This window comes from Dyella flagellata (assembly GCF_030160275.1).
GTDB lineage: Bacteria > Pseudomonadota > Gammaproteobacteria > Xanthomonadales > Rhodanobacteraceae > Dyella_B > Dyella_B flagellata.
In genome coordinates this window covers 60,734-105,018 of record NZ_BSOA01000008.1, presented here as the reverse complement: position 1 = coordinate 105,018, position 44,285 = coordinate 60,734, and the positions used below count along the sequence as shown (strand labels likewise).

The 44,285-nt window shown below is 61.8% G+C and carries 36 protein-coding genes and 2 riboswitches; of the genes, 15 read left to right on the top strand and 21 right to left on the bottom strand.

The window, feature by feature from the left end:
* The coding region (locus tag QQJ96_RS06225) for an Ig-like domain-containing protein (RefSeq protein WP_284331099.1) at window positions 1-663 on the top strand (663 nt) is incomplete at its 5' end.
* Window positions 664-963: 300 nt separating this feature from the next.
* Here the strand turns inward: QQJ96_RS06225 and QQJ96_RS06220 are convergent.
* The 5 genes from QQJ96_RS06220 to QQJ96_RS06200 all read right to left on the bottom strand — a co-directional run bounded on the left by QQJ96_RS06220 (window position 964) and on the right by QQJ96_RS06200 (window position 9,025).
* Complete coding sequence (locus QQJ96_RS06220; RefSeq protein WP_284331098.1) at window positions 964-2,298, bottom strand: hypothetical protein; 1,335 nt, start codon at window positions 2,296-2,298, stop codon at window positions 964-966.
* Between the two features lie 401 nt (window positions 2,299-2,699).
* Window positions 2,700-3,032, bottom strand: a complete 333-nt coding sequence (locus QQJ96_RS06215; protein ID WP_284331097.1) for a helix-turn-helix transcriptional regulator — start codon at window positions 3,030-3,032, stop codon at window positions 2,700-2,702.
* Window positions 3,005-3,352, bottom strand: a complete 348-nt coding sequence (locus QQJ96_RS06210) for a type II toxin-antitoxin system RelE/ParE family toxin (RefSeq protein WP_284331096.1) — start codon at window positions 3,350-3,352, stop codon at window positions 3,005-3,007. The genes QQJ96_RS06215 and QQJ96_RS06210 overlap by 28 nt, the downstream gene beginning before the upstream one ends.
* Window positions 3,353-3,561: 209 nt before the next feature.
* On the bottom strand, window positions 3,562-6,693 hold the full coding sequence (locus QQJ96_RS06205) for a hypothetical protein (protein ID WP_284331095.1): 3,132 nt from the start codon (window positions 6,691-6,693) through the stop codon (window positions 3,562-3,564).
* 163 nt (window positions 6,694-6,856) lie between these two features.
* Window positions 6,857-9,025, bottom strand: coding sequence for a TonB-dependent receptor family protein (locus QQJ96_RS06200; RefSeq protein WP_284331094.1), 2,169 nt, complete (start codon window positions 9,023-9,025; stop codon window positions 6,857-6,859).
* 173 nt (window positions 9,026-9,198) lie between these two features.
* Between QQJ96_RS06200 and QQJ96_RS06195 the strand changes: the two genes are divergently transcribed.
* Window positions 9,199-12,369 carry a WD40/YVTN/BNR-like repeat-containing protein gene (locus QQJ96_RS06195; protein WP_284331093.1) on the top strand — a complete coding sequence of 1,057 codons (3,171 nt, stop codon included), beginning with the start codon at window positions 9,199-9,201 and terminating at the stop codon, window positions 12,367-12,369.
* A 90-nt stretch (window positions 12,370-12,459) separates the two neighbouring features.
* On the opposite strand, the gene QQJ96_RS06190 is transcribed toward QQJ96_RS06195, so the two are convergent.
* A complete protein-coding gene (locus tag QQJ96_RS06190; RefSeq protein WP_284331092.1) occupies window positions 12,460-13,464 on the bottom strand; it encodes a hypothetical protein in 1,005 nt (334 codons plus the stop codon).
* Between QQJ96_RS06190 and QQJ96_RS06185 the strand changes: the two genes are divergently transcribed.
* Entirely contained in the window at window positions 13,446-13,694 is a 249-nt protein-coding gene (locus QQJ96_RS06185) for a hypothetical protein (RefSeq protein WP_284331091.1), read from the top strand. The genes QQJ96_RS06190 and QQJ96_RS06185 overlap by 19 nt on opposite strands.
* Before the next feature lie 196 nt (window positions 13,695-13,890).
* Here QQJ96_RS06185 and QQJ96_RS06180 read toward each other — a convergent pair whose 3' ends face one another.
* Window positions 13,891-14,310, bottom strand: coding sequence for a VOC family protein (locus QQJ96_RS06180; RefSeq protein WP_284331090.1), 420 nt, complete (start codon window positions 14,308-14,310; stop codon window positions 13,891-13,893).
* A gap of 88 nt (window positions 14,311-14,398) precedes the next feature.
* Window positions 14,399-14,484, top strand: a riboswitch (glycine riboswitch).
* A 3-nt stretch (window positions 14,485-14,487) separates the two neighbouring features.
* Window positions 14,488-14,582, top strand: a riboswitch (glycine riboswitch).
* Window positions 14,583-14,628: 46 nt separating this feature from the next.
* Between QQJ96_RS06180 and gcvP the strand changes: the two genes are divergently transcribed.
* Entirely contained in the window at window positions 14,629-17,514 is a 2,886-nt protein-coding gene (gene gcvP, locus QQJ96_RS06175; protein ID WP_284331089.1) for an aminomethyl-transferring glycine dehydrogenase, read from the top strand.
* A 111-nt stretch (window positions 17,515-17,625) separates the two neighbouring features.
* Here gcvP and QQJ96_RS06170 read toward each other — a convergent pair whose 3' ends face one another.
* Together QQJ96_RS06170 and QQJ96_RS06165 are read right to left on the bottom strand one after the other, a co-directional pair.
* Window positions 17,626-19,572 (bottom strand): M48 family metallopeptidase, encoded by a 1,947-nt coding sequence (locus QQJ96_RS06170; protein ID WP_284331088.1) that lies wholly within the window; start codon window positions 19,570-19,572, stop codon window positions 17,626-17,628.
* 45 nt (window positions 19,573-19,617) lie between these two features.
* The gene (locus QQJ96_RS06165) at window positions 19,618-20,205 is read right to left on the bottom strand and encodes a LemA family protein (RefSeq protein WP_284331087.1); all 588 of its coding nucleotides are present in this window, start codon (window positions 20,203-20,205) and stop codon (window positions 19,618-19,620) included.
* A 466-nt stretch (window positions 20,206-20,671) separates the two neighbouring features.
* Between QQJ96_RS06165 and QQJ96_RS06160 the strand changes: the two genes are divergently transcribed.
* The 4 genes from QQJ96_RS06160 to QQJ96_RS06145 are packed head-to-tail and all read left to right on the top strand — an operon-like array spanning window position 20,672 to window position 23,488.
* Window positions 20,672-21,604: a DUF6662 family protein gene (locus QQJ96_RS06160; RefSeq protein WP_284331086.1), complete on the top strand. Its 933-nt coding sequence runs from the start codon at window positions 20,672-20,674 to the stop codon at window positions 21,602-21,604.
* A gap of 9 nt (window positions 21,605-21,613) precedes the next feature.
* Window positions 21,614-22,144 (top strand): FMN-binding protein, encoded by a 531-nt coding sequence (locus QQJ96_RS06155; RefSeq protein ID WP_284331085.1) that lies wholly within the window; start codon window positions 21,614-21,616, stop codon window positions 22,142-22,144.
* Window positions 22,113-22,991: an FAD:protein FMN transferase gene (locus QQJ96_RS06150; RefSeq protein ID WP_284331084.1), complete on the top strand. Its 879-nt coding sequence runs from the start codon at window positions 22,113-22,115 to the stop codon at window positions 22,989-22,991. The genes QQJ96_RS06155 and QQJ96_RS06150 overlap by 32 nt, the downstream gene beginning before the upstream one ends.
* Entirely contained in the window at window positions 22,988-23,488 is a 501-nt protein-coding gene (locus QQJ96_RS06145; RefSeq protein WP_284331083.1) for a hypothetical protein, read from the top strand. The genes QQJ96_RS06150 and QQJ96_RS06145 overlap by 4 nt, the downstream gene beginning before the upstream one ends.
* 2 nt (window positions 23,489-23,490) lie before the next feature.
* Here QQJ96_RS06145 and QQJ96_RS06140 read toward each other — a convergent pair whose 3' ends face one another.
* From QQJ96_RS06140 to miaA, 9 genes are all read right to left on the bottom strand, one after another.
* The gene (locus QQJ96_RS06140; RefSeq protein ID WP_284331082.1) at window positions 23,491-23,883 is read right to left on the bottom strand and encodes a hypothetical protein; all 393 of its coding nucleotides are present in this window, start codon (window positions 23,881-23,883) and stop codon (window positions 23,491-23,493) included.
* Between the two features lie 103 nt (window positions 23,884-23,986).
* The gene (locus QQJ96_RS06135) at window positions 23,987-24,688 is read right to left on the bottom strand and encodes an SDR family NAD(P)-dependent oxidoreductase (RefSeq protein WP_284331081.1); all 702 of its coding nucleotides are present in this window, start codon (window positions 24,686-24,688) and stop codon (window positions 23,987-23,989) included.
* 180 nt (window positions 24,689-24,868) lie between these two features.
* Complete coding sequence (locus QQJ96_RS06130) at window positions 24,869-26,161, bottom strand: adenylosuccinate synthase (RefSeq protein WP_284331080.1); 1,293 nt, start codon at window positions 26,159-26,161, stop codon at window positions 24,869-24,871.
* Between the two features lie 89 nt (window positions 26,162-26,250).
* The gene (locus tag QQJ96_RS06125; protein WP_284331079.1) at window positions 26,251-26,436 is read right to left on the bottom strand and encodes a DUF2065 domain-containing protein; all 186 of its coding nucleotides are present in this window, start codon (window positions 26,434-26,436) and stop codon (window positions 26,251-26,253) included.
* 10 nt (window positions 26,437-26,446) lie between these two features.
* Complete coding sequence (gene hflC, locus QQJ96_RS06120) at window positions 26,447-27,322, bottom strand: protease modulator HflC (protein ID WP_284331078.1); 876 nt, start codon at window positions 27,320-27,322, stop codon at window positions 26,447-26,449.
* On the bottom strand, window positions 27,319-28,419 hold the full coding sequence (gene hflK, locus QQJ96_RS06115) for an FtsH protease activity modulator HflK (protein WP_284331077.1): 1,101 nt from the start codon (window positions 28,417-28,419) through the stop codon (window positions 27,319-27,321). Before hflK ends, hflC begins: the two co-directional genes overlap by 4 nt.
* Before the next feature lie 246 nt (window positions 28,420-28,665).
* Entirely contained in the window at window positions 28,666-29,976 is a 1,311-nt protein-coding gene (hflX, locus tag QQJ96_RS06110) for a ribosome rescue GTPase HflX (RefSeq protein WP_284331103.1), read from the bottom strand.
* Window positions 29,977-29,982: 6 nt separating this feature from the next.
* Window positions 29,983-30,264: an RNA chaperone Hfq gene (gene hfq, locus QQJ96_RS06105; RefSeq protein WP_284321904.1), complete on the bottom strand. Its 282-nt coding sequence runs from the start codon at window positions 30,262-30,264 to the stop codon at window positions 29,983-29,985.
* 163 nt (window positions 30,265-30,427) lie between these two features.
* The gene (gene miaA / locus QQJ96_RS06100; protein WP_284331102.1) at window positions 30,428-31,375 is read right to left on the bottom strand and encodes a tRNA (adenosine(37)-N6)-dimethylallyltransferase MiaA; all 948 of its coding nucleotides are present in this window, start codon (window positions 31,373-31,375) and stop codon (window positions 30,428-30,430) included.
* A gap of 175 nt (window positions 31,376-31,550) precedes the next feature.
* Here miaA and tdh point away from each other — a divergent pair, with 175 nt between their 5' ends.
* From tdh to kbl, 6 genes are all read left to right on the top strand, one after another.
* Window positions 31,551-32,585 carry an L-threonine 3-dehydrogenase gene (tdh, locus tag QQJ96_RS06095; RefSeq protein ID WP_284331076.1) on the top strand — a complete coding sequence of 345 codons (1,035 nt, stop codon included), beginning with the start codon at window positions 31,551-31,553 and terminating at the stop codon, window positions 32,583-32,585.
* Between the two features lie 218 nt (window positions 32,586-32,803).
* Window positions 32,804-36,460 (top strand): DUF748 domain-containing protein, encoded by a 3,657-nt coding sequence (locus QQJ96_RS06090; RefSeq protein ID WP_284331075.1) that lies wholly within the window; start codon window positions 32,804-32,806, stop codon window positions 36,458-36,460.
* 289 nt (window positions 36,461-36,749) lie between these two features.
* Window positions 36,750-37,577 (top strand): SAM-dependent methyltransferase, encoded by an 828-nt coding sequence (locus tag QQJ96_RS06085; RefSeq protein ID WP_284331074.1) that lies wholly within the window; start codon window positions 36,750-36,752, stop codon window positions 37,575-37,577.
* Window positions 37,578-37,635: 58 nt separating this feature from the next.
* The gene (locus QQJ96_RS06080) at window positions 37,636-37,929 is read left to right on the top strand and encodes a hypothetical protein (RefSeq protein ID WP_284331073.1); all 294 of its coding nucleotides are present in this window, start codon (window positions 37,636-37,638) and stop codon (window positions 37,927-37,929) included.
* 77 nt (window positions 37,930-38,006) lie between these two features.
* Entirely contained in the window at window positions 38,007-39,740 is a 1,734-nt protein-coding gene (locus QQJ96_RS06075; RefSeq protein WP_284331072.1) for a tetratricopeptide repeat-containing diguanylate cyclase, read from the top strand.
* A 113-nt stretch (window positions 39,741-39,853) separates the two neighbouring features.
* Window positions 39,854-41,053: a glycine C-acetyltransferase gene (gene kbl / locus QQJ96_RS06070; protein ID WP_284331071.1), complete on the top strand. Its 1,200-nt coding sequence runs from the start codon at window positions 39,854-39,856 to the stop codon at window positions 41,051-41,053.
* Window positions 41,054-41,111: 58 nt separating this feature from the next.
* Here the strand turns inward: kbl and QQJ96_RS06065 are convergent, their stop codons facing one another.
* The gene (locus QQJ96_RS06065; protein ID WP_284331070.1) at window positions 41,112-41,954 is read right to left on the bottom strand and encodes a hypothetical protein; all 843 of its coding nucleotides are present in this window, start codon (window positions 41,952-41,954) and stop codon (window positions 41,112-41,114) included.
* A gap of 10 nt (window positions 41,955-41,964) precedes the next feature.
* Between QQJ96_RS06065 and QQJ96_RS06060 the strand changes: the two genes are divergently transcribed.
* Entirely contained in the window at window positions 41,965-42,831 is an 867-nt protein-coding gene (locus QQJ96_RS06060; protein WP_284331069.1) for a LysR family transcriptional regulator, read from the top strand.
* On the opposite strand, the gene QQJ96_RS06055 is transcribed toward QQJ96_RS06060, so the two are convergent.
* Window positions 42,746-43,573 (bottom strand): pseudouridine synthase, encoded by an 828-nt coding sequence (locus tag QQJ96_RS06055; protein WP_284331068.1) that lies wholly within the window; start codon window positions 43,571-43,573, stop codon window positions 42,746-42,748. The two genes, QQJ96_RS06060 and QQJ96_RS06055, sit on opposite strands and share 86 nt — an antisense overlap.
* 94 nt (window positions 43,574-43,667) lie before the next feature.
* The coding region (locus QQJ96_RS06050; protein WP_284331067.1) for an OmpA family protein at window positions 43,668-44,285 on the bottom strand (618 nt) is incomplete at its 5' end.

Genomic DNA, 44,285 nt, shown 5'->3' with positions numbered 1-44,285 from the left:
GAGTGGTTCGGTGACGACAGCTTCAGCTACGACGTAAACGACAGTGAAGCGCAGTCGAACATTGCCACCGTGCACATCAAGGTGGTGCCGATGCCGACCGCAGAGAATGCGCGGTTCCGCGTAGACAGCGACGGCACTGTTCGCATTGACCTGCGCTGCCTGGTCGATGATCCGGACGAAAACGCCGAAGCAAAGCTTGCCATCAACGTCAATGCACCGGGCCATGGCCAGTTGATACACCAGGAAGATGGCGTGTATCTGTACAAGCCGCAAAGCGGATTCAGCGGCACAGATGCGTTTACCTACACAGTCAGCGATGGTGTCAATGCTGCAACCGCCAGCATCAGCTTGGACGTAGATAACGACGATGGCGAAGACGACGATTGCGGCTACAGCCAGACCATCATGATCCAGGCATCGATGGGGCAGGCCTTTAACGGGACAGACAGCTACGGTTACATCGTAGTCAATCAGGGTTTGCGCAAGGATGGAGATGATGACGATTCCCGACAGCAAGTGAGCTGGGACAACGATGACGACGCGCCCGGTGGCCATTCGCAGCTCATCGACAGCGATTGGTGGAACGCGTTGGTCGCCGAGCCCCTATTGGGTGCAGGTGATCTGTCCGAGCGCAGCGGATTGGTCATCAAACGCGTGAACTAAGTCACTTCCGCATCAGCACCCTCTCTCTGACATGGAGAGAGGGTGCGAAGTCATTGGAGATGGAATCCCAGGCCGATCAATGCATGATGCGGCCTATTTCATCGGCTTGCGGAGCCTGTCCTCGGCTTGACTCAAAAAGTGATGAGGAAGGATGGCGTTTCCAAGCAAGCCCTAAGACAAGCACTCAAGTCACCTGGACCATCCCTTGCGAGCAAGGGAAGGCAGGCCGATCTGGCTAACGCGCGGTTGGCGCGATTTTGTCGGTCGCCCGCCAGCAGCTCTACACGAAAAGGCTCACTGCTAACGCCGCGCGCGCCTCAACCAGGCCAATAACCCCAAGTAAGTCAGATTGACGCCAATAAAAAACCATTGCCAAGCAAAGTCGTGCTCACTCAAGTCACGCACTGCCCTGTAGGGCGCTGCGTTTTTCAGCGCAGACATGAAGAAGCTCCATGGTACCGAGAGTATGGCTGCCGCAATGCCGCTAAAGAGACCTGCATAATATCTAGTCAGCGTTCCATGGATCGGCGGATCGATATAGAACAAGAAGCCTGCCAGTACTACCAACACAAGGTAGATCCCGAAAAGCCTTGAGAACACTCGCCCCTGTCCAAACTCACCGCACCATCTGAGGTACAAGGTCCAAATCATGATGATCGCGGTAACCACCATGCCGAAGACGCCTCCGTTTACCATGTATCCTTTAAACACACCACCGCAGGTTCCGAGCTTTTCGCAACCTGCATTGGCAATCATGTGCTGTGCAGCGTCAACAGCGGCTGCACCAAACCAATCCTCAGGACTGACCAGGGGCCTCGAAATGGCGCTACGGACCCCATAAGGGAAATTATCGGGCCTGAAAATGTATGCGCTCGCCATAACGGCATGACCGTCGCTGAGCATCCCCGTAATCGTCGCAATGATGTGATCCTTGCCTTGTTCAGCGCCGACCATGTTTACAGGGCAATAGATTGCCCCGGTGTCGTTCGGTGCCACGCTGCCAAATTTGCAGTCCATCGGCGCCCCACCGCCTACCGGAATTCTCAGGTCGAATCGCCCTGGCTCAACGGTCTGATTTCGAACTTGCATCAAGACAAAGAGATAATAGGCATCATTAATAGAGTGACCTGCTGAATGGGTGACTCTGGGGTCAAAGGCGCCCCATAGCCCCGGTCGCAACGGCAATAACTTGACATCGCTCGTCCCCCATCCGAACTCAGCCATGCGACGGTCCGGTCCCTCTCGTTCCACTGCGGCGTCGGCCTGGACCGAGTAGCCCTCACGCTCGAAATCAGCGTTCAATTGATCCAGCGAGTCAGTGAAAGCCGCTTCCGCTTTCAATGCCTCCCGCACGGTTGCAGCAGGCGTGTACTGCCGATTGAGCAGGTGCAGAAATGCGGTTCGTTTGGCATAGCGAACAAGCAGGTGCGCATCGTCGGCGAACCCAAGCTGGGACATCGCTGCTGCCGTCGTATTTACCGAAAACTCGTCATTGGGGATTGGCCCATCCAGCATCTCCCGTACCAGCGGCACACTCTCTTCGCTAGGTGGCGAGGGTGAAGATGCTTGTGAGTTGCCCACGCATGCTAACGCGAAAAATGCACCGAGCATTAGTTTCGTAAGCGTATGCTGCATACTCCTCCCCTTAAGAAGCGCCTGTTCATGACATGATCGCACGGCTTTGGCCATGCCGAAATTAGGCGCCTGGGAGACCGCACTCTCTATCAGCATTAGCGCGTAACACAATGTAGAGCCGCTACAGGACGCAGAAGGTCGCGATCTGAGCTGCGGCGGCGGCTCTAGCTATCTGCCAAAGATGGAAACGTAGGGTAGGCGCCCCAGCAAGACCCCGCCTAGTTATTTCCAAGCCCATGGTCAAACAAGAGCGGGCAGCTTCCAGGAGAGGCCCCAATTGGGAAGTCGTGGCCCCCTTGGGTCCGAATAGGCATTACCGGCGAGCTTCCTCTGCCCACAGGAGTGCTACTAGCTGCAGATCGATATATCGGCGACCGCTTGGTGTTGCAGTTGGATCCGATCTACCTCAACGCTTTTCGTTTGGTGGTCAACATGATGCGCAATTCGCAGCCCACGGCATCGGCATAGCGCCTTAGCGTAGCCAGCGAAGGCGCATGTTTGCGACTGCCTGCACTGGCTTCAAGCCGCGCCACTGAGGCTTGTGCCACGCCCATACGTTCCGCCACGTCTGCCTGCGTCAGCTCGGCCCGCTGGCGCGCGCGCACCAGTTCGGCCAAAGCCGCGAACTCATCAGCCATGGCATCGTAAGCCGCCGCAAAGGCAGGATCCTTGCGCCAACGCTTACGCGTAGTCTCAATATCCAGAGCTACCGGCTTGTATCGTTCGAGTGCCATATCTTGACCTCCTTCAATCTTGCCCTGGCAATGTCCAAATCATGTGCCGGAGTCTTTTCTGTTTTCTTGATCATGGCGTGCAGGATTACAATGCGCCGCCCTACTACCGAGCAGTAGAACGCACGCCCGATGCCTTCGCGGCCTTTGGCGCGAACTTCGAACAGGCTCGCTCCCATGGCCCGCGTGTGCGGCATACCGATATCCGGACCAAGTTCCGCCATTGTCTCGGCAATGCGCAGGAAGCTGGCGCGTACGCCTGCCGGCCAGTTCTCTATCTGCGCCGCGAGCTTGGTGTTGTAGTAGCAAATCCGCCATCTCATCAATATAACACACTTGTTATTAGCCGGAAGCTAACAAGGGTGTTTTCACCAAGCCGCCATCGCAAGAGGAGAATGAGGATGGCGCTGTAGGTGAACGGAGAAGGATGTATTCAGGCCACGCCTAATCTGAAGCAGGAAAGGGAGACGAGCCGACGCACTCTCCATCCCAGCCCTCCCCTGCGTACAGGGGAGGGAGCAACGGCATCGAATCAGGGAACGTCGTCCGGATCAGTCGATCTTTCGGCGTGGAGCTGACTTGCGGCAGGCACAGTGATCGCCTTGAAGCCTGCCGTGTGCAGATGCGAGTTCAGCGAGGCCAGGTCTGCACCGCGGATCGATTGCCACTGCGCGACGGCCTTGTCCAGGTTCGCCTTGTATTCGGCAAAGGCTTGCCGCTGTCCGTCAGTCGGTGCGCGGTCGGCGCCTTCCACGTCGGAGGCGATGGCGGTGAGGGCGTCGTTCATGGCTTCGAGGTTGGTGGAGGATTCGCTGTCGCCGGAAACGAGCGGATCGGTTTTCTTGCGGAAAGCTTCGATCTCCTCGTGCAGAGGCTTGTTGTTGTCGAGTTTCTTCTCCGCCTCGTCGAGCTGGTTGCGTACGGCATCCACTTCGCCGTGGCTTTGCCAGACCTGCTGCAATGCGTTGCCTACGTCACGCGAGAACGCCAGGCCTTCCGCGAGTGCATTCTGATCCAGCTTCTCACGGGGATCGCCGACGACGTTCAACGGTGCGCGATAGGACTTGCCGTTGACGGTGAGCACCACCTGGTATTTACCCGGCAGCGCCAGCGGCCCTTCGGGCGTGAGCGGGGTGTCCGAATCCCAGGTGGCGGCAATGCTGTAGCCGTAAAGCAGCGCTTCGGGGCGCGGATAGTGCAGGTTCCAGACGAAGCGGTGCATGCCGGCGCTGGTACCGAGCGTTTCCGGCGAGCCTAGCCAGCCTTTCTGGAAGTAGCGCTCGGCAGGCAGCTTTTCCGGTTTGTCGACACTGGAGAAGTGACGCACCGTCTTGCCGTCGCTGTCGAGAATATCTAGCGTAACGGGGCCTTTCGCTGCGCTGGCCAACTGGTAATCGATGATCGCACCGGAGGGCGGATTCTTGCCCAGCGGTTCGTCGGGTGGCAGCGGTGTGTCCTTGTTCTCGTTGGCGCGCACACGCACGGCGTCGGCCGGCGTGTACAACGCGGTCTTGTGCGCGTTGTCGGCACCGGCCTGGCGCAGTGGCGCGATGTCATCAAGCACCCAGATCGCCCGGCCCTGCGTGCCGGCGATCAAGTCATCGCCGTGAATGGTCAGGTCGCGCACCCACGCGGTAGGCAGATTGTGTTGCAGGGATTGCCAATGCGCACCATCGTCGAATGACACGTACACACCGCGATCGGTGCCCGCGAACAGCAGGCCCTCGCGTTGGGTATCTGCACGCACGACGCTGACAAAATCATCCTTTGGCAAGCCGACGGCGATATCCGTCCAAGTTTTGCCGTAGTCGCTAGTGCGCCAGACATGCGGACGGAAATCGTCCTGGCGGTGGTTGTCGACCGCGGCATAGGCAGTGCCCTGCTTCAGCGCGGAAAGATCGAGCGAGCTGACGATGCCCCAACCAGGCAGGTCTTTCGGGGTGACGTTCTGCCAGTTCCTGCCGCCATCACGGGTGTACTGGACGGAGCCGTCGTCGGTGCCGACCCAGATTTCGTCATTGCTGAAAGGCGAAGGCGCGATGCTGTAGATCACGCCGTAACCGCAGTCGCGCGCTTGTTGCGCGTTGGGATTGCCTTCGCAGCCTGCGGTAGCGCCTTGCTTCTTGGCGCTGAGGTCGGGGCTGATCACCTCCCAGTGCTGGCCCTGGTCCGTGCTGCGGAACAGTACCTGCGCACCCAGATAGAGCGCGTACGGCGCCTTGGCTGAAAACGCGATCGGCGTGATCCAGGTGTAGTGGTATTTGAAGTTGGTGGGACGCTGGCCGTAGCTGTTGACCGGCCATGCAGTGACGTTCTGCACCACGCCGGTGCGGCGATCCCAGCGCGACACGCGTCCGCCCAGGCCGGAGCCGAACACGATGTTGGGATCGTCCGGATACGGCAAGTCGTAGTCACGTTCGTCGCCACCCACAGGGCGCCAATCGCGATAGGAAATGGAACCGTAATCGCTGCGACTGGCGATGCCTACGGTGCCCGAATCCTGCTGGCCCGAATAGATCCAGTAGGGAAACTGGTTGTCGGTAGCCAGGTGATAGAACTGGCCGGTGGGCTGGTTGTACCAGCTGCTCCAGCTGTTGCCGCCGTTGACGGTGACAACCGCGCCCTGGTCGCTGGCGGCAATCATGCGCTGCGAATCGCGCGGATCGATCCACAGGAAGTGATAGTCGTCGCCGCCCGGTGCACCCTTGAAGATGTCCCAATGCTTCCCGCCATCGTCGGAACGGCGGATGGACTGCCCGGTCGAATAGAGTCGATCCGGATTTTGCGGATCGACGGTGATGCGGCTGAAGTAGTCGTTGGGCAGCCAGGATTCGTGGCTGACCGCCTGCCAGTTCGCACCGCCGTCATCGGAACGGTACAGGCCGCTGTCCTTGCGCGGATCGGCCGAATGCACCACCGCATACACGCGATTGCCGCTCGCCGTAGCGATGCCGATGCGTGCCAGTGTGCCAGCCGGCCAGCCATGGCCGCTGATGCGCTTCCAGCTCAGGCCGCCATCGGTGGATTTGTACAGGCCACTGCCCGGCCCTGCATTCGGCTGGAAGTACGACAGCCAAGGATAGTTGCGTACCTGCCACGCAGCGGCGTAGACGATGTTCGGGTTGGATGGATCAGCAGCGAGATCCACCACGCCCGTGTCGGCATCGATGAACAGGGTTTGCTTCCAGGTTTTGCCGCCGTCGGTCGAGCGATAGACGCCGCGCTCCTTGTTCGGGCCGAAATAATGGCCGAGCACGCCGACCAGCAAGGTGTTCGCATCGTGCGGATCGACCAGGATGCGGCCGATATGCTTGCTCTCGGTGAGGCCAATGTGTTGCCAGTTCTTGCCGCCGTCGTCTGAGCGATACATACCATTGCCCGCTGCTACGTCGTAGCGCGCAGCGACCTGACCGGAACCGGCATAGATCACACTCGGGCTGGAAGGAGCGATGGCGACGGCGCCAATCGGAGCCGCCGGCATGGTGTTGGAAGTGGGCTGCCAGGTCCGACCCGCGTCATTCGTTTTCCACACCCCGCCGCCGGCGGTGCCGATGTAGAAAGTATCGGGCTTGCCGGGATCGCCGGCAGCCATCGTCGCCCAACCGCCGCGGAAGGGACCTAGCTGACGCCATTGCAGGGCGTCGCCGGCGTGGCTGGGTGCCAAGGATGTGTCCGCTTGCAAAGGTGCCGCGCAAGCAAGCAGGCACGCGCAAGCAAGCGCTGAAAGAGGACGGAGGAGAGGGCGTGTCGACATCGTGAACTCCCGCTTCAGGAGTGAAAGTAAGCCCCTCTCCTGGAGGGAGGGGGAGTTGTTGTTCTCAGTGTCCCTAATACGTCAGCGCAAAACCCGTGTACCAGGTCCTACCAAACGCCGGCTCCAGTCCATTCTGCCAAACCCGATCAAAATAACGCCGATTGGCCAGATTGCTCACGCCCGCCAGCAAGCGCAGGGAATGATTGAGCTGCCAGTCGGACGCCACGTCCACCACCGTGTAAGCCGGTATACGCGCTGGCATATACGTCAAGCCGCTGCCAAAGGACTTATCGGAATCCTGCCAGTACTGTGCTGCCGAGGTGACCGCGGTCAGGCTCAGCTTCACGTGCTCGTTGCGCCAGGTAACGCCGGTCTTGATCAGGTAGTCCGGTGAAAACGCCGGCGTCTTGCCCACCTGGCCGGGAATCGCGCTAGCAGTGAACCTGGCATTGAGCAGGCTGGCGTTGAGGAAGGTTTCCAGATGCTGGCCTTCGGTGGCCAGTTGCGTCGGCGCGAAGAAATCGTAGTCGAGTTGCGCTTCCAGGCCGCGGCTGCGCGCGTCGCCAGTGTTTACGTAGATGGTGTCGATGGCATTGATGTAGCGCGTTTCCAGGCGATTGCGGAAATTGATCCAGAACACGCTGACGTCGTAATACAGGCCGGTGACTGGCGCACCATGCACACCGGCTTCCCACGATACCGACTTGGACAGCTGCGCGGCATGGCCCTGCATGAGGTTGCTGAAAGGCGGTGCGATATCGAAGAAGCGCAGCGGACGCCAGCCTTGCGACACGTTGAAATAGGTTTCGTTGCCATGACCGAAGTCATTGCCCAGCCCCAGGCCGAACAGCGGCATGTGGCGCGTGTCGGCTTCATGGATCAACGGGCGCGAGAGAAACGGCGGATGCACCGTTTCATCCACGGCGACGCGTTCACGCTCCAGGCGCACGGAGGGCACGATGTGGATGCGATGTGGCAGGCGAAACACATTCTCGGCAAACAGCGAGGCGTATTGCGAACCGCGGCGCTGGTTGAGGATTTGTGTACCGCTACGATCGTCGCGTGCCACGGTCAGGTTGGGACTGCTCCACTGCCGGAATGGATCGCTGCCGTAGTACAGCACCGTGCCGACAGTGAAAGCGTTGCCCTGCCCCCACTTCTTGCGCAGGCGTACGTCGGTGCCATAGGTACGGAACGCTTCGTCCTGCAACGTCGTGCTGGCCGGTGGTGCCTGCCCGGGTAGCTGGGCTTTGGCCGCACGGCTGACCAAGTCCTCGTAGGTGAACCACAACTTGGCTTCCAGCGACCAATTGCCGCCAAGATCGTGGGTGTGACCTAGCACCAGCTGATCGCGGTTTACCCAATCGCGGTTGTAGGGCGTAGTGACGCTACGAGGATCTTGTTGCCAGCGCGTGTAACTCAACCGTCCGGGATCGCCGGAGACGGCGTCAATCGCATGGAAATCCAGCCACCATTGTTGGCGCTCGTCCGGCGTATACGCGAGATACAAGTCGGCCTGGCGATTGCGCGAATCATCGTTCGCGCGCGTACCGTCGCTTTGTACGTAACCCGCGTCGGCGCGGAACGCCCAGGCGCCCTGGTTGCGCTGAATCACGTTGTAGCTGGAAAACAGGCCGTGTTCGCCGACTACGTTCTCGGTGCTCATGCTCAGCGGTGTATTCGGAGCTGGGCGCTTGGAAACGAGATTGATCACCGGCGCCGGCTCCGGCCCATACAGCAAGCTGGAGCCGCCGCGGATCAGCTGCACTTCGGACAGGCCCTGCGTGAGCGGAAACGCGTACAACGTGGGAAAACCGATCCAGTCGCCTTCCAGCGGGATACCGTCCTGCATCACCAGGACGAATTCGGACTCCTGCGGATTGCCGATGCCGCGATAATTGAAATTGAACTGGGTCGGCGTGGGTTGTTCGGAAACCAGCACGCCCGGCGTACGCGCAAGCGTCTGGTTGAGGTTGTTGCCGACCACCGTGGGCTGGTTTTCCAGATGCGTCACCGTGGTTTTCTTGGTGACGGTGATGCGGGGGCCGTCGACCTCCGGCATCTGGTATTGCAGCTTGGCCTTGAGGTATTTGCGCCAATCGTTGGCGCTGACGCTTACAGCCGGAAGCTTGGTGGTTTTCTGGGAACCCGTAGCGCGATCGTCATCCTGCGCCACGGCAGAAAGGGAAGCCAGCGAAAGCAGCAAGGCAAGCGGTAACGCGGCACGGCGTAGTGACAACATTTGGCATCCAGGCGGCAGCAGGTTAGCCGGCCCTTATCGCGCATGTAGGGGCCGCTTGGCTATATGCCATCGGTTTACCCTGGGGGTTAGATCGTGACAGCGTTACAGTGCGATGACCGTTCCCTCTCCCCGGCGCAGTTCTACCCCTCCCCCACTTGCAAGAGGAGCGGAGAATGAAGCCTCGTTCAGTGGGAGCAAACCGTCTTTCCAGCAAGAGATACCGCCCCGTGCACCTGCGTCGCCTCGCTCTACTCACGCTCGGCATCAGCACCGCCTTCGCCGCCCACGCCACTGTCGATCCCTCGCTGTTCCAGGACCTGCACTGGCGCCTGGTCGGTCCCTTCCGCGGTGGCCGCGTGCTCGCCGTAACCGGCGTTCCCGGCGATGACCGGCATTTCTATTTCGGCGCAGTGGATGGCGGCGTGTGGAAGACCAACGATGCCGGCCGCACCTGGCAAGCGATCTTCGACGACCAGCATGTGGGCTCGATTGGCGCCATCGCGTTGGCGCCGTCGCAACCGGACACCCTTTATGTCGGCACCGGCGAAGCCGACATGCGATCGGACATCGCGCACGGCAATGGCATGTACAAATCCACCGACGGCGGCAAGCACTGGAGCCACATCGGCCTGGAGGACAGCCGGCAGATCGGACGCATCCTGGTTGATCCGCAGCATCCCGAGCGGGTGTTCGTCGCTGCGCTCGGCCATGCCTACGGCCCGAACGCTGAGCGCGGCGTGTTCCGCTCCACCGATGGCGGCCAGCACTGGGAGAAAGTGCTGTTCAAGGACAACGACACCGGTGCGATCGATCTCGCCTTCCAGCCGGATGATTCGAACACCATCTACGCAGCCTTGTGGCAGACGCGCCGCCCACCGTGGAGCGTTTATCCGCCCTCGAACGGACCGGGCAGTGGCTTGTATGTGTCTCACGACGGTGGCTCGCACTGGACGCAGGTCCAGGGCAACGGTTTCGCCGGACATCCCGGCCGAATCGGACTGGCCACCACACCCAGCGATCCCAAGCGCGTCTATGCGCTGGTCGACGCGCCCAATGGCGAAGGCGGCCTGTATCGCTCCGACGATGCCGGCGCACACTGGAAGCACATCACCGATGATCAGCGCATCTGGCAGCGTGGCTGGTATTTCAACCGGCTCACGGTCGATCCGAAGAATGCCGACCGCATCTATGTGATGAACACCATCGTGTTGCGCTCCGAGGATGGCGGCAAGCATTTCATCGCGCTGAAAGGCGACCCCACCGGCGACGATTTCCACGAGATGTGGATCGACCCGACCAACCCGAACCGGCAGATCCTCGGCGTCGACCAGGGCACGCTGATCACACTCAACGGCGGCACCACCTGGAGCAGCTGGTACAACCAGCCCACCGCGCAGATCTATCACGTCAGCACCGACAACCGCTTCCCGTACTGGGTCTATGGCGCCCAGCAGGATTCCGGCGCGGTGGCGCTGCCCAGCCGCAGCGGCAGCCACGACGGCATCACCATGCAGCAGTTCCACGAACTCACTCCCGGCGGCGAGAGCGACATGATCGCGCCCGATCCGGACGATCACGACATCGTCTACGGCGGCCGCGTGGACAAGCTCGATATGCGTAGCGAGCAGGTACGCAATGTCGACCCCACACTGGCCTACCCCGCCGCGCATTACCGTGCGGCATGGACGCTGCCGCTGGAGTTTTCCAAGCGCGATCACAAGGTGCTGTACTTCGCCAATCAACGCCTGTTCCGCACCGCGGACGGCGGCGAGCACTGGGCGCCGATCAGCCCCGACCTCACTCGAACGGATGCGGGCGTGCCCGCCAACCTCGATGCGGCCACCGCGGCCGACGACAACCATCCAGACAAGCAGCGCGGCGTGATCTACACCATCGCGCCCTCCCCGCTCAGCGCCAAGGCGCTATGGGTCGGCACGGACGACGGGCTGGTATGGCGCACCGACGATGAGGGCGCACATTGGAGCAATGTCACCCCCAGCGCACTCACACCCTGGTCGAAAGTCGGTGGCATCGAGCCTTCGCACTTCAGCCCGGACGTGGCGTATCTCGCCGTCGACCGCCATCGCCTGGATGACGACTCCGCCTACATCTACCGCACCACCGATGGCGGCAAGAGTTGGACTCGCATCGACAACGGCATTCCGTCCGACAGCTTCGTGAACGTGGTGCGCGAAGATCCGGTACGCAAAGGCCTGCTCTACGCCGGCACCGAAAAAGGCATGTACCTATCGTTCGACGATGGCGCGCATTGGCAGCCGTTGCAGCAGAATCTGCCGTCGACCTCCGTGCGGGACATCGACGTGCATCAGGACGACCTGGTGATCGCCACGCATGGCCGTGGTTTCTGGATCATGGACGACATGACGGCACTGCGACAGATGGAAGACGCCAGCCTGCACACTGCGATGCTGTTCAAGCCTGCCGATGCCTACCGCGTGCGCCATCCGGAGTTCACCGGCACGCCGATGCCCAAGGACGAACCGCTGGCGGCCAATCCGCCCGATGGCGCCATGATCGACTACGCCTTGCCGGAACACGCCAAAGGCCCGGTCACCCTGACCATCCTGGATGCGCAGAATCACAAGGTGCGCAGTTTCAGCAGCGACGACAAACCGCCGATGCTCGATCCGGCGAAGCTGGAATTCGCGCCGGAGTGGGTGCCGATTCCCACCGCGGTGGCAACCACGCCAGGCATGCACAGGTTCGTTTGGAATCTGCGCTACGCCGGCAAGGGCGAAGAGGGACGCCACCATCAGAAGGATGGCGTGTGGGCACCACCTGGCAATTACACCGTGGAACTCAGCGTCGGTGGGCACAGCTATCGGCAACCGCTGGTCATCAAACCGGATCCGCGCGTAACCGTTTCGGTGGCCGCCATGCAGCGTGAATTCGAACTGGCTACCAAGGTGGAAACGGTGTCAGGACAGGCATCCAAAGCAGCAGCCGAAGCGAAAAAGCTGCTGCAGGCGCTGGATGACCGCCAGTCGCATGCCAGCGGTGCACTGCACGACCAGATTGCGGCGCTGATAACGCAGACCTCGGATGTTTCCGGCATGCCGCTGCACACCGATCCGCGTACTGCCATGTTCTTGCAGCCGCATCGCACGGATAGTTTGCGCAGCCTCTCGGCGAACCTGGAAAAACTGCTCAGCGCCGTCGATGACGCGGATGCCAATCCGAGTCCGGATGCGCAGCAGTCTTACGCGACGCTATCGCAAACGCTGACCGCGACGCTCGGCGAGTGGCAGAAGCTGAAGCAGCAGGAGCTGACGGCGCTCAACGGCAAGTTGAAAGCGGCTGGGCAGAAGGCGATTTCGCTGTAATGCCCATGGCGTAGGCTGGGATGGCAATCCCAGCTTCGTGGTGTTGCGTGCATGGTAATGCTGGGATTGGCATCCCAGCCTACGCGCTGGTTAACGCTCCGCCAGGCGAGCCTGCACTTCGGCATAGATTCGCGCACGCTTGGCGGAAAACCAGCCCAGCACGCCGGTCACCGGCATCGGCTGCAAACCGGTCAGGCTCGCATGCGCCACGCGCAGCAGATGCGCGCGGTGAAATTCCGCGAAGGCGTCCGCCAGCGCCGGTACGTGGAAGGGCACTTCCACATATTCATCCAACAAGGTGCCGAGTACCGCTGCCGCGCGTCGCGCGATTTCGGTATTGGCGTTGGTTACCCGGACGTCATTCGATGGCACGTTGTAGGCTGCCTCGATGGCGCGTACGAGTTGCTGGAACTCCGTAGCATGCAGGGGGCGGCAATAAATGGGTGTTTTGGCCCGCGCCAGCAGCCAAGTCTGTTCCCTGCGCGGCAGCGCGCTGGAATTGTTGGTGGCGATGTCCAATGCATCGCTGTAGTTGTAGCCGTACTCACCCATCAGCTCGATGGCCAGCTCCTCGCGCACCATCGGCTCGACGCGACGCACGCCTTCGCGTCCGTACCAGCGAACGTATTCGGGCGTTACCTGCATGAAACTGCCGCGCGGCGGACGATTGAACAGCCGCTCTTCCACCTCGCCGTGCAGATACGGGTGGATCGCCTTCATGCCGGAGGCGCGCGCGGCAAGCACGCGGTCCATCAGCACTTCGGCAGTGACCAGCTCGTGGTGGTAATCGCCATACAGGCTGTCGTCGTCGACATGGGCGAAGTACACGAAGCGAATGTGCCGCACTACGCGCGAGACACGGCGCGCCCGCTTGGCAGGATCGTGCAGGCGGCGCTTCCACGCACGACCATCCTGCGCGGTGTGCGCAGCATGCGCCGACGGTAAGTCGCTAAGCAATTGCCCGACCTCACGATCGGAAACATGCGCGGTATCCGCTTGTGCGCCCTCTGCCGGACGCCTGGAAAAATCCGATTCACACACACCGACATCCTCGAACTGCAAGCGCACGACCACCCATGCCGCTGCTCGACGCATTGAAGAATCCCGTAGCCAAAGTCCTGCGCGTGGCCGCACGCGACCACGCGCGCAAGAGCCTAAGCTCCCGCGCGCTGCGGACAGCCTGCGAATACCTTCGCGGTGAACGGATCAACCGGGTGGGGAAGCCGGCCGATGCCTCAAACTCCTTGCGCCAGGAACAGCCGGATCGGCATGGCAGGTACGAAGACGCGCCACTGAAGATCCGCAAGCATCGAAAGCCGTCGTGAAGTCCAGCGCGAATGCCTGGGGGATGCTTCGCGGGACCGCACTCGCTTCTGCACTGCGCCGTCGGGACGGCAAACAGGCACACGCGCCCTGGGGAAGCAGCATTATAACGAGAACCCTGTCACAAAAGTTAAATTCGTGACCTATGGCCCATGCTTTTTTAAAGCATACGTATGCAACGCCCGGATGGCTTGGCCGCTAAGCGTTGGGCGGCCCCTTCAGCTCCACCATGTTGCCTTGCGGATCAAACAGATAAATGGATGGACCCTCGCCCTTGGCGCCATAACGGCTGCCGATCTCGCCAATCCGCACGCCATGCGCGTTCAGGTGCGCCAGGATGGCGGCTTCGTCGTAGCCGGCCACGCTCAGGCACAGGTGATCCATGTTGTGCCCTTCGGTCCCCGGCCCCTTACCCCCATGGCGGCCAAGCTTGCCTTCGATGCTGACCAGGTCGATCAGCGAGTTGCCGGCACGTAGCTGCACCAGCCCGATCTCGTCCTGCCGGCGCTCCTGCGTGCAGCCCAGCACGTCGCAATAGAACGCCTGCATGATGGGCAAGTCGTAGGCACGCAGGACGATGTGATCGAGTTGTTCCAGGCGGAAAGGGGGTTTGTTCATGATTGCTGCTCTCGCCGGCGGTGGCCATTCTGGGGTGTAGGTTGGGGTGCCAACCTACACCACGGCGCGAGGTATAATCACCGCCTTGACGTACACGGTGGGAGAAGCGGGCCTATACCCGCTGCCGAAGGCGCAACGCCCGTAATCGCTCAGGCTCCATACCGCCGTGGACCAAGACTCTGGAGAGACCGGTTAAATCCGGCGCCGAAGGGGCACGAAGCAAAAGGTTTGTCGGACCGGTCGCTTCCAAACTCTCAGGCAAAAGGACAGAGGGGCGCCCCGCGTGCGGCCTGCACGCGTTCTTCGGACGCCTTTTTCATGCCCCAAGCACCTTCATCTCCCTCGGTCTCCCCTTCCCTGCGCGAACTCGAGCACCACGACGCCTTCCTTGAGCGTCATATCGGCCCCAACGATGCCGAAATCGCCCAGATGCTGCGCGCAATCGGCCATGACTCGCTGGAGGCCATGACCGACGCCATCGTGCCGGGTCAGATCAAGTCCCAGGCGCCGCTGGCGCTGCCGCAAAGCGTCACGGAAGAAGAGGCGCTGGCAAAGATCCGCGCCATCGCGCGCAAGAACAAGGTCTTCAAAAATTTCATCGGCCAGGGTTACCACGGCACGCTGACGCCGAATGTCATCCTGCGCAACATCCTGGAAAACCCGGCCTGGTACACGGCCTACACGCCGTACCAGGCGGAGATCTCGCAAGGCCGCATGGAAGCGCTGATCAACTTCCAGACCATGGTGGCCAATCTCACCGGCATGGACATCTCCAATGCCTCGCTGCTGGACGAAGCGACCGCCGCTGGCGAAGCGATGACGCTGGCAAAGCGTTCGGCGAAGTCCAAGAGCAACGTCTTCTTCGTCGCCAACGACGTGCATCCGCAAACGCTGGAAGTGCTGCATACGCGCGCCGACGGCGTCGGCATCCAATTGCACGTTGGCGAACCGGCGGAAGCCTCCAGCGTCGACAGCTTCGGCGTGCTGTTGCAGTACCCCAACACTTACGGCCAGATCCGCGACTACCACGCGGTGGCCGATGCAGTGCATGCTCGTGGCGGCATCGTTGCGGTGGCCACCGACCTGCTTGCACTGACGCTGATCGCCTCGCCCGGCTCATGGGGCGCGGACATCGTGGTCGGCAATAGCCAGCGCTTCGGCGTGCCGTTCGGTTTCGGCGGTCCGCATGCCGCCTATCTCGCCTGCCGCGATGCCTACAAGCGCTCCATGCCGGGCCGCTTGATCGGCGTGTCGGTGGATGCGCAAGGCAAGCCGGCCTACCGCCTCACCCTGCAAACGCGCGAGCAGCATATCCGCCGTGAAAAGGCCACGTCCAACATCTGCACCGCGCAGGTATTGCTGGCCGTGATGGCCAGCATGTACGCGGTGTATCACGGCCCGGATGGCCTCAAGCGCATTGCGCAGCGCACGCATCGATTTGCCGCCATTCTTGCCGCGGCGCTACGCCGTGCCGGCATGACGGTCGGCAGCGCCTTCTTCGATACGCTGCACATCACCAATGTCGATGCTGACGCGATCCATGCCAAGGCGGTAAGCGCCGGCTTGAACCTGCGCCAGATCCACGGTCAGAGCGTGGGCATCAGCCTGGATGAAACCACCACGCGCGCCGACGTGCTGGCGCTGGCCAAGCTGTTCGGTGCCGAGATCGTCGACATCGACGAAGCCAATGCCGCCACACCGGACGAACTGCCGGCCGCGCTGCAGCGTCAAGAGGCTTTCCTGCAGCATCCGGTGTTCAACACCCACCACAGCGAACACGAGCTGCTGCGCTACATGCGCTCGCTGGCCGACAAGGACCTGGCGCTGGATCGCACCATGATCCCGCTGGGCAGCTGCACCATGAAGCTCAACGCCACCGCCGAGATGATCCCGGTGACCTGGCCTGAATTCGGCGGCATCCATCCGCTTGCCCCGGCCGACCAGACGCAAGGCTACAAGCAGCTGATCGATGAGCTGGAAGCCATGCTGGTGGAATGCACCGGCTACGATGCGGTGAGCCTGCAGCCCAATTCCGGTGCGCAGGGCGAATACGCCGGCCTGCTCGCCATTCGCGAATACCACCGCTCGCGCGGCGAAGACCAGCGCGACATCTGCCTGATTCCCGAATCGGCGCACGGCACCAATCCGGCTTCCGCGCAAATGTGCGGCATGACGGTGGTGGTCACCAAGTGCGACAGCAACGGCAACGTCGACGTCGAAGACATTCGCGCCAAGGCGGAGAAGTATTCCGACCGCCTCGCCGCGCTGATGATCACCTACCCCTCCACGCACGGCGTGTTCGAGGAAGACGTGGTGCGCATCTGCGAGATCGTGCACCAGCACGGTGGCCAGGTGTACACCGACGGCGCCAACATGAACGCGCTGGTCGGCCTGGCCAAGCCCGGCAAGTGGGGCTCGGACGTCTCGCACCTCAACCTGCACAAGACCTTCTGCATTCCGCACGGCGGCGGCGGCCCTGGCGTGGGTCCGTGTGCGGTGAAGTCGCACTTGGCACCGTTCCTGCCACGCACGCTTGGCGGTGAAAGCAAGGTCGGCATGGTGAGCGCGGCCAGCTTCGGCAGCGCCAGCATCCTGCCGATCTCGTGGATGTACATCACGCTGATGGGCCAGCAAGGCTTGCGCAAGGCCACGCAGGTGGCACTGCTCAACGCCAACTACATCGCCAAGCGCCTGGCTTCGCATTACGAGACGCTGTACACCGGCCGCAACGGCCTGGTGGCGCACGAGTGCATCCTCGACCTGCGTCCGCTCAAGGACCGCACCGGCATCAGCGCCGAAGACGTGGCCAAGCGCCTGATCGACTTCGGCTTCCACGCACCGACCCTTAGCTTCCCGGTGGCCGGCACGCTGATGGTGGAACCGACGGAAAGCGAATCGATGCACGAGCTGGATCGCTTCATCGACGCGATGATCCAGATCCGCGACGAAATCCGCGCGATCGAAGACGGCCGCCTGGACCGCGAAGACAATCCGCTCAAGAACGCGCCGCACACCGCCAGCATGGTGACCGGCACGGAATGGACGCACGCTTACCCGCGCGAGCTTGCGGCCTTCCCACTGCCCAGCCTGAAGCTGCAGAAGTACTGGTCGCCGGTGGCGCGCGTGGATAACGTCTACGGCGACAAGAACGTGATGTGCGCATGTATTCCGATTGATGCGTACAAGGAAGAAGCCGAAGCGTAAGCGCTGATGCTCAGCTCCCTCCCCTGCTTGCACGGGAGGGAGCAGTTCCTAGGCCAGGATGCCAATCCCGGCATCCATGAAGTCCTAAAGTGCTGGGATTATCATCCCAGCCTACGCTTGCGGCGGCACTGCGCAATGCAGGCTGGCGCAAATTACGCGCAGCAATTCGGCTTCCGTCGGCGTGACCACACCATCGGCGCGAATGGCGCTGAGCAGGCTCTGGATCACGATTTCCTTAGCGGTCGGCATCAAGCCATCCAGATCGTCCAGCGCTCGATCAAAGGGAACCTGCCATTCGATCGGCAAGGTTTGCCAACTGGCAGCCGCCCCCGGAAACGCCTGGTCTATCGCCAGCAACCACGCGCGGCGTGCAGCCGCATCATCATTGCTGCCATAGACCGCGACCACCGCACATACGAGCGCTACGCTATCGCGGCACGCGGGCAGTTTCTTTTGTCCGTCGACCGGAGCGCTGCGCGGGCGGCAGGCTTCGCGCAAATGCATGCGCAGCAGCCGTACCAGGCAGTAATCGTGCAGATCCACTTGTGGATCCATGCTGACCACGGTATCCAGCGTCTCCAGCAAGGTCTGTTGGCGCCCTTGCGGCAATTGCTTGAGGGCGGGATAGGCCAGCGACAACAGCGGCAGGCGAGAGGTCGGCGGCAGCGTTGCGGCATCTGCCGCGAACTTGCCTACGGAGAACTGCACGTCATCGCCGAACGCGCCGGCGATCAGCCTTTTCTGTTTGGATTGCAGATCATCTTGCCTGGAGACAGCTAGTGCCAGCATCAGCGCAAGCGCGGGCTCGGGCTGCCTCACGGCCTCCCTCAGCCGGCCGAAAACATCGCGCTGGGCGACGGCGGCTTGCTGAGCAGCCTGCTCGACCGGCGCAGCAGCCTGGGGAGTAGTGACTGCCGGGGCAGCCAGCACCGCGGCCCCGGTGGTCTGGCCAGGCCATTCCAGCGGCGCATGCGATTGATCCGCGTCTGCCTCCGTCGCGTTCCCGGCCTCGTCACTCTGGCTGTTCGACGAAGACGCCTGCATCTGCGCCTCCAGCTTCGTCAGCTCCTGTTCCTTGAACCATGGCTCCAGGTGGCGGATGCGCTCCATCAACGGCGGATGCGTGGCAAACCATGCATTGAAGTCATCCACGTCGCCGAACATCATGTGCGCGACTTCATGGCGGTTCCCCACCTGAAGGCGCGAGCCCTCGGTCAGCACGGCGATTTTCTTCAAGGCGCCGGCAATGCCGATCGTCTGGCGGGTGAATTGAACGGCCGACGTATCGGCCAGGGTTTCGCGCGATCGCGCCACGGCGGACTGGATCAAGCGCCCGAAGAAATAGCCGATCGAACCGATCACGACCAGCGCGATGCCGATCAGGAGCGACACCGGCAGCCGATTGTCATCGTCGTTGTTCCGCCGATAGGAAGAGGAGTCGCTGTTCCACCACACCATCTGGCGGCCAATCACCGACAAGGCCATGATGCCGTACAGCAGGCCCATCAGGCGGATGTTGAGCCGCATATCGCCATTGAGCACATGGCTGAATTCGTGCGCGATCACACCTTGCAGTTCATTGCGGTTGAGCTGATCCAGGCAACCCTGGGTCACGCAGATGGCCGCGTCGGAGGCCGAATAGCCCGCCGCGAACGCGTTGATGCCCGGCTCGTTCGGCAACAGGTAGATATCCGGTACGGGTGTACCGGAGGCGATCGCCACTTCTTCGATGACGTTGCGCAACTGGCGCAACTGGGGATCTTGCGTATCGGGCGGCACCGGTTCGCCGCCCACATCTTCCGCCACCGCCTTGCCGCCCTCGGAAAGACTCGCTATGCGATACCAGGCACAGCCCAGGATCAGCACGACGGTGGCGATCGTGGCGATGCTCAGCAACGGCTTTACGTAGGGCAAGGCACGATGGATATGCCAGTGGCCAAACACCAGCATCGCCAGCATATCCACGGCAAATACAATCGCGAGCACCGCCGCGATGAACAACGCAACCAGCACACGGGTGCTGCCGCGTACGCGCGCCTGTTCGGCAAAAATATCCATCCTGCCCCTCCAGGTGGGATCGATGCGTCTAACGGCGACTAGCGATCAGCTGAAGGAAACCTTGGGCACTTCACGCACGGCGGCGTCTTCGATATGCAGCGGTTGCGCTTCCGTGAAGCTGAAGCTGCTGGCGATGAACGATGCCGGGAATACTTCGCAGCGATTGTTGTACGTCATCACTGCATCGTTGTAAGCCTGCCTGGCGAAGGCGACACGGTTTTCCGTGGAAGTGAGTTCCTCGGACAGCTGTGCCATGGTCTGGTTGGCCTTCAGATCCGGATACGCCTCGCTCACCGCGAACAAGCGGCCCAAGCTCTGGGTCAGGCTGGTTTCGCTAGCCGCCAGCTGGTCCATCGCGGCCGGATCGCCAGGACTGGCCTTGGCGTCAGCCAGTCCCTTGACGGCGGCATTGCGCGCTTGCATGACCGCTTCCAGCGTGCCGCGTTCGTGCGCCAGATAAGCTTTGGCGGTTTCCACCAGGTTGGGAATCAGGTCGTGTCGCCGCGTCAGCTGCACGTCGATCTGCGCAAAAGCATTCTTGTAGCTGTTCCGCGCGGTGACCAAGCCGTTGTAAAGGGACACGACATAAACGACCGCCAGCACGATCAGCGCCAAAAAGACGAACAAACCCATTGGAATTCCCCCTGCGGCGTGTCTCGCCGTTATTCGGTCAACTTCGTGTACGACCACACTGCGCCGAAGCCTAGCATGAAAAATTGAACGGTCATTCTGGTGCGCGCGCACAGCATTCTTCAGGCTCACGTAAAGTTCGCGCCTGGCGTTGCCGGCGTCGCCGACGCTTGCATGTCTGCACCCGTTTTTTTGCCGGTGTATGTAATTACATCCGACAAATGCCGACTGTCCGCTCGCATAACTGAACATGTCGATAGCGGGATGCTCCAGTCAATCTGCCGCACCTACCGGCCATCGCCATCGGTCGATGGTTCGACACGAAGAACGCCTCCGCGCAGAAAAAAACCGGATAACACCATCGGTACTGGCCTCAAGACCGCCGGACGGCTCCTCCGGCGATTGACATGAGAATAATAATGCGAATAATTCGTATTTGCTATCTTGATGGCCTTCCAGGAATTCCCGCATGGATCTGTTGCGTGCCCGTCGTGGCGATCTGCTTGCCGCTGCCCTTTTTGCCAGTGCTTTAGGCGCCAGCTTCACCGCCCCGGTCAACGCCGAAGAGAGCCAGTTCGGCTTCGTCTACACCACCGACCTGCTCCCCAAAGGGGCCATGGAAGTGGAGCAATGGTCGACCTGGCGTTTCCAGAAAGTCGCAGGACAGTTCGACCAGATCGACGGCCGCACCGAATTCGAGTACGGCCTGACCGACAATCTGCAGCTTGCGATGTACGCCAATTACACCTGGGCCCAGGCGTACCGGAACGGTCCCTACGGCGTGACCACCCCGCCTGAGCCACTGTCCTATGACGCTCCTGATCCATACCGCCACTACCAGGCATCGCGCCTTACTGGTTTTTCTGGCGAGATGATCTACCGCATCCTCAGCCCATACACGGATAAAGTTGGTCTTGCCGTGTATGTGGAACCGACCATCGGTGCAGCGTTTCGCGAGCTGGAAACCAAGCTGATCCTGCAGAAGAATTTCCTGGACGATCGCCTTACCACCGCGTTCAACTTCACCTACGCGCCGGAATGGCGCAATCAATATGAAGACGGCATGCCGGGCAAGAAAGCCTGGAACTACGAAGTGGATGTGAATGCCGGTTTCGCGGCGGCGTACCGGTTCAGGCCGAACTGGTCGCTCGGCTTTGAATTGGAGAACGAGCACGAATACAACAGCTACAAGTTCTCCCGCGAAACCAACAACGGCTATTTCATCGGGCCCAGCATCCATTATGGCGGCAAGCGTTTCTTCGTCACCGCCACTTTTCTCGAACAACTGCCTTGGGCAACCACGCATTCGGATACCGTGCCGGGCGCGGTCGTCGGCAGACGCGACTACGACAACGACTTCGAACGCTATCGCCTGCGCGTCAAGGCCGGCTTCTACTTTTAAGGAGGCGACATGAAATCCCGTCTGCTATTGCTTCCGGTGGCGGCCCTGGTGGCCGCCGCGCCCGTTCGCGCCACGGTGTATCTGTCGATCGAGCAGGCGCAGGCGCTGATGTTTCCCGGCGCCACCTTGACCCCCGCTTTCATCACGCTGACAGCAGAACAGATGAAGGCGATCGAGAAAGACAGCGACGTCAACGTACTCAGCCCGCAGCTGAAGGTGTGGAAGAGTTCGAGCGGCGGCTGGTTCATTGCCGACCAGGTGGTGGGCAAGCACGATTTCATCCCCTTCGCGCTTGCACTGGATGAGCACGGGGCGGTGAAGGACGTGGAGATCCTGGAGTATCGCGAAACCTACGGCGACCAGGTGCGTAACGCCAACTGGCGCGCGCAGTTCACCGGCAAGACCCACAGTGCGCCGCTGAAAGTCGGCGCCGACATCAAGAATATTTCCGGCGCCACGCTGTCAAGCCGGCACATCACCGACGGCGTCAAGCGCCTGCTGTCCACCTATGCCCTCGTGCTCGCCCAACAGCACGCTTGAGCGTGTCCAGCCGCTGCTAGGCACTTTCGTCAGCGTGCGCGTGGAAGCGGACGATGCGAAGGCAGGACATCGCGCTATCGATGCGGCCTTCGAGGCGATCGCTCGCGTCCACGCCTTGATGAGCTTCCACGCACCGCAGAGCGATCTTTCGCGCATTCATCGCGCGCCGGCCGGCATGCGGGTGGTGGTCGAGGCACAGACGGCGGAAGTCCTGCGGCTCGCGCTTGCCTTCTCGAAGTGGAGCGAAGGCAGCTTCGACATAACGATCGCCGGCAAGCTGGTGGCACAGGGCCTATTGCCCGCCCCATCGCAATCCCGCGCCCCGGACACGAATGCATGCTGGCGCGATATCGAGCTGGATGATGGGCACGGCGTAGTGTTGCACCACCCCCTATGGATCGACCTTGGCGGGATCGCCAAAGGCTACGCAGTCGACCGCGCCGTGGCATGCCTGCAAACGCACGGCATACGCAATGCATGCGTGAATGCCGGAGGCGATTTGCGCCTGCTGGGCGCGGGTCCGCACAGGGTTGTGTTGGACACGGGCGTTGCAGATCTTGCACAGCAGCCGGTGCTGGAAGTAGATGAGGCCGCGGTGGCAACCAGCAGCAGCCGCGCGTTCGCCGCTTCGGGTATCAGTCCCCACGTGCATGGACAGACGCAAGCTTGCATAGGTATGCAAGATTGCGTCAGCGTCGTTGCCAACTTGTGCGCGCATGCCGACGCCTTGACGAAGATCGTGCTGGCTAGCAGGGAGGCCTGCGAGCCCCTGCTGAAACAACTCGGCGCAACCGCCTATCTGCACGATGCTCATGGCCAATGGTCAACGCTGGGAGTTGCCGCATGACGATGCGACCGCCAGCCCATCGTGTTGTCGGCCATCACCCCATACCACTCAGGCTATCGAGGCGCAGGCGGTACACCGCCTATGCCGTCGGCATCGGTCTATGGCTGAGCGGCGCCTTATGGCTGTTGTTCCACTATTTTCTACAAGGCAAGGGCGAGTTCGGCCCGACCGAAAGCCCGCTTGAATCGTGGTGGCTGCGCTTGCACGGGATGATGGCCTTTGCCGCGCTGTGGACATTCGGCCTGGTCTGGGGCGTACACATCGTGACGGGCTGGCGAACCCGCCGCCATCGCCTGTCCGGCGGCATCACTGTGGGCCTGCTCGGCTGGCTGATCGTCAGCGGCTACTTGCTGTACTACCTCATCGACGACCAGTGGCGGCTCGCAGCCTCCTGGGCCCACTGGATCGTAGGGCTCGTATTGCCACTGCTATTCATTGTGCATATGACGCGCGGAAGGCAACGCACCGGACGGCATCGCCTTCCGCCGGGAACTTGAATTCATCCACGCCGCACCGGTGCTCCTGGCGCCGGATCAAGCCAGCCGCGCCCTCCGCTCGCCACCGTGCTGCCGGACAGGCGCTGCTTGCGGGTTGCTTCCTGGCGAAGCCGGTTGAGGTGAGTGCCGCCTGCCTGGTAGGTAGCGCCGTTTTCAGGCATGGGCAATTCCGCTTGTCCGCCCACAGGCGTGCCCAACGCTACTGCGCCGGTGTCTTCATGGCCGAAGCCGTGGTGAGGAAGAGCCTGGCCGGTACCACTTACACCACCGGCACCGCCCTCCTTGCGCATGGCCTGCCTGATGGCCTTGAGTTCCTTCTCCTCGCCGTTCTGTCGGTAAGTCGCTGGCTCGCGATGGCTATTGCTACGTTGATCGGATGAACCATGTTCTGCCATGACGTCTGCTCCTATGCCGAAGGAGAGGGTCAGGATGAACTTGTGCAGGTAAGCAGTTTGTGGATTTTCCCTAAGCTAAACCGGTGATCGGCCACGCCAAGCCTCACCACGCCACAGCCGCTCCTCGATAGTTAAGGAAGCGCAGTTCGCCCTTGCCGGTTTCCGCTTCCACTACATCCACCATGCGTGGAACGCTTTCCTCGACGCCCAGCGTGCCTTCGGGACCGCCCATATCAGTGCGCACCCATCCAGGATCCATCAACAGGTAAGTGCGGGTGTCGCCCGATTGGCGCGCCACATAACTGCGCATCAGGGTATTGAGCGAAGCTTTGCTGGCACGATAGATTTCCCAGCCACCTTCCGTATTGTTGGCAATGCTACCCAGCCCTGACGACATGGCTACAACGCAGCCCTTGGACTGCACCAGGTCATGGAAGATGCCGACAAAGCGCATCGGGCTCAATGCGTTATTGATCATCTCGTGGGTGAACGCTTGGGCATCGACTTGCTCGATCGATAGATCAGGGGCTGACGATATGCCCGCGCTGACAAACAGCACGTCCAACGATCTGTTGCGCAAACGCGCGTGCAAGGCAACCACCTGTTCGGGTTCATTGATATCGACGTGTTCGATTTCCAGTCGACCGCCTGCATTCTCTTGCACATCATGCAACGCGGTCTTTCCGGTACCGCGGACGGTAGCAATGACCTGCCATCCTCGCGCCAGGTATTCCTGCGCCAAACCCAGACCCAATCCGCGCGAAGCACCGACGATCAGCGCCGTGCGTGTCTTCGAAGTCGCCATGGCATGCCTCGTCATCAGCTGCTCAGGATAGATCGCCAGGATACGCCGCTACGGTGGCCAGCCAGTCAATGAGCATCGAAACTATCGTTTTTGTTTGTCGGCCATGCTCAACGGTGAGCGTATCACCCGAAAAAAAAGGGCCCCGCAGGGCCCTTCTCGTCATCGCTTAACGACTGTCGATCAGGCGAACGGATCATCCAGCACGATGGTGTCTTCGCGATCCGCGCCGGTGGCCACGATGGCCAGGCGGCAGCCGGAAAGTTCTTCCACGGCGCGCAGGTAAGCACGTGCCGCGGCCGGCAGCTTGTTCCAGTCGCGGATGCCGGCGGTGGATTCGCTCCAGCCCGGGAACTCCAGGTACACCGGCTGGCATTCGGCCCAGCCGTCGGCGTCGAGCGGCGCCAGTTCGCGGCGCTTGCCGCGGTATTCGTAGGCGATGCAGACCTTGATGGTGTCCAGGCCGTCGAGCACGTCGAGCTTGGTGATGGCCAGGCCGTTGATGCCGTTGATCTGCACGGCGCGCTTCAGCGCGACCAGGTCGATCCAGCCGCAGCGGCGCGGACGGCCGGTGCTGGCACCGAATTCATTGCCTACCTTGCGCAGGCGCTCACCCATTTCGTCATGCAGTTCGGTGGGGAACGGGCCACCACCGACACGCGTGGCGTAGGCTTTGCAGATGCCGAGCACGTAATCGATGTCGCCCGCGCCTACGCCGGTGCCGGCGAGCGCGCCACCCACGGTGGTGTTGCTGCTGGTGACGTACGGATAGGTGCCGTGATCGATGTCGAGCAGCGCGCCCTGGGCGCCTTCATACAGGATGTTGCCGCCTTCCTTGCGCACGTCGTGCAGGATGGTGGCGACATCGTCGACCATGGGGCGGATGAATTCGCCATAGGCGATCGCGTCGTCCAACACCTTCTGGTATTCCACCGGTTCGGCTTTCAGCCACTGGGTGAGAATGAAATTGTGGTACTCCACCGCGCACTTGATCAGATCCGGCAGTTCGTGCGGATACATCAGGTCGGCCACGCGCACGCTGCGGCGGGCCACCTTGTCTTCGTACGCGGGACCGATACCGCGGCCAGTGGTACCAATGGCCTTGCCGCCGGCAGCGGCTTCGCGGGCCTTATCCACAGCGATGTGGTAGGGCATGATCAGCGGGGTGGCCGGGCTGATCTTCAGGCGCGGGCGCACGTTCACGCCCTGCGCTTCCAGCTCTTCGATTTCCTGCTTGAGCGCGGCCGGCGACAGCACCACGCCGTTGCCGATCAGGCACAGCGCGTCGTCACGCAGGATGCCGGAGGGAATCAGGTGCAGCACGGTCTTCTTGCCCTTGATGACAAGGGTATGGCCGGCGTTGTGGCCGCCCTGGAAGCGCGCCACCGCGCCCACGCGCTCGGTCAACAGGTCGACGATCTTGCCTTTGCCTTCGTCGCCCCATTGTGCGCCAAGAATTACGACTGACTTGCCCATGATGTGTGTCTCGCTCTGAAAGGACGTTCCGATCGGCGGAACGGGTATATGAAAAACTTAAAACCGGACGATTACCGCGTGGTGAAACTTCAATGCACCAGCCGCAGCGTGATCAGGCCAACGCCGATGGCGATCGCGCCGAACACGCGCAAGGTCCGCGGCTCCATCTTCGAAGCTTCGCGCATGATCGCCTGCCAGCCATGCGGCGCGGCAAACAGCACCAGCCCCTCGATCACCAGCACCAGGCACAGCGCAGCATAGAATTCACGCGGCATGGATGCTTGCTCAACGTCGGGCCGGCGCGGCGGCCGGGTTGCCAAAGTAGCGAAGGAATTCGGAATCGGGCTTGAGGATGATGGTGCCCTTGCCGTCGCCGAAGGATTTCTTATAGGCCTCGAGGCTGCGGTAGAACGAGAAGAAATCCGGGTCCTGCGCATAGGCCTGCGCATAGATCTGCGCGGCATCGGCATCGCCTTCGCCCTTCACCTTGTCGGCACCGCTTTCGGCGGTGGCGCGGATCACTTGCGCCTGGGCTTGCGCCTGCGCCTTGATCGATTCGGCCAGCTGCTTGCCATCCGCGCGGATGACCGCGGCCTGCTGCTGGCGCTCGGTTTGCATGCGCTTGTAGACCGCCGCCTTGACGTCGTCGGGGAACTCGACGCTGGTGATACGCACGTCGACCACCGATACACCCAGGGTCTTTTGCGTTTCGGCATTGGCTTGCTGCAACGCGCCGAAGGCGATGTCAGCTTGGCCTGCGGCAACGAACTGGTCCATTGCATGCTCGCTTACGACATTGCGCAGCGTGTTGCTGACGATGGGGCCCAAGCGCTGGCCGGCCTGCACTTCGTCGCCGCCGGTAGCACGGTAGTAATCGGCTGCGTTGGCGATGCGCCACTTCACGTAGTAGCTGACGTTGATGCTCTGTTTGTCGGCGGTCGCGTAACGCTGCGGCGCGCCGTCGAACGACAGGATGCGATCGTCCAGCGTCAACGCCTGTTGCAGCAGCGGCACCTTCGCATGCAGGCCAGGCTGGCTATCGGTGCGCAGAATCTTGCCGAATTGCAGCAGCAGCACGTGCTGCCCTTCGCCCACGGTATAGAAGCTGTTGAAGCCGAGGAGGATGAGCAGGACGATGAGAATGGCAGCGGTGGTCTTCATGGCTGCTTCCCCTTCTCTGCCTCTTCGCCACCGGCATTACCCGGCTGCGCTACCGTACCGACGCCCGGCAGGTTGGTGGCCGGCAGCACTTCGCCACGGTCGCCGCCGATGTTGATGACGCTGCGGCCATCCGAACCGTCGATGACCTTGTTGCTAGCGTGCAGGACATCTTCCATGGTTTCCAGCCACAGGCGGCGACGGGTCACTTCCGGCGCGGCGCGGTATTCCTTGAGGATGAGATTGAAGCGCTCGACGTCACCCTGCGCGCGCGCGATGCGCTCGGCCTTGTAGGCTTGCGCTTCGGCCGCCAGGCGGCCGGCTTCGCCCTTGGCGTTGGGAATGTCCTGGCTGGTATTGGCTTTGGCCTGGTCAATCAGGCCCGTACGGTCCTGGCGTGCGGCGATCACGTCGTCGAAGGCGTCCTTTGCCTCCTGCGGCGGCGTAATGGCCTGGAAGCTGACGTCGGTGACCCGCAGGCCGCAGTCATAGGTATCCAGTGTGTGCTGCAACTGCTCGCGCACCTGCTGCTGCAATGTCCCCATATGCGGGGTAGACGCATTGCCTTCGCTCTGGCCGGTGAGCACATCGTCCATGGCCTGCGCACCGATCACGGCGCGCACGGCGGCCTGGGCGGCCTCGTTGAGCGTGCCGTCCGGGTCACGCACGCTGAACAGGTATTTCCTGGGATCGGTCACCTGGTACTGCACGTTGAAATCGACCGTAACGATGTCCTGCTCGCGCGTGAGCATCCGGACCTGGTCGGACATCGCGCGTATGCGTGAGGTCGCCACCGCCTGCGCGGTTTCGATCGGCGCCGGCAGTTTCAGGTGAAAGCCGGCGCCGACGATGCGCACATAGGCGCCGAAACGCTGCACTACGCCTACCTGCCCGGTCCCGATCACGGTGTAGCTGGTCAGCAGCAGCCAGGCCAGCAGGATAGCCACCACAATGGTAAGGATGCCACCGGGGCCGCCCAAGCGCCCGATGCGCTTGAACAGGTCCTTGAGGGCGGTCTCGACACCGGGCTTGCCGCCGGAACCGCGCTTGTTCTTGTTCCATGGATCACGCTGCCCGTTGCCGGGTTCGTTCCAGGCCATGGTCAGTCTCCTTGAGGCCGCTGGGAGGCCGGCAACAACGGCCGGAAAACACTGGGTTCGGGTTGGGACATGGTGACGGATAGTGGCGTGCAAGCGCCTCGATAGGGTGGCGCACAAACGGTCGCATTCTAGCAGAGACGGCCGATTGGGTCCCGCTCCTGCCGGGGGCGTAGGCTGGGACGGCAATCCCAGCATTGCCGTGCATGAGACCTCGCGATGCTGGGATTGCCATCCCAGCCTAGGCAATCACATAGCCGTATCGGGATTGCCCAGCAATCCGCGCAACAGCTCGACATCCTGGCCCTGCCCGCCGGTGAGCGGCGCCAGCACGCTTCTCGGAGCATCGATGCGAAGACGCCAGCCCTCTTCATCGACGGCTTCTTCCGCGATGGCGCCGGCCGCGCGCAAACGGGCATGCAGCCGCCCCGCCGACAGCGGCAGGCGCAGTTCGGACTGCACGCGCTCGCCGCCCAGGCATTCGCCCAAGGCCTCACGCAACAAGTCCAGGCCTGCGCCTGTAGCGGCCGAGAGCCATACCTGTTGCGGCACGCCTTCGGCGTTTCGCACGATACGAGGCTCGCCGCCAGCGAGGTCGATCTTGTTCATCACCCGCAACTGCGGCATATCGCCCGCGCCGATTTCTTCCAACACCTGGTCGACGACTTGGTGCAGGCGCTCACGCTCTTCATCCGCGGCATCGCTGACGTGCAACAACAGATCCGCATCACACGCTTCGGCCAGGGTGCCGCGGAAGGCGGCCACCAGGTCGTGCGGCAACTCGCGGATGAAACCCACCGTATCGGCCAGCACGGCGGGACCGCAGCTCAAGTCTTCGAGCTTGCGCACGGTGGGATCGAGCGTGGCGAACAACTGGTCCGCCGCATAGACATCGCCTTGCGTGAGCGTATTGAACAGGGTGGACTTGCCGGCATTGGTGTAACCCACCAGGGCCACCCGCGGCACGGTGTTGCGCAAGCGTGCGCGACGCTGCTGGGTGCGCTGGGTCTGCACCTTTTCCAGGCGCTTGCTGAGCATCTTCACCCGCTCGCCGAGCAGGCGGCGGTCGGTTTCCAGCTGCGTTTCACCAGGTCCACGCAGGCCAATGGCGCCGCCGCGCTGGCGCTCCAAGTGCGTCCAGCCGCGAACCAGGCGGGTAGCCAGGTGCTTGAGCTGGGCCAGTTCCACTTCCAGCTTGCCTTCGTGGGAACGGGCGCGCTGGGCGAAGATGTCCAGGATCAGGCCGGCGCGATCGACCACACGCACGTTGAGCAGCTTTTCCAGGTTGCGCTCTTGCACCGGCGAAAGCAGGTGGTCGACCAGCACCACGTCCGCTTCCAGCGCGCGCACCGCCTCGGCGACTTCTTCGGCCTTGCCGGTGCCGATGTAGTAGCGAGGATTTGGGGCTTCCACGCGCGCGGGAATCTCCGCCAGCACTTCCGCGCCAGCGGATCTCACCAGTTCGACGAACTCCTCTGCTCGCTCGGCCGCATCGCCTTCCCCCCGCGAGTGCGGGAGGACCAGCACAGCCCGTTCGCCTTTCTTTTGCCTATCGAACAGAGTGAATCAACCTTCGCTTTCGACCGAGGCGTGCTCGAGGTGGTTTTCGTGGCCTTCGTGACCTTCGTGGCCATTGCCCACGCGCACGTTGCGGCTTGGCACCACGGTGGAGATGGCGTGTTTGTAGACCATCTGGCTGACCTGGTTGCGCAGCAGCACCACGAACTGATCGAACGATTCGATCGTGCCCTGGAGCTTAATGCCATTGACCAGGTAGATGGCTACCGGTACGCGCTCGCGGCGCAATGCGTTCAGAAATGGATCTTGCAAGGATTGCCCTTTTGACATTTTTGTTCTCCCCCATCACACGGATGGGCCGGAAAAAAGCGACGCCAATGGCGCCCCGACCCGAGTTTCCAAATGTTAACCGCTTTTAAATCAAGGATGAAAGAGTTTTGTAAGTCATGACAAAGACATAACGAAATAACGGCGGCTTCTTTACAACCAGGTATCAGTTCCTACCTAGGAACAGCCCTACGGCATCCACCGCCCGCCCCGGCAAATCGATCCGTTCCGGGTCCAGCACACGCGCGTCCAGCTCACTGCGCAGCCAGGTGATCTGCCGCTTGGCCAGCTGCCGGGTGGCGAAGATGCCCCGATCGCGCAACTGGGTCGCATCATAGAGGCCATCCAGGTGCTCCCAGGCCTGTCGGTAGCCCACTGCACGCATGGCCGGGAGATCCGGGCGCAGGTCGCCACGCTGGCGCAGCGCGCGCACCTCATCGAGCAGGCCCTGGCGCAGCATGCTGTCGAAGCGCTGGGCGGCACGGGCGTGCAGCGCGGCGCGGTCTTCCGGCACCAGCGCCAGCTTCAGCACCCGCCATGGGAAAACCTGGCCGCGTCCGCCTTGCTGCTGCGCGCTGAGCGGCTGACCGGTCAGCTGGATCACTTCCAGTGCGCGCTGGATGCGCTGTGCGTCACCGGGCTTGATGCGTGCAGCGGCTTGCGGATCGAGTTCCGTCAGCCGGCAATGCATGCCTTCCCAGCCAATCGCCGCGGCCTGCTCTGCCAATTGCGCCCGCACCTCGGCATCCGCCTCCGGCAGGCGGGACAAGCCACGCTGCAACGCGCGGAAGTACAGCCCCGTTCCGCCCACCAACAAGGGAACGCGGCCGGTTTCACCGACACGCTGCATGGTTGCCAGAGCGTCCGCGCTGAACTCCGCGGCCGAATACGGCTCGGCCGGATCGCGGATGTCGATCAAGGCATGCGGGTAGCGCGCGAGCGTCGCGGCATCGGGCTTGGCCGAACCGATATCCAGGCCACGATAGACCAGCGCCGAATCCACGCTGATCAGGTCAAGTGGAAAACGCTCGCTCAGGGCGCACGCCAGCGCCGTTTTGCCCGACGCGGTCGGGCCCATGAGGAAGATGGCGAGCGGGCGATGATCAACAGGCATCTGCACAGTTTAACGACTAGCCTTTTGTTGCGAACCGCATGGCTGTTCGCCGTTGCTTCGTGCAACGGCAGAAAAGCCATCCGCTGCGCATGCGGCGGCGCAGTAAAGCCCTCGCGGCATCGACCGATATAATCGTCGCTTGCATTCCTCCCCCCGCCTGCTGTGGATGTACCCCATGCCGCAAACGATGAAAGCCCTGGTCAAGCGCCTGCCCGAAAAAGGCATCTGGATGGAAGAAGTGCCGGTGCCGGAAGTCGGCCCGAACGAGGTGCTGATCAAACTGGAAAAGACCGCGATCTGCGGCACCGACCTACATATTTACAAGTGGGACGAGTGGTCCCAGCGCACCATCAAGCCCGGCCTCACCATCGGCCATGAGTTCGTCGGCCGCGTCGTGGAGATCGGACCGGGCGTGACCGGCTACAAGATCGGCGACCGTGTTTCTGCCGAAGGCCACATCGTCTGCGGCCATTGCCGCAACTGCCGCGCCGGCCGCCAGCATCTGTGCCCGAACACGGTGGGCATCGGCGTGAATCGCAATGGCGCCTTCGCCGAATACATGACCATGCCGGCCGCCAACCTGTGGCCGATTCCGGACCAGATCCCCTCCGAGCTGGCCGCCTTCTTCGATCCCTACGGCAACGCCGCGCATTGCGCGCTGGAGTTCGACATGGTCGGCGAAGACGTGCTGATCACCGGCGCGGGCCCGATTGGCATCATCGCAGCCGGCATCGCCAAGCACGTAGGCGCGCGCAACGTGGTGGTCACGGACATCAATGACTTTCGCCTCAAGCTGGCCGCCGACATGGGCGCGACACGCGTGGTGAACGTAGCCAACCAGTCACTGAAAGACGTCATGAAGGACCTGCACATGGAGGGCTTCGACGTGGGCCTGGAAATGAGCGGCAACCAGCGCGCCTTCAACGACATGCTCGATTGCATGTACCACGGCGGCAAGATCGCGCTGCTCGGCATCCTGCCCAAGGGCGCCGGCATCGACTGGGACAAGGTGATCTTCAAGGGCCTTACACTGCAGGGTATCTACGGTCGCCGAATGTACGAGACCTGGTACAAGATGACCCAGATGGTGCTTACCGGCTTCCCGCTGCAAAAGGTGCTCACCCACCAGATCCACATCGACGACTTCCAGAAGGGCTTTGACCTGATGGACGCCGGGCTGTGCGGCAAGGTGGTCTGCTCCTGGCACTAAGCCCAGGCTCGGGATGCCAATCCCGGTAGCATGGCGAGACGGAGGCCGGGATAGTAACCCCGGCCTCTCTCTTAAAAAAAGCCTGACCTGGCTTCTACGCAATTCCTACCTCGCACGCTACACTCCCGCCAGCGTGCCGACATGAAGTTTGGGATAGTGCACGGCTTGTTGCGCCGGCACGATCGGTCCGCTTGTGTCACGGTAGGAGCATCGACGGCATGGCAAACCGGAACCTGTCACCCAATGCGCTGCTCCAGGCCAGCCGCGAACGCGCAGCAGGCCTGTACCGCTCCCGCCGACTGCGCATCACGTCGCTGGTGATCGTCATTGCGCTTGCGCTGTTCGGCCTGTTCGGCTTTTTCATCGCGCCCGGCATCATCAAGAGCCAGCTCGAAAAGCAGCTGACCGCCCAGTTGCAGCGCCCCGTTGCGATCGGCGCGATCCACTTCAATCCGTATACGATACGACTGACGGTGGACAAACTGCATATCGGCGAACGCGATGGCGCTTCGTCCTTCGTCGATCTCGACCAGCTGGTGGTGAACGCCTCGTGGAGTTCGCTCTTCCACCTGGCTCCGGTGCTGGACCAACTGACGCTGCAGCATCCTCAGATTCGCATTGTGCGCAGCGGTCCCAAGACGTTCAACTTCAGCGACATCCTTGAGCGCTTCGAATCGAAGCCGGCGGACCCGAACGCAGCGCCGACGCGTTTCGCGATTTCCAATATCAGCATTCACAACGGCGACATCAGCTTCGACGACAAGGTGCTCAATGCCACGCACCGTGTGGACCAGCTTGAGCTTGGCATTCCGTTCGTCGCCAACCTGCCGCACGACGTCAACATCTTCGTACAGCCGCTGCTGGCCATGCGCGTTGATGGCAGTCCACTGCGGATCCAGGGACAGACCAAGCCGTTTGCGAGCAGCCGCGAATCGGTGATCAGCTTCAACCTGGATCGCCTGGACCTGGCCAAGTACCTGGCTTACTCCCCCGCGCCCTTGCCCGCCGACATTCCCAGCGGCTTGCTGTCGGGCACGCTGGAGGTGCATTTCGTGCAGGCGCAGCCGGCCCCGCAATTGGCGCTGCAGGGTGCGTTGCAGCTGGACAACTTCAGCATGACCACCCATGAGCATGCCCCGATCCTCGAACTGGGGCATGTTGCCGCCGCATTGCAAGACGTCCAGCCGCTTGAGTCGCGCTATCACTTCAACATGCTTGAGCTCGACCATGCGAGCCTGCATTACAGCAAATTGCCCGGCGGACACACCAACTTCGACGCCTTGCTCGGCAAGAACTCGCCACCGCCCAAACCGGGCACGCCACCGACCGATGCTGAGATCGGTACGCTCGCCCTCAAGGGCAGCTCGTTCGACTACAACGATCTCACCGGCCCAACGCCAGTGCACCTGCAACTGGAAAACATGCAGGGTAGCGTCCGTCACCTTTCCACCGTTTTGGCGCAACCGGCCGCCGTGGATGTGAACGCCGGACTGGCCGGCGGAACCTTGCATGCCGTCGGCAACTTGTTCGAGAAGAACAGCCGCTTCGAAGGCCAGCTCAGCGCGAGCCATGTCGGCTTGCAGCCGCTGGCGGCGTTAGGTCCCGCGCTCAACGCGGAAATCGCCAGCGGCACCCTGGATGGGGATACGAAACAAAAAATCGACTGGAGCAAGACGCTTGCCCTGACCGTCGACAACAGCAAGCTTGCCGTCAACGATTTCGAGCTGAAGCAACGAGACCGCAAGCCGGTGGCGTGGCAGACGCTGGCGGTAGATGTCCATCATTTCGACCTCGGCAGCAGTACCGCTCAGCTCAGTGACGTCAGCTTGCACGGCTTGAAGATCGAAGCCCAGCGACTGAAGAACGGCAACATGGATCTGGCGAATCTGAGCAAGCCCTCGCCGCCGGCCAAGGGCAAGCCGGCCGCGTCGCCGTCGTGGCATTGGAGCATTGCGCATCTGGTCATCGGCGACAGCAGTTTTGCGCTCACCGATCCCAGCCTGCCCGCCAAGCAGGGACGCATCGAGATCCATGCGGATAAATTCAGCCTCGAAAGTCTTTCGGACGACATGCGCAAGCCGGTCAAGCTGGATCTGAGCGGCGGCATCGGTCACGGCACATTCAAGGCCGATGGCCAGGTCAAACCCGAACCGATGGACGCCGACCTGCGCATCGTGGCAAACAAGCTGAATGTCGCGCCATTTGCGTCGCTGGTGCAGGTGCCGCTGAACGTGAACATCGATAGCGCAAAGCTCAGTGCGAATGGACGCGTCCGCTATCGCGATCGCAAGCCGCAAGCCTTGATGGCTTATGCGGGCAGCATGGCGCTGACCCGCGTGCAGGTGCTGGACAAGCTGACCGGTGAGGATTTCCTGCGCTGGAATACGCTCGCGGCCAGCGGGATGAAGCTGCAAATGGACGGCAGCGCGCCCAAGGTCGATGTCGCGGGCATTGCGGTTGATGATTTCTATGCCCGCGTGATCATGAACGCCAATGGCCGACTCAATTTGCTGGATGTCGTATCCAATCCAGCCCAGGCACCGGTTTCTGTGACGCACGAACAAGCAGGCGTCGCACCTCAGCAGAGCGTGCCACCACCCGCAAAAGAAACGTCGCGTGCACCGGGCGGCGGCCATACGACCACGGCAACCCTTGCCACCACGTCGAGCTCCGCCACACCGCCGGCAGACATCCATATTGGCCAGATCACGCTGGCCAACGGCAATCTCAATTACACCGACAACTTCATCAAGCCCAATTACACCGCCAACATCACCCAGCTCGCCGGCAAGATCGGCGCTTTCGGCACCGATACCACCGGCAAGCCGGCCGATGTCGCGCTGCAAGGCGAACTGGACGACACCTCCCCGGTGAGCATCGAAGGCGGCATCAACCCGCTCACGCCGATGGCGTTCCTGGACATCAAGGCCAAGGCCAATGACGTGGAGCTCACCCACCTGACGCCCTACTCCGGCAAGTACGCCGGCTACCCGATCACCAAGGGTCGGCTCACGATGGATGTGCACTATCAACTGGACCAGAACAAGTTGAACGCGGACAACCACATCGTGCTCAACCAGCTGACTTTCGGCGATCGCATGGAAGGCCCCGGCATCAGCCATCTGCCGGTGAAGCTCGCGGTGGCGCTACTGAAGGATTCCAACGGCAACATCGACATCCACGTCCCCGTGTCCGGTTCGCTCAACGATCCTGAATTCAGCCTCGGCGGCGTGATCTGGCAAGCCTTCCTGAATGTGCTCAAGCGCGCGGTGACCTCGCCGTTCCGCTTGCTGGCCTCGGTAGGCGGTGGCGGCGGACAACAGGATCTGGACTATGTCGAGTTCATACCTGGGTCGGCCGTGCTCGATGCGCAGGCGCAAGACCGGCTCACGCATGTGGTGGATATTCTCAACAAGAAGCCGGACATCAAGCTGGACATCACCGGCCGCGTCGATTCATCGGTCGACGAGGAGGGCCTGCGCAAGGTCACGGTCGATGACATGGTGCAGAAGGAGGAAGCCGACGACATCGGCACAGCCGCCGCCAAGGCCGCCCCCGTGAAGCCGGGCAGCGACGACTACAACAAATACCTGACCAAGGCCTACAAGCACGCCAAGTTCGATAAGCCGCGCGATTTGATCGGCTTGACCAAGTCACAGCCTGCCGAGGAAATGACCAGGATGCTCGAAGCCAACGTGACGGTCGACCAGGATGCCCTGCGCCACCTGGCCGAGCGCCGCGCCAATGCGGTGCGCCAATACCTGCAAGGCAAGATCGCCGATAACCGGGTGTTCGAGCTGGCGCCGAAGCTGGATGCCAAAGGGATCGACGACAAGGGCAAGAGCACGCGGGCTGATTTCAGCCTGCATCTGTAGCCGCGAGCGGGCGCTTTTGTCGTAAACCTTTTCATGCTCCCTTGAGGTCAAAAGTGGACCTTGCCCGTCACACGGCTCGGTAGCGTTACGCGGCACATTTGCACTTGTCCGGGGACATACTTAAGAGCATGCAGTAGTGCTTGGCTTCGAGTTTCGCCATGAATTGCCTGCATCGTCGCGGCCAAGGCTTGGGCCAAGGCACAAGGCACACCCCTTGCTTGGTTGCGTTGTTGCTGCGCCTGCCGCTGCAAGCCATTTCGATCATCGCGTCACTAAGGAAGGTTCCGTAATGAGTGCAACTGCGCCATCGTCATCGCACGAGACCGCCCGTGGCAGCCTGGCCTGTGTCGGCATGGGCATGACCCTGGGTTCCCACCTCACTCCCTTGGCACGCGACCACATCGAGCAAGCCGACGTGGTATTCGCGGCGCTTTCCGACCACCTCGTGGAATTGTGGCTGCAACGCATGAACGCCGACGTGCGCAGCCTTCAGCCTTATTACGCGGAAGGCAAATCCCGCTTGAAAACCTATCGGGAGTGGGTGGATCTGATCCTGACCGAGGTGCGCGCAGGCAAGCGCGTCTGCGCCGTGTTCTATGGTCATCCCGGCATCTTCGCCTGGTCGCCGCACAAAGCCATCGAGATCGCCCGTGCCGAAGGTTTCCAGGCGCATATGGAGCCGGGCATTTCCGCCGAGGATTGCCTCTACGCCGACGTGGGTATCGACCCGGGTCGCTTCGGTTGCCAGCATTTCGAAGCCAGCCAGCTGCTTTTCTATGAGCATCGCATCAACCCTGCCGGCTATGTGGTGCTATGGCAGACCGCACTGGTCGGCGATTGGTCGCTCACACGCTTCGAGACCGGGCCGGCGTACCGCCAAGTGCTGGTAGACCGGCTGGCCAGGGACTATCCGCTCGATCATGAAGTGATCGTTTACCACGGCGCAACGCTGCCGATCGAACAGGCCCGCATCAGGAAGGTAAAGCTGCGTGATTTGCCCGAAATCTCGTTGGCCTCGGAAGACACCGTGGTGCTGCCGCCTGCCCTAGCGCTGAAGCCGGACCTCGCCATGCGCGAGCGCCTGGCCGAGCTGGACAAGGCAACCGGCTTCGCATGAGGCAGATAGCGCTACAAGACAACACTTAAATCGACTTCACAGGGGAAAGGGGAAGTACATGGCAGATACGATCCAATGGCTGGAAACCATCGGCAAGAACGCCAAGCTGCGGCACGCACCGGCCGAGGAACTGGCGCAGACTTTGGCCTTAGCTGACGCCTCAGAGGCATTGAAAGCCGCCGTGATGTGCCAAGATCGCGCACCGCTGTCGGTCGAATTTGGGCATAAGGCGATGAAATCCGATCACGGCTCCAACGCCATCCCGCACGGCGACGAGCCGGATCCTGAGCATGACGAGGATCCTTGCGGACCCTCCAGGCCCGATCAAGACAAACCGCCGCACGATCGATAGGCGGCACCCCTATGCTGCGGTGGAAGATCCGCTCCTGGCCATGGCCCGTTTTGTTGGCCATGGCCTTTGGCGTTCTCATGCAGCCCATAGGTGCCGCTGCATCTACGCCGCCTAACGCGGCACTTCTGACCCAGGCTGAAGATCTGCGGACCTCCGATCATCCGCAGTTTCTGCGGCTGCTTGAGACGCTGCAGCAGCAAGCTTCCAGCATGTCCCCGCACGAGCGTTGGCAGCTGCGCTATCTGCAGGGTTGGCAGGCGGCCTTTCGGGGCGATTACGCCGGTGCCGAGGGCATACTGCGAGAAGTCATCGGGCACTCCGGCGATCCGCCCCTGGTGGCCAAGGCTTCGGCCGTCCTCATGAATGCCATGGCCAGCAACCGGCACTACGAGGAAGCCTTCGAGCTGGCCAATCGCCTGATGGCCGACCTGCCCAAGATTGAGGATACGCAGGCACGCTTCCTGGTCCGGCTATATGTCGCTCAAGTACTCAGTTATGCCGAGCAGTACGATCTGGCGGCGAACTACTTTCGCGACATGCTGCAGGCACTCCCGCCGGGAGAGACGTCGTGCAAGCCGGAAGCCATGCTGATTAGCGTGCTTTACCAAAGCCATAAGCTCAACTCCGCCAGCATCGAACTTCCGCGCGGGATCGAAGCATGCCGGGCGGCCGGCCAGCCGATTTTTGCCGACACCATCTGGCTGGTGAAAGCCAGCCTTTATCTGGATGAGGATCAACCGGATCGGGCCATAGCCTTGCTGCGCCAGATTGCCCCGCGCATTCTTGCCAGCCAGAACTATTACCACACGCAAAACGTTCAAGAGGAATTCGCCCAGGCTTATTGGAAGCTGGGCGACGATGACAAGGCCCGCAAGGCGGCGCTCGCCGTCCTGGCTGTCAGCGACCCGGGCGACATCAACGGGACGCTCAAAGATGCCTACGAAATCCTTTATCGCATCGAAAAGAAACATGGCCGTGCGATGGCGGCATTGACTTATTACGAGCACTACGCCGCGCAGAATATCGGCCATCTCAACGATATCAGCGCCAAGACGCTGGCCTATGATGTGGCCCAGCAACGCATGCTTGCGCAAAAGCTCGAAACGGAAAAGCTGAGCAGGCAAAACAAGCTGCTGCAGCTGCAACAGGCGCTGGCCGCCAAAACGATCGAGACCGGCCACCTCTATATCGCCCTGCTGCTCCTGGTCCTGGCATCCGTCATCTTCTGGCTGCTGCGCACCAAGCGTTCGCAACTCCACTTCAAACAGCAGGCCCGCCTGGATGGGCTTACCGGCATCTTCAACCACCAGCACTTCATTGGCGAAGCCCAGCGCGCCTTGCAGCTGCTAGAGCGCAGGCGCGGCGACGCCTGCCTGGTATTCATCGACCTGGACTACTTCAAGCAGATCAACGATACCCATGGTCACGCCGTCGGCGATGCCTTGTTGAAGCACACGGTCGCTATTTGCAAGCAGCCAATGCGCGCCAACGACCTGTTCGGCCGCCTTGGCGGCGAGGAGTTCGGCATCCTGCTGCTGGGCTGCTCGCACGAGCAGGGCATGGTTATCGCCGATCGAGTCCGCACGGCGATTGAAACTACGCCGATGAATGTGGATGGTTGCGCGATAACGTTCTCTGCCAGCATCGGCCTGGTTTCCACCCAGGCCTGCGGTTACGGACTGCAACTGCTGTGCCGGGAAGCCGATGCGGCGCTGTATAGGGCTAAACGCAGCGGGCGCAATCGGCTCGTCTCCCATGTCGAGCACAACGATCCAGTCAAGCTGTTCCAGGTGGGGCATGGCGGGCCATGACCTGACGCGGGACATTGCAGCTGTAATCCAACCACCCTTCTGCATGCGCCGAGGGTTTCCCCGGCAGCCCGAAAAGCCGAAAATGCCCCTTTCCCCCATCGGCAGCATGTCCCATGAGCTACCCCGGCCAGGCGCGTTACGCCCAAGAACTTAACGATATCCGCGAGCAGGGCCTGTTCAAGGCCGAACGCATCATCACTTCGCCGCAGTCCGCCGAGATCGAACTGGAAAGCGGTCGCAAGGTGCTCAATTTCTGCGCCAACAATTACCTTGGCCTGGCCGATCACCCCGAGGTGATCAAGGCCGCCAAGGAGGCCCTGGACAGCCACGGCTTCGGCATGGCTTCGGTGCGCTTCATCTGCGGTACGCAGGACTTGCACAAGCAGCTGGAAAAGAAAATCGCCGAGTTCTTCGGCACCGAGGACACCATCCTCTACGCCGCCTGCTTCGATGCGAACGGCGGCCTCTACGAGCCACTGCTCGGTGAGGAAGATGCGATCATCTCCGACGCGCTCAACCATGCTTCCATCATCGACGGCATTCGCCTGTGCAAGGCCAAGCGCTTCCGCTATGCCAATTGCGACATGGCCGATCTGGAGCAGCAGTTGCAAGCCGCCGATGCGGCGGGGGCTCGTACCAAGCTGATCACCAGCGACGGTGCGTTCTCGATGGACGGCTTCATCGCGCCACTGGACCAGATCACCGCGCTGGCCGCCAAGTACAACGCCCTGGTGCATATCGATGAATGCCACTGCACCGGCTTCCTTGGGCCGCACGGCCGTGGCTCGGCGGAAGTGCATGGCGTGCTGGACAAGATCGACATTTTCACCGGCACCTTGGGCAAGGCGCTCGGCGGCGCCGTGGGCGGCTTCACCACCGGTCGCGCGGAAATCATCGAGATGCTGCGCCAGCGCTCGCGTCCCTACCTGTTCTCCAATTCGCTGCCGCCACACGTGGTCGCGGCGGGCCTCAAGGTATTGGACATGCTCGATTCGGCAGGCGAACTGCGCGAACGCGTGCAGGAAAATACGCGCTATTTCCGGGAGCAGATGACCCGTGCCGGCTTCGACATCAAGCCGGGCGTGCATCCGATCGTGCCGGTTATGGTGTACGACGCGAAGAAGGCACAGGCAATGGCTACCGCCCTGCTCGAAGAGGGCATCTACGTCACTGGCTTCTTCTATCCGGTGGTGGCGCAAGGCCAGGCGCGTATCCGCACACAGATGAGTGCCGCGCATACGCGCGAGCATCTGGATCGGGCGATCGCAGCGTTTATCAAGGTGGGGCGTTCGCTGGGTGTGATTGGCGGATAGTCGCGTTTGCAAAACGCAGCTCCCTCCCCTGCCGGCAGGAGAGGGAGCGATTCTTCCGTTACGGCAAGTTGCTCAGGTCAGGGTGGTATTTCCAGCTCTCTGTGCTGCTTGAACGCACCGCGTCGGTGAAATCGCGTAAAGCGTTCTGGTCATTGGCCAGCAAATCGGCAACGTCCTTGCGAAAGCCGTCATAGCTCGCCCAATTCGCACGCGCCACCATCAGCATGTATCGCGGCGTATCACCACCGCTCACCAATCGATACCATGTGTGCGGCGGCGCAGCTGGGGTTGATGCAAGCACCCGCCGCGCCGCCTGCAAGGCGTGCTCAAAACGTGATTGCATACCAGGACGCAAATCAAAATACGTAACCTGCACCGCATCGCTAGGCTGACGCTTTTCCAGCGGCGTGCCGTAGCTCAATTCGGGCAGCAACTGATAGGCGAGTTGCGCCTGTGGCGTGACATAAGGTGTTACGCTGGCCCTGAAGTCCGCACCATCCTGCTCGACGTCGACACGATGATCGAACGCCGCGAAGGGCTCGCCGACACTTGCATCAATAAAGTAGCCGTCGCGCTTGCCGTCCGAAACCGTCCAGCCATACCAGACCAGCGGATCGTGATGGCTGCGGTGCCAGCCCAGATGATGGCGATAGCCATCCTCGAACTTGGCCTGTGCACCGGGGTTTACCTGGTAGACGAAGAAGTGCGCGGCAGGCCCTTGCTGGGCCCGGACGGGCGCGATCAGCAGGCATGCCAGCGCCGCGATCAGTAAGCGATACATCATGGAAATCCTCGCCGGGAATGAAGGAAGCCACGCCATCCTAGGCTTGCCCCCGTTCACCGAACCATGCGAATCTTTTTGGCGGATTCCCCAAAATTTTTTCAGGCCCGCCGCCCGCATGAACGTGGAAATGCGTTACCTGCATGCCTTTCGCGTAGTCTGCGAGGCCGGCAGCCTGCGTGCCGGAGCCGGGATCCTGCATCGCACCGAACAAGCCGTGAGCTATCAGTTGCGCAAGCTGGAAGAAGCGCTGGGCATGCCGGTGTTCCAGCGCAGCAATGGTCGATTGACACCCAATGCCGCAGGCGAACGGCTGCTGGCATTCTGCCGCGAGATGGGGCGCGACTGGGACAGATTGCGCGAGGAAATCCGCGCCAGCGAGTCACCTTCGCCGCCGTTGCGGATTTCGGCGGTCAGCGGTTTTGGCCGCTATCAACTGCTACCGCTGTTCCTCGAAGGCCCGTTGGCCGACGTGCCCATTCGCATGCGCTATCCCACCGCGGAAGAGGTCGTTCGCCATGTCGAAACAGGTGTCAGCGATCTGGGCTTCGTGCATCGGATGGATCCACATGAGCGGCTCAGCCATATACCCCTAGGTACGGAAGAAATCGTGCTGATTGCCGCAGCTCGCTTGTCGCAATCGCCCGCATTGGATGTCGAATCGCTACGCGACGCCACGTACGTGACCTACGACGAAAGCGACTACGTATTCGCCACCTGGTTTACGCAGGCGCTTGGCATGAACCTCACACACTGCAATGTGGCCTCGCACTTCGAGGAGCTGGAGGAAGTGCTGGAATGGGTGGCAGCGGGACGTGGCGTGTCCATCGTGCCGGCAGCCTGCATAAACGATCATGCAGCGCGCGGCGACCTGATGGCTTTACGCAAGCCAGGCAGACCTTGCCAAAATACTATCTACGCCGTGCTGGACCCGGCACGCCATCACGTTGCAATCGAGCGGACTTTGCAGGTCGTGCGGAAGCACGCGCAGTTTTAGCGGGAGAGCGATCGCTATCGGACGAGCCGGCGAGACCGGCCACTTCCTCAGCCGTCAGATGACGCCATTGCCCTTTGGCGAGGGTACCCAGCGCAAGCTCACCGATGGCGATGCGGATCAGACGCAACACGCCGATGTCCTGCGCCGCCAGTAAGCGGCGAATATGCCGGTTGCGTCCTTCCTCCAGCACGACTTCGAGCCATGCGTTCTTTTCGCCGCTGCGCAGCAGGGATACGCGCTTGGCTGCAAGTTGTTCGCCTTGGTCTTCCACGCCCTGCAGCATGCGATCAAGCGCAGCAGGGTCTGGTATCGCATCGATCTGCACGTGGTAAGTCTTGTCCACGTGATAACGCGGATCGGTGAGCCCTGCCGCCCATACGCTGTCGTTACTGAGCAATAGCAAGCCCTCGCTTGCCTTGTCGAGTCGCCCGACCGGCCCCAGCCAGGGCAAGCCTGCGTTCGCCAGCAGTTCGTAGACGGTATCGCGCCCGCGCTCATCGGCGGCGCTTACTACGATGCCGCGCGGTTTGTTGAGGGCGATATAGACGCGTTCGGCAGCACCAACGGCTACGCCGTCCATGCAAATGCGCTCACGTGTGGAATCGGTAGCCCGCTCAGGGTCGCGTATGATGCGGCCATCCACGCTTACGCGGCCTTCGCGCACGGCTTTCTCCGCCTGACTGCGTGAGCACACGCCCAGCTTGCTGAGCACACGTGCGAGCCCGTGGCGTGGAGCCGCCATGGATGGGGAGTGGCGTGTAACGGTCATCGCCTAAGACAATAAAAGAAAAGCCCGGCCAATGCCGGGCTTTTCCAGGTTGCTTGCAAGGGTTCGCTTACTGCTGAACCTGCAGTTCGGTACGACGGTTGCGGGCGCGACCCTCGGCCGTCTTGTTGGTGTCGATCGGGCTGTCCATGCCGTGGCCGATCGGGCCTTCCAGACGGCTCGGATCGATGCCATGACCGGTCAGGTAGTCGTACACGATCTTCGCACGACGCTCCGACAGACCCTGGTTGTAGGCGGGCTTGCCCACGCTGTCGGTGTAACCGGCCACCATCACCTTCACCTGCGGATAGCGCTTGAGCGTATCCACTGCCTGGTCCAGGATCGCCAGCGAGTCGCTGCTCGGCACGGCCAGTGCCGGCTCGATGTTGGTCTCGCCCTTCTTCGGACGGTCGAACTTGAAGTTCACGCCCTTCAGGTCGATCACCACCTTCTGCGGGCAGCCATCCGGACCCACGATCGTGCCTTCCGGCAGATCCGGGCACTTGTTGTCGCACAGGTTCACGCCGTTGCGGAACTGCTTGGAGCAATCGGGCTGCGGCGGCGGAGGCGGCGCGGCGGCAGCGGCCGGGGCCGGCACGGCACCGATCTTCGCCACGATGCTGAAGCCCAGGAACCAGTCGCCATAACCGTTCTTCGACGGCTGGGTCTTGTCGTCCCAGTCATAGCG

What these genes read in the sequence shown, in the direction of transcription:
- QQJ96_RS06220 (WP_284331098.1), bottom strand. Translation starts at nt 2,298, where the DNA reads ATGCAGCATACGCTTACGAAACTAATGCTCGGTGCATTTTTCGCGTTA.
- QQJ96_RS06215 (WP_284331097.1), bottom strand. Translation starts at nt 3,032, where the DNA reads ATGGCACTCGAACGATACAAGCCGGTAGCTCTGGATATTGAGACTACG.
- QQJ96_RS06210 (WP_284331096.1), bottom strand. Translation starts at nt 3,352, where the DNA reads ATGAGATGGCGGATTTGCTACTACAACACCAAGCTCGCGGCGCAGATA.
- QQJ96_RS06200 (WP_284331094.1), bottom strand. Translation starts at nt 9,025, where the DNA reads ATGTTGTCACTACGCCGTGCCGCGTTACCGCTTGCCTTGCTGCTTTCG.
- QQJ96_RS06195 (WP_284331093.1), top strand. Translation starts at nt 9,199, where the DNA reads ATGAAGCCTCGTTCAGTGGGAGCAAACCGTCTTTCCAGCAAGAGATAC.
- QQJ96_RS06185 (WP_284331091.1), top strand. Translation starts at nt 13,446, where the DNA reads ATGCCGCTGCTCGACGCATTGAAGAATCCCGTAGCCAAAGTCCTGCGC.
- QQJ96_RS06190 (WP_284331092.1), bottom strand. Translation starts at nt 13,464, where the DNA reads ATGCGTCGAGCAGCGGCATGGGTGGTCGTGCGCTTGCAGTTCGAGGAT.
- QQJ96_RS06180 (WP_284331090.1), bottom strand. Translation starts at nt 14,310, where the DNA reads ATGAACAAACCCCCTTTCCGCCTGGAACAACTCGATCACATCGTCCTG.
- gcvP (WP_284331089.1), top strand. Translation starts at nt 14,629, where the DNA reads ATGCCCCAAGCACCTTCATCTCCCTCGGTCTCCCCTTCCCTGCGCGAA.
- QQJ96_RS06170 (WP_284331088.1), bottom strand. Translation starts at nt 19,572, where the DNA reads ATGGATATTTTTGCCGAACAGGCGCGCGTACGCGGCAGCACCCGTGTG.
- QQJ96_RS06165 (WP_284331087.1), bottom strand. Translation starts at nt 20,205, where the DNA reads ATGGGTTTGTTCGTCTTTTTGGCGCTGATCGTGCTGGCGGTCGTTTAT.
- QQJ96_RS06160 (WP_284331086.1), top strand. Translation starts at nt 20,672, where the DNA reads ATGGATCTGTTGCGTGCCCGTCGTGGCGATCTGCTTGCCGCTGCCCTT.
- QQJ96_RS06155 (WP_284331085.1), top strand. Translation starts at nt 21,614, where the DNA reads ATGAAATCCCGTCTGCTATTGCTTCCGGTGGCGGCCCTGGTGGCCGCC.
- QQJ96_RS06150 (WP_284331084.1), top strand. Translation starts at nt 22,113, where the DNA reads ATGCCCTCGTGCTCGCCCAACAGCACGCTTGAGCGTGTCCAGCCGCTG.
- QQJ96_RS06145 (WP_284331083.1), top strand. Translation starts at nt 22,988, where the DNA reads ATGACGATGCGACCGCCAGCCCATCGTGTTGTCGGCCATCACCCCATA.
- QQJ96_RS06140 (WP_284331082.1), bottom strand. Translation starts at nt 23,883, where the DNA reads ATGGCAGAACATGGTTCATCCGATCAACGTAGCAATAGCCATCGCGAG.
- QQJ96_RS06135 (WP_284331081.1), bottom strand. Translation starts at nt 24,688, where the DNA reads ATGGCGACTTCGAAGACACGCACGGCGCTGATCGTCGGTGCTTCGCGC.
- QQJ96_RS06130 (WP_284331080.1), bottom strand. Translation starts at nt 26,161, where the DNA reads ATGGGCAAGTCAGTCGTAATTCTTGGCGCACAATGGGGCGACGAAGGC.
- QQJ96_RS06125 (WP_284331079.1), bottom strand. Translation starts at nt 26,436, where the DNA reads ATGCCGCGTGAATTCTATGCTGCGCTGTGCCTGGTGCTGGTGATCGAG.
- hflC (WP_284331078.1), bottom strand. Translation starts at nt 27,322, where the DNA reads ATGAAGACCACCGCTGCCATTCTCATCGTCCTGCTCATCCTCCTCGGC.
- hflK (WP_284331077.1), bottom strand. Translation starts at nt 28,419, where the DNA reads ATGGCCTGGAACGAACCCGGCAACGGGCAGCGTGATCCATGGAACAAG.
- hfq (WP_284321904.1), bottom strand. Translation starts at nt 30,264, where the DNA reads ATGTCAAAAGGGCAATCCTTGCAAGATCCATTTCTGAACGCATTGCGC.
- miaA (WP_284331102.1), bottom strand. Translation starts at nt 31,375, where the DNA reads ATGCCTGTTGATCATCGCCCGCTCGCCATCTTCCTCATGGGCCCGACC.
- tdh (WP_284331076.1), top strand. Translation starts at nt 31,551, where the DNA reads ATGCCGCAAACGATGAAAGCCCTGGTCAAGCGCCTGCCCGAAAAAGGC.
- QQJ96_RS06090 (WP_284331075.1), top strand. Translation starts at nt 32,804, where the DNA reads ATGGCAAACCGGAACCTGTCACCCAATGCGCTGCTCCAGGCCAGCCGC.
- QQJ96_RS06085 (WP_284331074.1), top strand. Translation starts at nt 36,750, where the DNA reads ATGAGTGCAACTGCGCCATCGTCATCGCACGAGACCGCCCGTGGCAGC.
- QQJ96_RS06080 (WP_284331073.1), top strand. Translation starts at nt 37,636, where the DNA reads ATGGCAGATACGATCCAATGGCTGGAAACCATCGGCAAGAACGCCAAG.
- QQJ96_RS06075 (WP_284331072.1), top strand. Translation starts at nt 38,007, where the DNA reads ATGCAGCCCATAGGTGCCGCTGCATCTACGCCGCCTAACGCGGCACTT.
- kbl (WP_284331071.1), top strand. Translation starts at nt 39,854, where the DNA reads ATGAGCTACCCCGGCCAGGCGCGTTACGCCCAAGAACTTAACGATATC.
- QQJ96_RS06065 (WP_284331070.1), bottom strand. Translation starts at nt 41,954, where the DNA reads ATGCGGGCGGCGGGCCTGAAAAAATTTTGGGGAATCCGCCAAAAAGAT.
- QQJ96_RS06060 (WP_284331069.1), top strand. Translation starts at nt 41,965, where the DNA reads ATGCGTTACCTGCATGCCTTTCGCGTAGTCTGCGAGGCCGGCAGCCTG.
- QQJ96_RS06055 (WP_284331068.1), bottom strand. Translation starts at nt 43,573, where the DNA reads ATGGCGGCTCCACGCCACGGGCTCGCACGTGTGCTCAGCAAGCTGGGC.